A 53,687-nucleotide genomic window follows, 5' to 3' on the forward strand; every position below is an offset into this window, starting at 1 on the left:
GTCGCCGACGACGTCCCGATCATCCCGCTGTGGCAGGGCAAGCAGTACGTGGTGTCCAAGGACAACATCAACGGCCTGGAGTGGACCCTCGACCCCTCCACCATCTTCCGCTTCTGGGAGATCCAGAAGGGCGCCTCGACCTCCTAGGCCGTGTCGTCACATGCCCGCCTGCCCCGCGACGCCTGGTACGGCACCTCGCTGCGTTGTCGAATCGTCCGAGTAGCCCACTACGAGGACGACTCTCCGCCTTGCGATGCACCGCACCTGGGGGTGCCTCCCAGCGGAGCTGGGGGAGCCGCTGGGCCCGCCCTTCGGGCGGTGGGGGCACCTCCCAGCGGTAGCTGGGGGAGCTCATGTGACGACACGGCCTAGCCGCCACCCGGTCCGGGCCGCCCGGTCCGGACCGCGACGCGACGAACGCCCCGGGGACGCTACTGCGCCCCGGGGCGCACCAGTCCGCTCTCGTACGCGTACACCGCCGCCTGCACCCGGTCGCGCAGCGCCAGCTTCGTCAGCACATGCCCCACGTGGGTCTTCACCGTCGTCTCGCTCACGAACAGCTCCGCGGCGATCTCCGCGTTCGACAGGCCCCGCGCCACCAGCTTCAGCACCTCGACCTCCCGGTCGGTGAGGGTGTGCAGCGCCTGCGGCACCGGCTCCTCACCCGACGGCAGCCGTCCCGCGTACTTGTCCAGCAGACGCCGCGTGATGCTCGGCGCGAGCATCGCCTCACCCGCCGCGACGACCCGGATCGCCTGCACCAGCTCGTGCGCCGGAGCGTCCTTCAGCAGGAAGCCGCTCGCCCCCGCGCGCAGCGCCTCCACCACGTACTCGTCCAGATCGAACGTGGTCAGCACCAGCACCTTCGCCGGACCGTCCCGGCCCGGTCCGGTGATCTGCCGGGTCGCCTCCACCCCGTCCATCCGCGGCATGCGGATGTCCATCAGCACCACGTCGGGCTGCAGCACCCGCACCTGCTCCAGGGCCTGCTGGCCGTCCCCCGCCTCGCCGACCACCGCCAGATCGCCCTCGGCCTCCAGGATCATCCGGAAGCCCGTGCGCAGCAGCGGCTGGTCGTCCACCAACAGGACGCGAATAGCCACAAGATCTCCTTCGCCCTCAGGACTCCCCATTCTTCCCCACCACGGGCAGCGGATACGGTGGGGGAGTCCCCCCGAAAGAGGGGCACACCGCCCGGTGGTCGCACCAGTCGCACAACCGGCTCGGCCGCGGCCGCCAGTCACCCGACTCCGTGGCCCGCGTGATCGCCTCCCACAGGGCCTCCAGCTTCCGGCCCACCGCCCGCAGCTCACCCTCCGACGGGTCGTACGTCAGCACCTCGCCGCTGCCCAGGTAGACCAACTGCAGCCGGCGCGGCACCACGCCCCGCAGCCGCCACAGCACCAGCGCGTAGAACTTCATCTGGAACAGCGCCTCGTCCGCGTACTCGGGGCGCGGCGCCTTGCCGGTCTTGTAGTCCACCACCCGCAGGTCGCCCGAGGCCGCCGCGACGTCCAGACGGTCCACGTAACCGCGCAGCGTCAGCCCGGACTCCAGCTCCGTCTCCACGTACAGCTCGCGCTCGGCCGGCTCCAGCCGCGTCGGGTCCTCCAGCGAGAACCACCGCTCGACCAGCCGCGCCGCCTCCTCCAGCCACTCCGCCAGCCCCTGCCCGTCCGCCGCGGCGAACAGCTCCGACAGCTCCGGACGCTCCTCCAGCAACCGCTGCCACTGGCCCGGCACCATCGCCCGGGCCCGGTCCGCCGTCCGCTCCGCCGCCGGCACGTCGAAGAGGCGCTCCAGCACCGCGTGCACCACCGTGCCCCGCGTCGCGGCCTGGCTCGGCTTCTCCGGCAGCTTGTCGATCACCCGCAGCCGGTACAGCAGCGGACACCGCATGAAGTCGGCGGCGCGCGACGGCGACAGGGAGGACGGCGGCCTCGGAGGAACGGCTTCGGTGCTGGTGCCCATGGCAGGACCCTACGGGGTGGCGCCGACAGCCGGTGTCGGGTCCCCGCAACCGGGCAATACCATCGACGTCGGAGCGTCAGCGACACGAGGGGAACCAGTGAGCGAGAGCCAGCAGCCGCCGCCGGGCGGCGAGAGGACTCCCGGACCCGACGACGGGCCCGCCAAACGTCCCCCGGGACCCGGCGGCGGCATCCTCATGGGCCGCTTCTTCGGCGTGCCCGTCTACGTCGCACCCAGCTGGTTCCTCGTCGCGGCCCTCATCACCTGGGTGTTCGGCGGACAGCTCGACCGCGTCCTGCCCGAACTCGGCGGCGCCCGCTACCTCGTCTCGCTCTTCTTCGCGGTCGCCTTCTACGCCTCCGTGCTGGTCCACGAACTCGCCCACACCGTCGCCGCCCTCCGCTTCGAGCTGCCCGTGCGCCGCATCCAGCTGCAGTTCTTCGGCGGCGTCTCCGAGATCGAGAAGGAGTCCGAGACCCCCGGGCGCGAATTCGTGCTCGCCTTCGTCGGCCCGCTGCTCTCCCTCGTCCTCGCCGGGGTCTTCTACCTCGGCATGTACGGCGTCGACCCCGACACCGTCCCCGGCGTCCTCCTCGCCGGACTCATGATCAGCAACCTGCTCGTGGCCGTCTTCAACCTGCTGCCCGGCCTGCCCCTCGACGGCGGCCGGATGCTCCGCGCCGTCATCTGGAAGATCAGCGGCAAGGCCATGACCGGCACCGTCGCCGCCGCCTGGACCGGCCGCGCCCTGGCCATCGCCGTCCTCGTCGGGCTGCCCCTGCTCTCGTACGCCGGCGGCATGAGCGAGGGCGGCGACGGCGCCACCGGCTTCGACTCCCTCACCGACGCCCTGCTCGCGGCCATCCTCGCCGCCATCATCTGGACCGGCGCGGGCAACAGCCTGCGCATGGCGAGGCTCCGCGAGCACCTGCCCGAACTCCAGGCCCGCACGCTCACCCGGCGCGCCCTGCCGGTCTCCTCCGACACCCCGCTGTCCGAGGCCCTGCGCCGGGCCAACGAGGCCGGCGCCCGCGCCCTCGTCGTCGTCGACGGCCAGGGCACCCCCACCGCGGTCGTCCGCGAGGCCGCCATCGTCGGCGTCCCCGAACACCGCCGCCCCTGGGTCGCCGTCTCCGGCCTCGCCCAGGACCTCAAGCCCGGCATGAAGGTCTCCGCGGAACTCGCCGGCGAGGACCTCCTGGACACCCTGCGTGCCACCCCGGCCACGGAGTACCTCGTCATCGAGAACTCCGGCGAGGTCTACGGCGTCCTGTCCACCGCCGACGTCGAAAAAGCCTTCCTCGCCGCCATGGCCCGGCCCTCTTCTTGAGGGCTCGGTTCGCCTCCGGGGCGCTCCCCTTTTCAAGGCTTGGTTCGCCTCTGGGGCGCTCCCCTTTTTCAAGGCTCGGTTCGCCTCCGTGGCGCCCTCTGCACCTGTCGACGGTCGACCATGCTCGGCTCCTCGTCCCTCGGAGCCTGCGCGTGCTCTCCCTTTCGACAGGCGCGCGCCCCTTCGGCTCACTCGCGGGGCGTGCGTGGGCGCCGTCCAGGCCTACCGGGCCGGCGCGGACGCCCCAATGGTTCGCGCCGGTGCCGAAGGGGCGCGGACGGTGTCGAAAGGGTGGGGGCACCGCCCGGCGGTAGCCGGGGGAGCGCGGAGGTCGCGAGGAACGAGTGACAGAGCACGGTCGACTGTCGACGCCGTCTTGAGCGCCCCGGAGGCGAACCGAGCCCCAAAAAAACACCGGTAGGCTTGTCCGCATGTCCGAACCGACCGGTGCCGCCCGCCGACGCGGGCCCTTCAAGGTCGGGGACCAGGTCCAGCTCACCGATCCCAAGGGACGCCACTACACGTTCACGCTCGAGGCCGGGAAGAACTTCCATACCCACAAGGGTTCCTTCCCCCACGACGAGCTGATCGGTGCCCCCGAGGGCAGTGTGGTCCGAACCACGGGAAACGTCGCCTATCTCGCGCTGCGCCCCCTGCTCCCCGACTACGTCCTGTCCATGCCCCGCGGCGCCGCCGTGGTCTACCCCAAGGACGCGGGGCAGATCCTGTCGATGGCCGACATCTTCCCCGGCGCACGCGTCGTGGAGGCAGGCGTCGGCTCCGGCTCGCTCAGCATGTTCCTGCTGCGCGCCGTCGGCGACCAGGGGATGCTGCACTCCTACGAGCGCCGCGCCGACTTCGCCGAGATCGCCACCCAGAACGTGGAACGCTACTTCGGCGGCCCGCACCCCGCGTGGCAGCTCACCGTCGGCGACCTCCAGGACAACCTCAGCGACGCCGACGTCGACCGGGTCATCCTCGACATGCTCGCCCCCTGGGAGTGCCTGGAGGCCGTCTCCAAGGCGCTGGTCCCCGGCGGCATCCTCTGCGCCTACGTGGCCACCACCACCCAGCTCGCCCGCACCGTCGAGGCGATCCGCGAGCACGGCACGTTCAACGAGCCGTCCGCCTGGGAGACCATGGTCCGCACCTGGCACATCGAGGGCCTGGCCGTGCGCCCCGACCACCGCATGATCGGGCACACCGGCTTCCTGCTCACCGCCCGCCGTCTCGCCGACGGCGTCGAGCCCCCCATGCGGCGCAGGCGCCCCGCGCCCGGAGCGTACGGCGAGGACTACACCGGCCCGGGCGGCGGCAAGCCGGCCACCGGCGGAGCGTAACCACCCGACCCCGAAGCGCCGTCGCCGGCAAGACCGGCGGCGGCGCTTCGTCACACCCCCGCGGACATCTCCCGAAACACGGGCCCCGGTCGTACCAACTGACTGTGACCTGTGGCACCATGCTGGCCACCCCGCTCGACCAACTCCACAGGAGACAGGCGCGTGCAGCCATCCGCAGGGCCGGCCCTTCCGCACACCCGAGCCCGCTCGGTGCACTGGATCACGACCGCCGCGGTGATCGCCGCCGTCATAGGCAGCGCCGCGCTCGTGCAGCCCGCCGGCGCCTCCACGGGCAGGCCCGCCGCGGACGCCAGGACCGGCAAGCCCGCGCCCGCCGCCGTCGCGCCCCCGGACCCCCGTGCCGCGCACTTCCCCCTGGAATGCGCCGGGGCGCCCGTGGACGTCGTGGACCAGGCCTCGGGAGACCTCGACGGGGACGGCCGCCCCGAGACCGTCGCCGTCGTCCGCTGCCACTCCGAGACCGGCACCCCGCCCAGTGGCCTGTACGTGCTGTCGGCGGACCCCGCCACAGGCTCCGCCCCGCGCATCGTCGAGACCCTCGTCGATCCCAAGGAGCAGCGCAGCTTCAAGGACCTGAAGATCGACGGCCGCACCGTGCGGGCCACCGTGCTCGGCTACTCCACCGACGACGTGCCCCGTTGCTGCCCCGACCAGATGCGCGACTACAGCTGGGAATGGAGGTCCGGGACCTACTACGAGATCCCAGGACCGCTCGCGAACAGCGTGTGACAGATCACTCCGCGTCGGGTCCGTACAGTTCTACACTGTCCGAAACCCGACGCACATGAATACAGTCGCCAGGGCAGTCCCTGGCCGAATCCACCACATCGGTCAACAACGGCAGGGGAACCGGGACCGTCGCCCCGGGTGCCTGACGGAGTTCGTCGTCGTCGCCCTTGACGTAGGCGAGCCCGTCGATGTCCAGCTCGAAGACCTCGGGCGCGTACTGCACACAGATGCCGTCCCCGGTGCACAGGTCCTGATCGATCCAGACCTCAAGCGCCTCGACGACTTCCTCGCTCACCGCAACCTCGCCTGCCGTTCATCGTTCGGGAAGGGACAGCCCTTGACGGGCGTTGACCGGACCGACGATACAACCGGCCGCTTTCGGATGGTGATGGCTGGGTATCTCCCTGGCGGGAGGACGTGCGCAAGGGTGAAGATCGGACACACCCAGGACGTCTTTGTGATCTAGGGGTTTCAACCCCTACTGGCCCAGGTAGGGTCTGGAAGCGTCCAGCTCCCCTTGGAGGAGGTGAGGACCGTGGCGGCCCACGACGACGACATCAACCGTGGCGGCCGACCCGCTCGTGGATCGGAAGACCCCATGAGCCAGGTCGCCTTTCTTGAGCAGGAGATCGCCGTCCTGCGACGTAAGCTCGCCGACTCTCCGCGGCACACGAGGATTCTCGAGGAGCGGATCGTCGAGCTGCAGACCAACCTGGCAGGCGTGTCCGCTCAGAACGAGCGGCTGGCCAACACCCTCCGCGAGGCCCGCGACCAGATCGTGGCCCTCAAGGAAGAGGTGGACCGGCTCGCACAGCCCCCTGCCGGATTCGGTGTGTTCCTGCAGGCGAACGAGGACGAGACGGCCGACATCTTCACCGGCGGCCGCAAGCTGCGGGTGAACGTCAGCCCGTCCGTCGAACTCGACGACCTCCGGCGCGGCCAGGAAGTCATGCTCAACGAGGCGCTCAACGTGGTCGAGGCCATGGAGTTCGAGCGCATCGGAGACATCGTCACCCTCAAGGAGATCCTCGAGGACGGCGAGCGGGCCCTGGTCATCGGGCACACGGACGAGGAGCGGGTGGTGCGGCTCGCCGAGCCGCTGCTGGACGGCACCCTCCGCGCCGGCGACGCGCTGCTGCTCGAACCGCGCTCCGGGTACGTCTACGAGCGGGTCCCCAAGAGCGAGGTCGAAGAGCTCGTCCTCGAAGAGGTCCCCGACATCGACTACCGCCAGATCGGCGGCCTCAGCAACCAGATCGAGCAGATCCGCGACGCCGTCGAACTGCCCTACCTGCACGCCGAGCTGTTCAAGGAGTACGAGCTCCGCCCGCCCAAGGGCGTGCTCCTCTACGGCCCGCCCGGCTGCGGCAAGACGCTCATCGCCAAGGCCGTCGCCAACTCCCTTGCCAAGAAGGTCGCCGAAGTCACCGGGCAACCCCAGGGCAAGAGCTACTTCCTGAACATCAAGGGCCCCGAGCTGCTCAACAAGTACGTCGGCGAGACCGAGCGGCAGATCCGGCTGGTCTTCCAGCGCGCACGCGAGAAGGCCAGCGAGGGCACCCCCGTCATCGTCTTCTTCGACGAGATGGAATCCCTCTTCCGGACCCGCGGCTCCGGCGTCAGCTCGGACGTGGAGAACACCATCGTCCCCCAGCTGCTCGCCGAGATCGACGGCGTCGAGGGCCTGGAGAACGTCATCGTCATCGGCGCCTCCAACCGCGAGGACATGATCGACCCCGCGATCCTGCGGCCCGGCCGCCTGGACGTGAAGATCAAGATCGAGCGGCCGGACGCCGAGGCGGCCAAGGACATCTTCTCCAAGTACCTGGTGACGACCCTCCCGCTGCACGGCGAGGACCTCTCCGAGCACGGCGGCTCGCCCGGGGCCACCGTCGAGGCCATGATCCAGTCCGTGGTCGAGCGGATGTACTCCGAGTCCGAGGAGAACCGCTTCCTGGAGGTCACCTACGCCAACGGTGACAAGGAAGTCCTCTACTTCAAGGACTTCAACTCCGGCGCCATGATCCAGAACATCGTGGACCGGGCCAAGAAGATGGCGATCAAGGCCTTCCTCGACCACAACCAGCGGGGCCTGCGCGTCTCCCACCTGCTCGCCGCCTGCGTGGACGAGTTCAAGGAGAACGAGGACCTGCCCAACACCACCAACCCGGACGACTGGGCCCGCATCTCCGGAAAGAAGGGCGAGCGGATCGTCTTCATCCGCACCCTCGTCACCGGCAAGCAGGGTGCCGACACCGGTCGCTCCATCGACACCGTCGCCAACACGGGCCAGTACCTGTAACACGCGACCACCCTCCGGCTGCGGGTGCCCACGCAGGGGCACCCGCAGCCGGAGCATTTCACCCCGGCACCACCCAGGAAAGCGCGTAATGATCTCCCCACCACCGCCATCGCGTTCTAGGCTCAGCGGTACCGCACGAGGGCCAATTGCGAAGCGGTACTTGAGCGACCGGCCCAGCACGGGCCGCAGCCGGGCAAGGAGGGCCGCATGACCGTACGGCGAGTAATGGGCATCGAGACGGAGTACGGGATCTCCGTTCCGGGCCACCCGAACGCCAATGCCATGCTCACCTCGTCCCAGGTCGTCAACGCCTACGCGGCGGCGATGCACCGGGCGCGCCGCGCCCGCTGGGACTTCGAGGAGGAGAACCCACTGCGGGACGCCCGCGGCTTCGACCTCGCCCGAGAAGCCGCGGACACCAGCCAGCTCACCGACGAGGACATCGGCCTGGCCAATGTCATCCTCACCAACGGAGCCCGGCTCTACGTCGACCACGCCCACCCCGAGTACAGCGCCCCGGAGGTCACCAACCCCCGCGACGCCGTCCTGTGGGACAAGGCCGGCGAGCGCATCATGGCCGAAGCCGCCGAGCGCGCCGCCCAGCTCCCGGGCGCCCAGCCCATCCACCTGTACAAGAACAACACCGACAACAAAGGCGCGTCCTACGGCACCCACGAGAACTACCTGATGAAGCGGGAGACCCCCTTCTCGGACATCGTGCGGCACCTCACGCCCTTCTTCGTCTGCCGCCAGGTCGTCACCGGAGCCGGCCGCGTCGGAATCGGCCAGGACGGCCACGAGCACGGCTTCCAGATCAGCCAGCGCGCCGACTACTTCGAGGTCGAGGTAGGCCTGGAGACCACCCTCAAACGGCCCATCATCAACACCCGCGACGAGCCGCACGCCGACGCCGAGAAGTACCGCCGACTGCACGTGATCATCGGCGACGCGAACCTGTCGGAGATCTCCACCTACCTCAAGCTCGGCACCACCGCCCTGGTGCTGTCGATGATCGAGGACGGCTTCATCAACGTCGACCTCGCCGTCGACCAGCCCGTCCGCACCCTCCACCAGGTCAGCCACGACCCCACGCTGCGCCGGCTGATCACCCTGCGCAGCGGCCGGACACTGACCGCCGTCCAGCTCCAGATGGAGTACTGCGAACTCGCCCGCAAGTACGTGGAGGACCGCTTCGGCACCGACGCCGACGACCAGACCAAGGACGTCCTCGGCCGGTGGGAGGACGTGCTCAACCGGCTCGAGGGCGACCCCATGAGCCTCGCCGGCGAACTGGACTGGATCGCCAAGCGCGAGCTCCTCGAGGGCTACCGGCGCCGCGACTCCCTGGGCTGGGACGCCGCGCGGCTCCACCTCGTCGACCTCCAGTACGCCGACGTGCGCCCCGAGAAGGGCCTCTACAACCGCCTGGAGGCCCGCGGCCGCATCCAGCGGCTGGTGACCGAGGACGAGGTCGTCCGGGCCATGAGCAAGCCCCCGGAGGACACCCGCGCCTACTTCCGCGGCCGCTGCCTGGAGCAGTACGCGGACGACGTCGCGGCGGCCTCCTGGGACTCCGTGATCTTCGACCTCCCCGGCCGGGACTCGCTGCAGCGCGTCCCCACCCTGGAGCCGCTGCGGGGCACCCGCAACCACGTCAAGGAGCTGCTGGACCGCTGTCGCACCGCGGAGGAGCTGGTGCGGATCCTGTCGGGCGGCTGAGCAGGGCTGAAATCCGTCCGAACCGGGAATCATCGGGGTGGCCCCCGGACGTTGGGCAATACCGGGGGCCGAAGTCAGACCCTCCTTGTAGGGTCTGATCTTGTAGGACATGGACACCGAGCGGGGTGAGGGACACATGGCTACCAAGGACACCGGCGGCGGGCAGCAGAAGGCCACGCGTTCGACCGAGGAGGTCGAGGAGACCGCGCAGGACGCGCAGGCCGCCTCCGACCTCAAGGAGCGGCAGGAGAAGCTGTCGGACGACGTGGACTCCGTGCTGGACGAGATCGATGACGTCCTCGAGGAGAACGCGGAGGATTTCGTGCGCTCCTTCGTTCAGAAGGGTGGACAGTAGTCCACATCCATGAACGAGGGGGGCGTGAAGCGGTGCTCTCGGTGCAAGCAACTGCTGCCGTGTGAGGCGTTCGCCAAGAACAGGGCGTCGCGCGACGGTCTCCAGGCCTACTGCCGGGAGTGCTGGGCCGCATACCACCAGCAGAGGCAGTTGGCGAGAGGGAAGAACGTACGGCCGCGAGTGCTTGTGCCCGTCGGGCACAAGCACTGCCGTCGTTGCGGGGAGACCAAGCCGCACAGCGAGTGGGACCGCAACAGCAGCGCGTCGGACGGCCTGTCGAGCCGGTGCAAGTCGTGCCGGGCGGTGGAGGGCCGGGTCGGCCATCTGAAGCGCAAGTACGGGATGACCGAGGCCGAGCGGGACGCCATGGTCACCGAGCAGTTCGGCATTTGCTGCATTTGTTTGGACGCCCCGGCCGAACATGTGGATCACGACCACGGGACGGGTAGGGTCCGTGGCGTACTGTGCTTCAGCTGCAACGCCGCGCTGGGGCAGTTCAAGGATCGGCCCGACGTCATACGGCGGGCGGCCGCATACGTGGAAGGAAACGTGTGGAAGCCAACACTCGTAGCACCGGGCGTCTACCAGCTGCCTTCCTGACGCCTGGCTCGTCCTCGTTCGTGGACTTCCTGGGGGCGCACGCGCCGGGGATGCTCCCGGGCAACCGCACCCTGCCCGCCGTGAAGGGGGCCGTGGAGCTGCCGCACGGCACGACGATCGTGGCGGCGGCCTTCCCCGGCGGTGTGGTGCTCGCCGGTGACCGGCGGGCCACGATGGGCAACGTCATCGCCCAGCGGGACATCGAGAAGGTGTTCCCGGCCGACGAGTACTCGGCGGTCGGCATCGCGGGCACGGCGGGCCTGGCGGTGGAGATGGTCAAGCTGTTCCAGCTGGAGCTGGAGCACTACGAGAAGATCGAGGGCGCCACGCTCTCCCTGGAGGGCAAGGCGAACCGCCTGTCGACCATGATCCGGGGGAACCTGGGGATGGCGCTGCAGGGGCTGGCGGTGGTGCCGCTGTTCGCCGGCTACGACACGGACCGTGAGAAGGGGCGGATCTTCTCGTACGACGTGACAGGTGGCCGTTCGGAGGAGCACGGTTTCGCGGCGACGGGTTCGGGTTCGGTGTTCGCGCGGGGCTCGATGAAGAAGCTGTACAAGCCGGATCTCACGGAGTCGCAGACGGCGACGCTGGTGATCCAGGCGCTGTACGACGCGGCGGACGACGACTCGGCGACCGGTGGCCCGGATCTGGGGCGGCGGATCTTCCCGATCGTCACGGTCATCACCGACGAGGGCTTCCGCAAGCTGACCGAGGCCGAGACGTCGGAGATCGTCCGGGCCGTCCACGAGCGGCGGCTGGAGCTGCCGGACGGCCCGCGGGCCGGGCTGCTCTGACCTGGTCGTCCGAGATGCACTCGCTACTGACAGAAAGGGACGGATAGCCGGTGTCGACGCCGTTCTATGTCTCACCCCAGCAGGCCATGGCCGACCGTGCCGAGTTCGCCCGCAAGGGCATCGCGCGCGGGCGCAGCGTCGTCGTGCTGCAGTACACCGACGGCATCGTCTTCATCGCCGAGAACCCGTCCCGTGCCCTGCACAAGGTCAGTGAGATCTACGACCGGATCGCCTTCGCGGCGGTGGGGAAGTACAACGAGTTCGAGAACCTGCGGATCGGTGGTGTGCGTTACGCCGACCTGCGGGGTTACACCTATGACCGGGACGACGTGACCGCGCGCGGCCTGGCGAACGTGTACGCGCAGACGCTGGGCACGATCTTCTCGAGCGTGGGGGAGAAGCCCTACGAGGTGGAGCTGATCGTCGCGGAGGTGGGCGCGGACCCCTCCGAGGACCAGATCTACCGGTTGCCGCACGACGGTTCGATCGTCGACGAGCATGGTGCGGTGGCGGTCGGTGGCAACTCGGACCAGATCGGCAGTTACCTGGACCAGCGGCACCGTGACGGCATGACGCTGGCGGAGGCGCTGAAGCTGGCGGTGGAGTCGCTGAGCCGGGACAACAACGGCAGTGACCGGCAGCTCACGGCGGAGCAGCTGGAGGTCGCGGTGCTGGACCGTACACGGCCGCAGCAGCGCAAGTTCAAGCGGATCCTGGGCCGGCAGTTGTCGCGGTTGCTGGAGGGGGAGGGGGCGGCGCCGTCGGCGGAGAAGGCGGAGAAGCCGGAGAAGCCCGCTCCGCCTGCGGCTCCGGTGGAGGGGGACGACGACCTTCCGGAGTTGGACGAGGACGTGTGACGGGTTCCGGCCCGTTGCCGACGCCCCGGCCCGCCTGTGCGGCGGCCGGGGCGTCGGTCGTTTCAGGGGTGGCGTGGTGGGGCGGTGGAGCCGCGGACGACGAGCCGGACGGGGAGTTCGGTGCCGGTGGCGGGGCGGTCGGCGAGGGTGTCGAGGAGTGCGGTCATGCCTCCGGCGCCGACGGCGTCCGCGGGGAGGGTGACGGTGGTGAGTTCGGGTTCGACGGCGGTGGCGAGGGCGGAGTCGTCGTAGCCGGTGACGGAGACGTCGTGGGGGACGCGTAGTCCGTGGCGGCGCAGTGCCTTGCAGGCGCCGACGGCGAGGACGTCGTCGTCGCAGATGAGGGCGGTGGGGGGTGGGCCGGGCCGGGTGAGGAGGCGTTCGGTGGCCCGGCGGGCGTCCTCGTAGGTGAGCGGGGAGCGTTCGGTGGGCGGGGTGGTGCCGAGGGCGTCGGCGAGGGCCTGGGCGCGTTCGTGGAAGGTCCAGGTGTCGATGTCGGCGGCGAGGTGCGCGATGCCCAAGGGGTGGTGGCCGAGGCCGAGGACGTGCCGGGTGATCTGGCGCATGCCGTCGGCGATGGCGAGGTTGACGGTGGCGGCGGGGCCGGGTGCGGCGGGGTCGGTGTCGAGCATGACGAGGGGGAGTCCGCCGTCGCCGATGGCGGCGAGGGCGTCGGCGGCCATGGAGGAGGCGATGATGCCGTCGAGGGCGGCGCGGGCGGAGCCGAAGGGGTCGCGGGCGGGGCCGACGCCTTCGGGGGAGGGGTAGAGGACGACGCCGAAGCCGTGGTCGTCGGCGACGCGGGCGGCGCCGGTGTAGACGCGGGCGAAGTACTCGTTGGTGAGGGTGGGCACGACCAGGAGCGCGGTGCGGGTGCGGCCGAGGCGGAGGTTGCGGGCGGCGAGGTTGGGCCGGTAGCCGAGGTCGCGGGCGGCGGTGCGGACGGTGTCGGCGGTGCGTTCGGAGACCCGGCCGCGCCATTTGTCGCCGAGGACGAGGGAGACGGTGGCCTGGGAGACGCCGGCGGCGCGTGCGACGTCGCGTGAGGTCGGGCGCGCTGTGTCGGTCACCGTGGGGGCCTCTTTCGGCTGGGTGGGCGGGTGGCGGCGGGGTGTGCGGCTGGACCGGTGGACTGGGCTCATGGTACGTATGACCCACGACGTTATACGTACAACTAGCAAAGGGGCGGGCATGGGGACCGGTTACGCGGACCTGCTGCGGGCCAGGCACGCGGTGCGGCTGCTGACCGGCACCCTGGTCGGCCGGCTGCCGAACGCGACGGCGGCCCTGGGCATCGTGCTGCTGACCCGCGCGCAGGGCGGCGACTTCGCCCTGGCGGGGGCGCTGTCGGCCGTCTACGGCCTCGCCAACGCGGTCGGGCAACCCTTGCTGGGGCGGGCGGTGGACCGCCTGGGGCAGCCGAGGGTGATGTTCCCGGCGGCGGTGGTCTCGGCCGTGGGCATGGCCGTCTTCGCGCTCTCCGGGCCCCGGCCGCTGCCCCTGGCGTACGCCGCGATGCTGGTCGCGGGCTTCTTCACCCCGCCCCTGGAGGGCGGGCTGCGGGCGCTGTGGCCGGGCGTGCTCAAGCGCGAGGACCGGATCCACGCGGCCTACGCGCTGGACGCGGCCGCGCAGGAGGTCATGTTCGCGGTCGGGCCGCTGCTGGTGACGCTGCTGGTGGCGGCGTTCTCGGAGACGGCGGCGCTGCTGTGGATCGCGGCGGTCGGTGTGGCGGGGGCGCTGAGCGTGGTCACCGCGCCGCCGTCGCGGGCGTGGCGGACGCAGCCGCGCACCCCGGACTGGCTGGGGCCGCTGCGCGCGCCGGGCCTGCGCGCGCTGGTCGGCTCGTTCTTCTTCGTGGGGCTGGCGCTGGGCTCGATCGCGGTGGCCGCGGTCGCGTACGCCGACGGCCACGGCGGCGGGATGGTCTCCAGCTACGTGCTGTCGGGGATCGGCGCCGGGGCGCTGGCCGGCGGGGTGTTCTACGGGGCGCGGCAGTGGGCCGGGGTCCCCGAGCGGCGGCTGCGGCTGCTGATGGCGGGTCTGGCCGTGTGCTACCTGCCGCTGGCGCTGGTGCCGGGTGTCGCGGCGATGTCGGGCCTGGCGGTGCTGGCGGGGTTGTTCCTGGCGCCCTCGCTGGCCTGCGCGTTCGTGGTGGTCGACCGGCACGCCCCGGTGGGCACGGTGACCGAGGCGTTCTCATGGATCGTCACCACGTTCGGGGTGGGCGCGGCGGTCGGCACGGCGGTCGCGGGACCGGCCGCGCAGTACGGTGGGACCGCGGCGGCCTTCGGCGTGGCGGGTGCCGGCGGGGTGGCGGCGCTGGTGGTGCTGCTGGCCAGTGGGCGCTACCTCACGGTTCCAAACCCGGCAAGCGGGACAGAAAAAGATCGAATCGCCGCGGTCGAACCCGGTTTGAGGTCCACGCATCAGGCGTAAGGTCTCATCATGGACCGCCGCATTTTCGGGCTGGAGAACGAGTACGGCGTCACGTGCACGTTCCGGGGACAGCGGCGTCTGTCCCCGGACGAGGTGGCGCGGTACCTCTTCCGCCGTGTCGTGTCATGGGGTCGCAGCAGCAACGTCTTCCTCCGCAACGGCGCCCGTCTCTACCTCGACGTGGGTTCGCACCCGGAGTACGCCACTCCCGAGTGCGACAACGTGACGGAACTCGTCACCCACGACAAGGCGGGGGAGCGCATCCTCGAGGGCCTCCTGGTGGACGCAGAACGGCGCCTGCACGAGGAGGGCATCGCGGGCGACGTCTACCTCTTCAAGAACAACACCGACTCCGCGGGGAACTCCTACGGGTGCCACGAGAACTACCTCGTCGCCCGGCACGGGGAGTTCTCCCGCCTCGCGGACATCCTCATCCCCTTCCTGGTCACCCGGCAGCTGCTGTGCGGCGCGGGCAAGGTGCTGCAGACCCCGCGTGGCGCGGTCTACTGCGTCAGTCAGCGCGCGGAGCACATCTGGGAGGGCGTCAGTTCCGCCACGACCCGCTCCCGGCCCATCATCAACACCCGGGACGAGCCGCACGCGGACGCCGAGCGCTACCGGCGGCTGCACGTCATCGTGGGCGACTCCAACATGTCCGAGACGACCATGCTGCTGAAGGTCGGCGCGACCGACCTGGTGCTGCGCATGATCGAGGCGGGCACCGTGATGCGGGACCTGACGCTGGAGAACCCGATCCGGGCGATCCGCGAGGTGTCGCACGACATAACGGGCCAGCGCAAGGTCCGTCTCGCCTCGGGCCGGGAGGCCTCGGCCCTGGAGATCCAGGAGGAGTACTACTCCAAGGCGGTGGACTTCTGCGACCGGCGCGGCATCCGCAGCGGTGTCATCGAACAGGTCCTCGAACTGTGGGGCCGGACCCTGGAGTCGATCGGCAGCGGTGACCTGGACAAGATCGGCACCGAGATCGACTGGGTGATGAAGTACCGCCTGATCGAGCGTTACCGGGCGCGGGACAACATCACGATGTCGCACCCGCGCATCGCGCAGATAGACCTCGCGTACCACGACATCCACCGCCGCCGCGGGTTGTACTACCTGCTGGAGAAGCGGGGTCAGGCCAAGCGGATCTGCAACGACCTGAAGATCTTCGAGGCCAAGTCCGTGCCCCCGCAGACGACGCGGGCGCGGCTGCGCGGCGACTTCATCCGCCGTGCCCAGGAGCAGCGGCGCGACTTCACCGTCGACTGGGTGCACCTGAAGCTCAACGACCAGGCGCAGCGCACGGTGCTGTGCAAGGACCCGTTCCGGTCGGTGGACGACCGGGTGGAGAAGCTCATCGCCGGTATGTAGCGGCGGTGGCACAGGCGACGCGGGGCCCCGTACGTGTTCGTACGGGGCCCCGCCCACGCCGTAGAGTGGCGCGCACGCCAGACAACGCAAGATCGACCTGATGGGGATCCCCGTGCGCCGACGCTCTCTTCTCCTCGCCGTCCCTGCCGGCCTGCTCACCCTCGCCGGCTGCGGTGACGACAAGTCCGGCAAGTCCGCGACCAGCGCCAGCCCGTCGGGTTCCGCCTCCGCGTCCGCGCCGGTGAAGATCGTGGACGGCCCGCTGCCGGACATCACCGCCGGTACGAAGTTCGGCGAGAAGCCGACGGTCGCCAAGGGACCGGGCCAGCCGAGCAAGGACCTGGCCGTCAAGACGGTGATCCAGGGCAACGGCACCACCGTCGCCTCGGGTGACTACCTCCAGGCGAACTACCTCGGGCAGATCTGGGACACGGCCAAGGTCTTCGACAACTCCTGGGACCGGGGCGCGCCGGCCATCTTCCCGATCGGCGTCGGGCGGGTCATCCAGGGCTGGGACAAGGCCCTGGTGGGCAAGAAGGTCGGCGACCGGGTGGAGCTGGCGATCCCCCCGAACCTGGGCTACGGCGAGCAGGGGCAGCCGGACGCCGGGATCAAGGGTACCGACACGCTGGTCTTCGTCGTCGACGTGGTGGACACCTTCAACGGCAAGAGCTCCGCCCAGGGCAAGGCCGTCCCGCAGAACGACGCCAAGCTGCCCAAGGTCGGCACCAACACCGACGGCCAGGCGCCCTCCATCGAGGTCCCCAAGACGGCCGCGCCTGCCAAGCTGGTCGCCAACTACGTGCTGGAGGGCGACGGCGCGGCGGTCAAGCCCACCGACACCCTGCTGCTGCAGTACAAGGGTGTGGTGTGGGACGGCGGCAAGGAGTTCGACTCCAGCTACAAGAACGGCCAGTTGGCCCAGTTCCCGCTGCAGCAGCTGATCAAGGGCTGGCAGGAGGGCCTGGTGGGCAAGAAGGTCGGCAGCCGCGTCATGCTCGTGGTGCCGCCGGACCTGGGCTACGGCGACAAGGCGCAGCCGGGCATTCCGGCCAAGTCCACGCTGGTGTTCAGCCTCGACATCCTCGCGGTGATGTAAGACTAAGCAGGTTGTCCGCACCTCTTTAGGAGCACGTACGTGAGCATCGAGAAGCCCGAGATCGACTTCCCCGGCGGTGAGCCGCCGGCCGAACTGGTGATCAGGGACATCTGGGAGGGCGAGGGCGCCGAGGCGAAGGCGGGTCAGAACGTCACCGTCCACTACGTCGGCGTGGCCTTCAGCACCGGCGAGGAGTTCGACGCCAGCTGGAACCGCAACTCTCCCTTCAGCTTCCCGCTGGGCGGCGGCCGGGTCATCAAGGGCTGGGACCAGGGCGTGCAGGGCATGAAGGTCGGCGGCCGTCGTGAGCTGACCATCCCCGCGCACCTGGCTTACGGCAACCAGAGCCCGAGCCCGCTCATCAAGCCGGGTGAGACGCTGATCTTCGTGGTGGACCTGCTGTCCGTCTGAGCGGCGTCCGGCCCGACCACGGCCCGGAGCCCCCGCCGACCGGCACCGCCGGCCCGGCGGGGGCTCCGTCGTGCGGTGGGCCGGCAGGGGCGGTCACCGGAACCGGCCTTCGCTTCAGCCACGCGGCCCGGTCGCGATAGGGTCTCGACGGAGAGCTGAACACGGAAGAAGGTTGCTTCGAGTGGCGATTGCCAAGGCCGAGCGGCTGATGAACCTGGCGCTGTGCCTGATGAACACCCGGCGCCCGGTCAGCAAGCGGGAGCTGCGCGCGTCCATCGAGGCGTACCACGAGATCGGCTCCGACGAGGCGTTCAACCGCATGTTCGAGCGCGACAAGGACGACCTGCGCGAGCTCGGCATGGTCATCGAGACGGTGGAGAGCCTCGACGGTGAGATCGGCTACCTCGCCCGCCGTGACCGCAACCGCCTCCCCGAGATCGCCCTGGACGCCGAGGAGGCCGCCGCGCTGAGCCTGGCCGCGAAGGTCTGGCAGCAGGCGCGCTTCGCCGAGGCCGCCAGCGGAGCCCTGCAGAAGCTGCGGGCCGCGGGCGTGCCCTTCCATGACGAGGGCGACGACGGCGCGCGGGAGGCGGCCGGGCACAGTGCCCTGGAGCCCCGCATCCCCACCCCCGAGCCGGCGTTCGAGCCGCTGATGGTCGCCACCCGTGAGCGCCGCCCCGTCTCCTTCGACTACCGCAAGGCCAACGCCGTGCGCCCCGAGCCCCGCCAGGTCGAGCCCTGGGCGCTGGAGTGCTGGCGCGGCCACTGGTACCTGGCCGGCTGGGACCGCGACCGGTCCGCCGTACGCGTCTTCCGGCTCTCCCGGATCACCGGCCGGGTCCGCACCCGCGGCGGCGCCTTCACCACCGAGGTGCCCGACCACGTCGACGTGCGCGCCGCCGTCGCCAGCTGGGCCGGGGAAGGCGCGACCGCGACCGCCAGGATCCGGCTGCGCCGCGACTCCGGGTACCCGCTGCGGGCCCGCGCGGTGGAGATACTGCCGGTCGACGCCGACTGGGACGAGCTGGAGATCCCGTACGGGCACGGACTGGACGCCTGGCTGGTGGAGTTCGGCCCGGACGTGGTCGTACTGGGGCCCGACGAGTTGCGGGCCGACGTCGTGGACCGGCTGCGTGCCGTCGCCAAGGGCTGAGCGGGGGAGTACGGAGAGATGGCCAACGCGATCGACCAGACGCGCCGGATGTTGTCCCTGGTGACGTATCTGCGCGAGCGCCCCGGCGCCCGCGTGAGCGACGTGGCCCGCGCGTTCGGGGTCACCGAGGCCGAGCTGATCGGCGACCTGAACGTGCTGCCGCTGTGCGGCACGAGCTTCCGGGGCGGCGACCTGCTCGACATCGACACCGACGGCGAGCGGATCTGGTGGCACAACGTGGACGACGTCGCGCAGCCGCTGCGGCTGGCCGCCGACGAGGCCGCCGCGCTGCTGGTCGCCGCCCGTGCCGTCGCCAACCTGCCCGGGCTGCGGGAGAGCGACCGGCAGGCGCTGCTGCGCGCCACCGCCAAGATCGAGGGCGCGGCCGGCGAGGCGGCCGGCGCGTCCTCCCGGCTGTCGGTCACCTTCGAGTCCGAGGGCAGCGTCTTCGCCGACGTCGACCGCGCCATCGCCGAACGGCGCCGGCTGTGGATCCGCTACTACTCGCCGTCCCGGGACGAGCTCACCGAGCGCGAGGTCGACCCGATCCGGCTGTTCGCGGTCGGCCACACCTACTTCGAGGGCTGGTGCTACCTGTCGGAGGACCGGCGCACCTTCCGGCTGGACCGGGTCGCCGAGATCCGGCTGCTGGACACGCCCAGCGACCCGCCGCGCGTCGAGCCGCGCGACCTGTCCCAGGGGCTGGTGCAGCCGGCCGGCGACGACCCGGAGGTCGTGATCGAGGTCGGCCCCGGCGGCCGCTGGGTCGCCGAGTACTACCCGCACGACCTCGCCGAGGAACTCCCCGACGGCGGCCTGCGGGTCACCCTGCGCACCCCCGACCCGGGCTCGCTGCGCCGTCTCGCGCTGCGGCTCGGCCGCGACGGGCGGATCGTCTCCCCGGCCGGACTCGCCGGCAGCGCCCGCGACGCCGCCGCCCAGGCCCTCGCGGCCTACGGCGAGTGAGGGGAGCGCCGGCATGGACGACCTCGACACCCTCGACACCCTCGGTACCGTCGGCGACCCCGGCACGGCCCTGCCCGGGGTGATCTTCAGGGCCTCCTGCCCGGAGTGCCGGACCAGCTTCGAACTGTCGGCCGACGCCCTGCGGCTGGCCATCGGCGGCAGCCACCGGACCACCTTCTACTCCTTCACCTGCCCCGACTGCGGCTCCTCCGTCCGCAAGCCGGCGGGCGACCGCATCGTGGAGCTCCTCACCGACGGCGGCGTCCGCACGATGCGGCTGCACACCGGCTGAGCCGCTACGCTCGGCTGCCATGTGGTGGCTCTACCTGTACGTCGGCCTCGCGACCGCCGGCCTGCTCGTGCTCGGTGTCCTGGCTCTGCGTGTGTACGCCGAGGTGCGCGGCCTCGCCCGGCAGGTGGGGCGCAGCAGCGACCGCCTGCGACAGGCCTCCGAGGACCTGCGGCGGGCCGCGGAGCCGCTGGCGCGCGGCGCCGGCGAACTGTCGCGCTGACGACGCCGTCCCGCAGGCCGTGCCCGCGGACGCCGGGTCGCCGCCGTCCGCGGCACCCTCGTCCTCCCCTCTCCAGGAAGGTACGCTGCTGAAGCGGCCCCGGGAGAGCGCGGCGGGGGCGGCAACGGCAAGGACGCCGGGGGATTGCCAGGCGTTTACCCCCGCAGGTTACGATCGCTGGCAGAGCGGACACCGTGTCCACGGACCCGGAGCCCGCTGCTCAAGAACCCATGCCGCCTCGGTGAGAAGGTAAAGCTTATGTTCGGCAGGCTCGGCGCCCCTGAGATCATCCTCATCCTTGTCGTCGTTCTGCTGCTGTTCGGGGCCAAGCGCCTCCCGGACATGGCCCGCGGCCTTGGGAAGTCGATGCGCATCCTGAAGAGCGAGGCGAAGGCGATGAAGTCGGACGACGCGGCGGCCCCGCAGGCGCCGGCCGACGCGCCCGCCGACGCCCAGGAAGCGCCGAAGACCATCCAGGCCGCGCCCGGTGACGTCGCCAGCGCCCGCCCGGTCTCCGAGACCCAGCAGCCCCGCCAGACGCAGAGCTGACACGACGACACAGGTACGGGCCGCCGGCGGGGACGCCGGCCACCGCTTGAGATGAGGACCTGGGTTGCTCAAGTCTGCCCGCAGTAAGCCGACGAAGGACCCCGAGGGGCGCATGCCCCTCGTGGAACACCTGCGTGAGCTGCGCAACCGGCTCGCCAAGAGTGTGCTCGCGATCGTCGTCGTGGCGATCGTGGCCGCCTTCTACAGCCAGCAACTCCTGGAGTTCCTGGCCTCCCCGGTACCCAAGTGCGGCCCCGGGGTCGTCAGCAGCGGCGGCAACTGCGCCATCGTCACGTTCGACTCGCTGACGGCGCCGTTCGCGCTCACGATGCAGGTCTGCTTCATGGCCGGCGTCATCGGCGCCAGTCCGGTCTGGCTGTACCAGCTGTGGGCCTTCATCGCCCCCGGCCTGCACCGGAACGAGCGCAAGTACACGTACATGTTCGTGGGCGCGGCGCTCCCGCTCTTCCTGGGCGGCGCCCTCCTCGCGTACAAGATCATGCCGGTCAGCATCAAGGTGCTGATCAGCTTCACGCCCGAGGGCTCGTCCAACCTCCTGAAGCTCGACGGAGTGCTGGACTTCACCATCCGCATGGTGCTGGTCTTCGGTCTCGCCTTCGAACTGCCGCTGCTCCTGGTCATGCTCAACCTGGTCGGCATGGTCAGCGGCCGCCGCATGGCGGGCTGGTGGCGGGCCGTGGTCATGGGCGTCTTCGTCTTCGGCGCCGTCGCGACGCCGACCACCGACCCGGTCAGCATGATCGCCCTGTCCGGTCCGATCGTCGTCCTCTACTTCGGCGCGGTCGCCTTCAGCCTGGTCAACGACCGGCGTCGGCGCTGGCGCAACCCCGACGCGGAACTCTCCGACGACGAGGCCTCCGAGCTGGACCTCACCCCGGAGTCGATCGGCACCGGCGAGCGCGTCACGGCCTCCGTGCCCGAGCAGGCCGGGCCCGTCGAGGACGGACGCCGCTCCGGCGACTTCGACGACGCGACCTGACGCCGCGTGACCCGGGGCGGGGCCCCGCCCGGACCATCCGGGCGGGGCCCCGTCGTCATGGGGTGCAGGCGGCCGTCGGCAGTGGTCGCCCTTCGACGCCGCGAAGGTCATGGGCTTGTTCGGCACCAGGCCCCGAGGTGATCACGACCCCTAAGGAAGAAGGGGCGCCGGTGATCTCGACGGGTGGGCTACCGCACGGTAGGGTCCGCGCGTGACCAGCGAGATCACCCTCATCGCCAACCCCACCGCGGGCCGTGGCCGGGGCGCCCGCGCCGCCGGACCGGCCGCGGACGCACTGCGCCGCGCGGGCTTCGGCGTGCGCACCGTCGTCGGCACCGACGCGGCCGACGCCCTGGCGCGGGCCCGCGAGGCCGTCGCGGACGGCACCGACGCGCTGGTCGCGGTCGGCGGAGACGGCATGGTGTCGCTGGCCCTGCAGGCCGTGGCCGGGACCGGCACGCCGCTCGGCGTCGTCGCGGTCGGCACGGGCAACGACTTCGCGCGGGCGACGGGACTGCCGATACGCGAGCCCGCCGCGGCCGGGGAGGCCATCGCGCGGGCGCTGAAGGAGGAGACCGTCCGCGAGATCGACCTCGGCCGCGCCGGCGAACGGTGGTTCGGCACGGTCCTCGCCTCCGGCTTCGACTCCCGGGTCAACGACCGCGGCAACCGGCTGCGCTGGCCCAGCGGGCGGCTGCGCTACGACGTGGCGATGCTGGCGGAACTGGCCGCGCTGCGCCCCATCCCATACCGGATCACCCTCGACGACGGCGCCGAGATGCAGATCGAGGCGACCCTCGTGGCCGTCGGCAACGGCACCTCGTACGGCGGCGGCATGCGGATCTGCGCCGGAGCCGAACTCGACGACGGGCGCTTCGACGTGTGCGTGGTCGGGCCGTGCAGCCGCGGCACGCTGCTGCGCGTCTTCCCGAGGGTCTACCGCGGCACCCACCTCGGCCACCCCGTGGTGACGGTGCACCGCGCGGCCGCGATCACCCTCGCCGCCGACGGCATCACCGGCTACGCCGACGGTGAGCCGCTGGGCCCCCTGCCCCTGACCGCGCGCACCGTACCGGGGGCGCTGCGCCTGCTGGCGCCGCAGTAGCGCGGTGCCGAGCCGCGGGGTCGAGGTCGTCGGGCTGCGCCCGGCGGGCACGGCCAGCTGCAGCCGGCCGCCCGTCTCGGCGTGCACCGCTCCGGGGGGCCGGGAAGCCCCCGGGCGTCCGCACCCCGGCCACCGGCCGCGCCGGCCGGAGTCCCTCACCGCGTCCCCTGCCCCGGCGCCCACTCGGCGGCGGGGGACCACGGCCCGCAGCCGCACGGGCCGGCGCCCCGTCACCTCACGTACGTCGGCGACCGTGTGGTGGCCGTCCCCGGACGTGTCCACGGCATCCGCCACCTCCCTGGCGGCAGAAGCGCCGGACGTCCGGGGGAGCCGTGGGCGAGGGGGTCGTGGGGGCTCAGGCGGCGGGGGTGGAGCGGAGGGTGTCGACGGCCAGGGTGAGGTCGACGAGTTCGCGGGGGTGGGTGAGGCGGCGGCCGGTGAGGAGTTCCAGGCGGCGCAGGCGGTTGAGGACCGTGTTGCGGTGGCAGTCCATGCGCTCGGCGGCGGCCCGGGGGGAGCCGTCGCACTCCATCCACGTGGCGAAGGTGCCCAGCAGGGACTCGCGTTCCTCGTCGGCGAGCTCCCGCAGCGGGCCGAGGACACGCTCGGCCAGTTCGCCGGCGAGCCGCCGGTCCGAGGCGGCCACGACCGTCGGCATCCGCTCCTCCCACAGCGCCACCTCGCCGTCGGAGGCGCACGTGGGCAGCGCCAGTTCGGCGAGCGTCAAGGCCCGGTGCAGTTGGGCCAGGCCGCGGACGACCGGGCTGACCCCCGCCCGCAGCCCGGGGACGGCACCCAGGAGCGCGGCGAGCGCCTCGGGGGACCGGTCGCCGAGCAGGACGACCAGGACCTCGCCCGTGCCGCGGGGCGCCCGCAGCACCCGGCTGCCGGCGCCCACCGGGAAGGCGTCGTCGCCGGGAGTGCCGGAGGCCGAGGCCCGCACGCTGGTCACCGCGACCACGAAACGGCCGTCGCCCGGTACGCCCAGGGCCTGGGCGGCGGCGCCCACGCCGAGGCTCTCGGTGCGTCCTTCGAGCAGGGCGCCCAGCACGCGGGCGGCCCGCCTGCTGCCGCCGGCCCCGCCGTCGCCCGGCGTCTCGCGGTAGGCGTCGGCCAGGATCGCGGTCGTGCGCCGGCGGAACCCCCACATCCGCGGGGCGATGTGCACCATGAGCGGGATGTCGCCGGGATGGTGCGCGGCGACGGTGTCGACGAGGTCCTGCCACACGACCGCGCCGCCCACCCCGAAGACGTGCGCCAGCAGCTCCAGCGGCATGCCCCGCTCGGCCTGGCGGCGGCCGGCCTCCCGCATGTGCCGGGCCGCGGCCGCGTCGCGCTCCGGGTCGACGAGCCGGTCCAGGTGCATGGTGATCATCGTCGCGAAGCCGTCGAGGGAGCAGTCGGGGTCGTCGGCGTGGTCCACGAAGCCGGGGACCTCGGTGTGCAGCCGGGCCATGACCCGCTCCGACAGCTCGCCGGTCCGCTCCTTCATCCGCAGCGCTGCCGTCCGCAGCAGCTCCCGAACCGCCTCGTCCTGCGGCTGCGGACGCGCCGTCACCGGGGCGCTCCCGGGCCGTGCGCCGCGGAGATCCGCTCGGCGTCCAGGGCGAGCGCCAGGTGCACCACGTCGCGCGGCCGCGACACGGAGCGTCCGGTGAGCTCCTCCAGTCGCCGCAGCCGCCTGCGCACGGTGTTGGCGTGGCAGAACAGGGCGGTCGCGGCCTTCTCGACTGAACCGTCGGTGTCCAGCCATGCCCCCAGGGTCTCCAGGAGCACGGTGGCCTCCGTGGCCTCCACGTCCCGCAGCCCGCCCAGGACGCCGGCGGCGACCTCGCTCGCGACGTCCGGGCGGCGGGCGAGCAGCCCGGCCGGGTAGCGGCGGTCGAGGACGGCCACCTCGCCGTCCCGGGTGCAGGTGCGCAGCGCGAGTTCGGCGAGCTCCCTGGCGTGCCCGACGGCGCCCAGCCGGTCCACCTCCGGGCTCAGGCCCGCCCGCGTCCCGGTGGGCACCTCCAGCGCGGCCGCGAAGTCGCCGAGCGTCAGGTCGCCCAGTTCGGCCAGGAGCACCTCGCCGCCGACCGGGAACGCCCGGTGCACCCGCACCCCGGCGGGCACCCCGGTCCGCCGCCGTACGGGCAGCGAGGCCCCCGTCGTGCCGCGCACGACGGCGACCGTGAAGCGGCCGCGCTCGGGCAGGCCGAGGGCGTCCGCGGCCTCGGCGAGGCCCGGGGCGTCCACCCGGCCGGCGAGGAGCCCCTCCAGCGCCCTGCGGCCGCGCTGCCGGTGGAACGTCACCTCGCCGCGGGCCCGCAGATAGGCGTCGGCCATCAGGCGGCTGTCCCGCTCGAACAGGTCCCAGACCTCCGCGGCGGCGCGGGCGATCAGCTGCGTCCCCTCGGGCCCCCGGCCCTCCCCGGCCCGGACCAGCGCCAGCCACAGCGCGTCACCGGCCGTACGGCAGGCGCCCATCATCGGCTCCAGGGGGAACCCCTGCCACGCCCGGCGTTCCCCCACCCACGACAGGTACGCGGCGGACACCGCGGAGCGCCCCGGGTCGGCGAGCGAGTCCAGGACGGCGGCGACCGAACCCTCGGTCTCCGCCAGCAGCCCGGACGGTGCCAGCGCCGGCTCCCGGTAGGCGGGGTGCCGGTCCCGGATCCGCTCGACGATGTCCGCCGCCACCGGCCCGACCTGCGCGCGCACCTGCAGCGCGGCGGCTCTCAGCATCTCGCGGTGTTCCCGCCCGGGGGCGCCCGCGATGCCCGCGGTGCACATCGGACGCGTCGTGGCGGGCGTGGCCATCCGATCTTCCTCTCGGCTCTGCGGGCGCGGAGCCCGGGTGGGCGGGCATCCGCACGGCATTCCTACCGGCTGGTAGTCCGGCCCCGGAAGACAGGTGACGCAAACGTGACCGACATCCGGACAGAACCCACACATCACCGAACACGCGGTCGTACGGGACGGCTCGGGCGGTGCCGCTGCACAGCGGGGCCCCGCCGCCGTTGGGAACCGCGACCAGAAACGCCCCCGCCCCTCGCCGAAGCGCCCGCCATCTCTTCCCATGGAGCTCCCGCATCACCGGCCCCGGACGCCGGCCCCCGGCCGCGCACGCGACGGCCCCCCGCGGCCCACCCCTCCAGGAGCAAGCACACCGTGACCCGGAAACAGCGCCTCAGGTCCACCGTCGTCCTCACCGCCGCCCTCACCTGCGTCCTCACGGCCTGCGGCGGGGACAAGGGCACCGCGGACGACGGTCCGGTCGACGCGAACGGTGTGAAGACGGGGCCCGGCATCACCGATTCCACCATCACCCTGGGCGTCCTCACCGACCTGTCCGGCCCGTACGGCCCGCTGGGCCGCTCGGTGCTGCAGGCGGAGAAGCTCTACGTCGACCAGGTCAACGCCAAGGGCGGCGTGTGCGGCCGCAAGCTCAAGCTGCTCGTCCGCGACCACGGCTACGACGTCGACACCGCCGTCGTCCACTACGGCGAGATGGAGCCGAAGATCGCCGCGATGCCGGGCCTCCTGGGCTCGACGATCATCAATGCCCTGCTCGACAGCATCGAGGTCGACGACGTCATGACGACGTCGCTGGGCTACTCCTCGGCCCTGCTCGGCCAGCCCACCCTGACGACCATCAACGCCACCTACGACGTCGACATGATCAACGGCTTCGAGTACCTGGCGGACACCCAGGGCCTCGGGCCGGGCGACCGGGTCGGCTACATCTACCTCGAGGGCGACTATGGGAGCAACGCGCGGCGCGGGGCCAGGTTCGTCGCCGACAAGCGCGGCATGACCCTCGTCGAGAAGAAGGTCGGGCCGACGCGCAAGGACCTGTCCGAGGAGGTGCGCGAGCTCGGCGAGGCCGGCGTGAAGGCCGTCCTGATCAGCACCAGCCCCGCGCAGACCGCCGCGGCGGTCGGCGCCGCCGCCGCGGGCGGGCTCGACGTGCCGTTCCTCGGCAGCGCCGTCGGCTACGACCCGCAGCTGCTGAAGACCCCCGCCGCGCCGGCGCTGCTGAAGATGCTGCAGCTCGTCGCCCCCACCCCGGCGATGACCAGCGACACCCCCGAGGTCAGGAAGCTCGTCGCGGACTACAAGCGCCGCTACCCGGGGGACCCGCTGGACCAGGGACTGGAGACCGGGCACAACACGATGGCCGTCGCCGTCCAGGACCTGAAGTCGGCCTGCGAGGCGGAGGACCTCAGCAGGGAGGGCATCATCGCGGCGCACCGCCGGCAGAAGGGGTTCGACCCCGGGCTGGGCCCGGCCCTGGACTTCTCCGACCCGTGGCGGCCCAGCGCCACCCAGAGCTACATCGTCAAGCCGGACCAGGGCGTGCCCGGCGGCCTGGCCGGGGTGAAGGACGCCTTCAAGGTCCCGCTGGTGGAGCAGTACCTCACCACCATCTGAGTTTCCCGGGCGCGAGGCGCGGGGGTGGGGCGGGCGCGACACGCCCGGCCTCCGCGCCTCGGGTTTTGCTTCGGCAAAAAGATCATGTCGGCTGTCAGTGCGGCCCGGTAGTCTCGTTTTCAAGATGAACGACGAGATGTCTCCCGCCGAGCGGTACGCCGCTTCCCGGCTCCGCGCCGCCGAGCAGGCCACCGCACTCGCGGGCTTCCGCGAGCTGTACGAGTTCGGCCTGGACCCCTTCCAGATCGAGGCCTGTCAGGCCCTCGAGGCCGGCAAGGGCGTGCTGGTGGCGGCACCCACCGGCTCCGGAAAGACCATCGTGGGCGAGTTCGCGGTCCACCTGGCCCTCCGCGAGGGCCGCAAGTGCTTCTACACCACCCCCATCAAGGCGCTGTCGAACCAGAAGTTCACCGACCTCGTCAAGCGCTACGGCGCCGAGCGGGTCGGCCTGCTGACCGGCGACAACAGCGTCAACGGGGACGCGCCGATCGTGGTCATGACCACCGAGGTGCTCCGCAACATGCTGTACGCGGGCTCCCAGGCCCTCGACGGCCTCGGCTACGTGGTCATGGACGAGGTGCACTACCTCTCCGACCGCTTCCGCGGCGCGGTCTGGGAGGAGGTCATCATCCACCTCCCGCAGTCCGTGACCCTGGTGTCGCTCTCCGCGACCGTCTCCAACGCCGAGGAGTTCGGCGACTGGCTGGACACCGTCCGCGGTGACACGCAGGTCATCGTCTCCGAGCACCGCCCGGTGCCGCTGTGGCAGCACGTCCTGGCGGGCCGCCGGATGTACGACCTGTTCGAGGAGGAGCAGGGCACCGGCACGGGCGGGCAGCGCGCCGCCGTCAACCCCGACCTGGTGCGGCTGGCCCGCACGGAGAACCAGCGCGCCTTCAACGGCCGCGACCGGCGCGGCGGCAGGATGCGCGAGGCCGACCGCGAGCGCGAGCGGCGCCAGCAGCGCAGGATCTGGACGCCCAGCCGGGTCGAGGTCATCGAGCGGCTGGACGCGGAGGGGCTGCTGCCCGCGATCACGTTCATCTTCAGCCGCGCCGGCTGCGAGTCGGCGGTGCAGCAGTGCCTCCACGCGGGCCTGCGGCTCAACAACGAGGAGAACCGGGCGAAGGTCCGGGCCATCGTCGAGGAGCGCACCAAGTCCATCCCCGACGAGGACCTGAACGTCCTCGGCTACTTCGAGTGGCTGGAGGGCCTGGAGCGGGGCATCGCCGCGCACCACGCCGGCATGCTGCCGACCTTCAAGGAGGTCGTCGAGGAGCTCTTCGTGAAGGGCCTGGTCAAGGCCGTCTTCGCCACCGAGACGCTGGCGCTGGGCATCAACATGCCCGCCCGCTCCGTGGTCCTGGAGAAGCTCGTCAAGTGGAACGGCGAGACCCACGCCGACGTCACCCCCGGCGAGTACACGCAGCTCACCGGCCGTGCCGGACGCCGTGGCATCGACGTCGAGGGCCACGCGGTCGTGCTGTGGCAGCGCGCCTTCGACCCCGTCCACCTGGCGGGTCTGGCCGGCACGCGCACCTATCCGCTGCGCTCCTCCTTCAAGCCCTCGTACAACATGGCCGTCAACCTCGTCGGCCAGTTCGGGCGGCACCGCTCCCGTGAGCTGCTGGAGACCTCGTTCGCGCAGTTCCAGGCCGACCGCTCGGTGGTCGGCATCTCCCGCCAGGTGCAGCGCAACGAGGAGGGCCTGGAGGGCTACCGGTCCTCCATGACCTGCCACCTCGGTGACTTCGACGAGTACATGTCGCTGCGCCGGCAGCTGAAGGACCGCGAGGCCGAGCTGTCCCGGCAGGGCGCGAACCAGCGCCGGGTGGCCGTGGCGGACGCGCTGGAGAAGCTCCGCCCGGGCGACATCATCCACGTCCCGGCAGGGAAGTTCGCGGGGCTGGCCCTGGTCCTCGACCCGGGCGTGCCCGCCGGCCGCAGCCCCGGCCACCACAACCGGCACGACCAGTTCCAGCACGACGGCCCCCGCCCGCTGGTGCTCACCGCGGAACGGCAGGTCAAGCGGCTCGCGCAGATCGACTTCCCGGTGCCGGTCGAGGCGCTGGACCGGATGCGCATCCCCAAGTCCTTCAACCCGCGCAGCCCCCAGTCCCGGCGCGACCTGGCCTCCGCCATGCGCTCCAAGGCCGGTACGGCCGGCATAGCGCCGCAGCGGCAGCGCCGCCAGCGCTCGGCCGCCGCGGACGACAACGAGATCGCCCGGCTGCGGACCGAGATCCGCGCGCACCCCTGCCACGGCTGCGACGAGCGCGAGGACCACGCCCGCTGGGCCGAGCGCTACCAGCGGCTCCAGCGCGACACCAAGCAGCTCGAGCGCCGCATCGAAGGCCGGACCAACACCATCGCCCGCACCTTCGACCGGATCTGCGCCCTGCTCACCGACCTCGGCTACCTCGAGGCCGAGAAGGTCACCGCCGACGGCCGCCGGCTGGCCCGGCTCTACGGTGAGCTCGACCTCCTGGCCAGCGAGTGCCTCCGTGACGGGGTCTGGGACGGCCTCGGCCCCGCCGACCTCGCTGCCTGCGCCTCGGCGCTGGTCTACGAGTCCCGCTCCGCGGACGACGCCCTGCCGCCGCGGCTGCCCTCCGGCAGCGCCAAGCAGGCACTCGGCGAGATGGTCCGCATCTGGGGCCGCCTCGACGCCCTGGAGGAGGACCACCGCATCAACCAGGCCGAGGGCGTCGGGCAGCGCGAACCCGACCTCGGCTTCGCCTGGGCCGCCCACCGCTGGGCCTCCGGGCACGGCCTGGACGCGGTGCTGCGCGACGCCGACATGCCGGCGGGCGACTTCGTGCGCTGGACGAAGCAGCTCATCGACGTCCTCGGCCAGATCGCCGACGCCGCCCCCGAGGGCAGCCCGGTGCGGCGCAACGCCCGCAAGGCCGTCGACGGACTCCTGCGCGGCGTCGTGGCGTACTCCTCGGTGGGCTGACGACCGCGGCGCGCCGCCCCCGCGCGGCGCGCCCGGCCGGGTCGGCGTCCCCCTATGCCGAGAGGTACGCCCGCCAGCCGCCGTACGCGGTGATGTCGGCGGCGCCCGTGACGGCGGCCGGCTCGCACAGGAAGCCCGGGACGATGGTGCCGTCCACGAGACGGACCGGGCCGAGGGCCATCGGGTGGGGGAGCGCTGCCAGGAGCCGGCCGAGGCCCTCGGCGGGGAGTTCCCACACCTCGCACTCCACGGTCGCGCCCTCGTCCGGTGGCACGCGCACCAGGCCCGGCTTGGGCGGCGTGGTCGCCAGGGCGTACAGCCGGTACTCGGCGGCGGTCGTGGTCGTACGCAGCAACCGGGCGCCCAGGGACCGCAGTTCGCCGTTGAGCGGCTGGCCCGACAGGTGCGCGCCGACGACCGAGAAGGGGACGGTGGGGCGCAGCAGGCCCGCGATGGCGCTCTGGCGCTCCTCGGTGCGGGCGCGGCCCAGCAGCATCACCCCGAAGGGCAGGCCGCCGACCTCGCCGGCGGGGACCGCGACCCCGCACATGTCCAGCAGGTTGGCGGAGTTGGTGAACCGGCCCAGGCGGGCGTTGGTCCCGACCGGGTCGGCGGCGACCTCGGCGAGCGTGGGGTGCCCGGGGGCCGTCGGCAGCAGCAGCGCGTCGGCGTCGCCGAGTGCGGCCATGGCGCGGTCCGTGAGCGCGGCCAGCCGCTCACGGTCGGCGAGGAGGCGGTGCGCGGGGATGTCGCGGGCGGCGGTGATGATGCGCGCGACGGTCGGGTCCAGGTCCGGGCTCCCGGTGTGTTCGTCGATGAAGCCACCCACGGCGGTGTAGCGCTCCGCCACGAAGGCGCCCTCGTAGAGCAGCGCCGCCGCGGCGGAGAACGGTGTGAGGTCCACCGGGCGCACCTCCACGCCCGCGGCGGCCAGGCGTCCGGCCGTCCACGAAAAGGCCTCCGCCCACCCCGGGTCGAGCTCCCCGAGCTGCTCCAGGGGCGGCACCGCCACGCGCCACGGCCCCGGACGGCGGGCGGGCGGCGGCGCCTGCGGCACGTCGGCGACGACACCCAGCGCCCGCTGCGCCTCCGGGAGCGTGCGGGCGAACACCGTGACGCAGTCCAGGCTCGCGCAGGCGGGCACCACGCCCTCCGTCGGCACCAGCCCCCGGGTCGGCTTGATCCCCACGATCCCGTTGAACGCGGCGGGCACCCGCCCCGAACCTGCCGTGTCCGTGCCGAGGGCGACGTCCACGATCCCGAGCGCCACGGCGACCGCCGAGCCCGCACTCGAGCCGCCGCTGACCCGCGCCGGGTCGTACGCGTTGCGCACCGCCCCGTACGGGCTCCTGGTGCCGACCAGGCCCGTCGCGAACTGGTCCAGGTTGGTCGTCCCCAGCACCACCGCGCCGGCGGCGCGCAGCCTCGCCACGGCGGGTGCGTCGGCGTCCGGCCGGTACGCGTACGAGGGGCAGCCGGCGGTCGTGGGCAGCCCCGCGACGTCGATGTTCCCCTTGACGGCGACCACCGTCCCGGCCAGCGGCAGCGGGTCCGCGGCGTCCAGGGCGGCGGCCTCCGCCTCCACCTCGGCCTGCGGCCGCAGCGTGATCCACACCTCGGGGCGGTCCACTTCGGCGATGCGCGCGTACGCGGCCCGGACCCGGTCGAGGGCGGGGGTGCCGGAGGGGGTCGGAGAGGGCATGTCGGGTTCTCCTTCACGGGTGTCTTCCCGCCCGGCCACCCCCCTACCCGGGACGGCGCCGCGATCACGGCACCGGCGCCGATCCGGGCGTGGGTGTGGCGCCCGGGGTGAGGTGGGTGCGGCGGGTGTGCGGGTGTGGCGGATGGCGGCGGGGTGGTGTCCGGCCGGCCCGGGCGGGCGCCCCGGTCGCGGGGGACCGGCCGCGACCGGTGGGAAAGGCGGGACGCCCGGGCGCCGGGCACCGGAGCAGGCGCAGCAGGGGCGGGCTACACGGGGCGCAGCGTGAGCAGCACCGTGCCGGCGTCGACCTGGTCCCCCGGGGTGACCAGGACCGCGTCCACGACGCCGTCCACGGGGGCCTCGACCGGGGACTCCATCTTCATCGCCTCCAGTGCCAGCAGCCGCTGCCCGGCCCGTACCCGGTCACCCGGACGGACCGCGACCTGCCACACCGACGCCGGGAACTCCGCCTCGACCGTGCTGCCGCCCTCGGGCACCGTGACGCCCGCCGTGCCCGCGCCCGCCACCGGGGACGCGGCCGCCTCCGCACGGGCGAACTCCCCGGCCGCCTCCCACGCGTCCCGCTCGGCGGCGAACGCGGCCGCCTGCCGGGCCCGGAAGGCGCCGATGGACGCGGCGTTGGCGTCGAGGAAGGCCTGGTGCCCGGCGAGGGCGAACTCGCCCTCCTCGACCCGGAGTTCCAGGCGCCCTGCGGCCATGTCGGCGCGCATCTCCAGCAGTTCGCCGGCCTCGACCGGGAACCACCTGATCCGGTCGAAGAACCGCAGCAGCCACGGCCGCCGCCCGGCCGTCGCGCCCCGCCCCCAGACCTGGACGGTGCGGCCCACGAACTGGTAGCCGCCGGGCCCCTCCATGCCGTACACGCACAGGTAGGCGCCGCCGATGCCGACGGAGTTCTCGGCGGTCCAGGTCCGCGCCGGGTTGTACTTCGTGGTCACCAGCCGGTGCCGTGGGTCGAGCGGGGTCGCGACGGGCGCGCCCAGGTAGACGTCGCCGAGCCCCAGCACCAGGTACTCCGCGTCGAAGACGGTGCGCCGGACGTCCTCCACCGACTCCAGCCCGTTGACCCGGCGGATGAACTCGATGTTCCAGGGGCACCAGGGCGCGTCGTCCCGCACCCCCGCCATGTAGCGGGCGACGGCCTCGCGCGTGGCGGGGTCGTCCCAGGACAGCGGCAGGTGGACGGTGCGGCTGGGCACCACCAGCCGTTCGGCGGGCGGCAGGTGCCCCTCCGCCTCGCGCACGCAGTCCAGCAGCTTGGCCGTGGACAGCACGTCCGGGTCGACGTGCACCTGCAGCGAGCGGATGCCCGGCGTGAGGTCGACGACTCCCGGCGGTCCGGCGGCGGCCAGGTGCTCCGCGAGGGCGTGGACGCGCATCCGCAGGGCGAGGTCGAGCTGCATCGGCCCGTACTCGACGAGCAGGTTGTCGTCGCCGCTGCGCCGGTACGTCACCGACGGGCGGCCCTCGCCCTCCGGAAGGCGCCCGAGGACGCCGCCGTCGCCGAGCACGGGCCGGGAGGCGCGCGGCGCGACGGCGGGGGAGCGCCGCAGGGCGGCCGCCGTGTCCTCGGTGACCGGCACGAACCGCACGGTGTCACCGGGACGGAGCTGCCCCAGCTTCCAGCGCTGCCCGGTGACGACGGTCGCCGGGCACACGAAGCCGCCCAGCGAGGGCCCGTCCGGGCCGAGCAGCACGGGCATGTCGCCGGTGTAGTCGACGGCGCCGACCGCGTACGGGGTGTCGTGGATGTTGGATGGATGCAGCCCCGCCTCACCGCCGTCGGCGCGGGCCCAGCGCGGCTTCGGCCCGACCAGGCGGACGCCGGTCCGCGCGGAGTTGAAGTGCACCTTCCACTGCGCCGCGTAGAAGTCGCGGACGTCGTCCTCGGTGAAGAACTCGGGCGCTGCGTGCGGTCCTTCGACGGCGGCGACGTGCCACGCGGTGGTGAAGTCCGGTCGCCGGTCCACGGGCACCGGGGTACCGCCGCAGGCCCCGCCTCCGTGGAGCACGTCCCCGGAGCGCAGCGCCCGGCCGCCGTGGCCGCCGAACCGCCCCAGGGTGAAGGTGGCCGCGCTGCCCAGGTACGCGGGGACGTCGAGCCCGCCGTCGCCGAACAGCACGTACGTCCGCAGCCCCGGGCCCTGCGGAGCCGGTACGTCCAGCTCGCCGCCGGCCGGTACGGTGACCGGCTCCCACTGCGGCACCGGCCGGCCGTCCACGGTCACGGCGACGGGCGCGCCGGTGACGCAGACGGTCGTGGCGTGCGTGAAGCGCAGCCGCGGGCCGAGCAGGGTGCACTCCAGGCCGGGGGCGCCCTCGTCGTTGCCCAGCGCCTCGTTGCCGAGCCGGAAGGACAGGTCGTCCATGGGCCCGCAGGGCGGCACGCCGACGTGCCAGAGCCCGGTGCGGCCGGGCCAGTCCTGGACGGTGGTCAGCGTGCCCGGCCGCAGCACCTCGACGCGTGGCGTCGGGTCGGCGACGCCCTCCAGGGTCGCCGTGGTGTGCGCGGCCGCGCGCAGCGCGGGCTCGGCGACGGCGGCGCGCAGCAGGCCGAGGTTGGTCTCGATGCCGCCCACCCGGGTCGCGGTGAGCGCGCGGGCGAGCCGGTCGAGGGCGTCCTCGCGGTCGGTGCCGTGGGCGATGACCTTGGCGAGCATCGGGTCGTACGCGGTGGTCACCTCGGTCCCGGTCTCGACCCAGGCGTCCACGCGGACGCCCTCGGGGAACGCGACCTCGGTCAGCACGCCCGCGCCGGGGCGGTGCCCGCGGCTGGGGTCCTCGGCGTAGACGCGGGCCTCCACGGCGTGGCCGCGCGGCGGGCCCGGCTCCGTGACCACGCCGGTGTCGCCCTGCGCGAGGCGCAGCATCCACGCGACGAGGTCGACGCCGTACACCTCCTCCGTCACCGGGTGCTCCACCTGCAGGCGCGTGTTGACCTCCAGGAAGTACGCCTCGTCGCGGGCGGCGTCGTACACGTACTCCACCGTCCCCGCCGAGCGGTAGCCGACAGAGGCGCACAGGTCGCGGGCGCTGCCGGCGAGGCGGCGGCGCACGGCGTCCGGCAGACCGGGGGCGGGGGCCTCCTCCAGGACCTTCTGGTTGCGGCGCTGCAGGGAGCAGTCGCGGTCGCCGAAGTCGACGACCCGGCCCCGCCCGTCGCCGAAGACCTGCACCTCGACGTGGCGGGCCCGCTCCACCAGGCGTTCCAGGAACACGCCCGCGGAGGAGAAGGAGGCCGCGGCCACGCGCCGCACGCTCTCCCAGGCCTCGGTCAGCTCGGTGGCGGAGCGGCAGGCCCGCATGCCGATGCCGCCGCCTCCGCCGGTGGCCTTGAGCATCACCGGGTAGCCGAGCGCCCGCGCCGCCTCCAGGGCGGCGTCGAGGTCCGCCAGCAGCCCGGTGCCCGGCAGCAGGGGCACCCCGGCGGCCTCGGCGGCGCCGCGCGCGGTGTGCTTGGTGCCGAAGAGCGCCAGCTGCTCCGGCGTCGGCCCGACGAAGACCAGGCCGGCGGCCTCGCAGCGGCGCGCGAAGTCCGCGTCCTCGGAGAGGAACCCGTAGCCGGGGTGGACCGCCCCCGCCCCGGTGGCGCGGGCGGCGGCCAGGACGGCGTCGGCGTCCAGGTAGCTGTCCTTGGCCGGGGCCGGGCCGAGCCGTACGGCGTGGTCGGCGAGGCGCACGTGCGGGGCGGAGCGGTCGGGGTCGGAGAAGACGGCGACCGTGCGCAGGCCCAGGCGCCGGGCGGTGCGGATGACACGGACGGCGATCTCGCCGCGGTTGGCGACGAGGAGGGTGTCGAAGGCGGCGTGGGTCACGGCGTGGGTCATGCGCGGCCGCCGGAGATCGTCATCTCGACCGGGGTCGGGTCGAAGCCGTTGCAGGGGTTGTTGATCTGCGGGCAGTTGGAGACCAGGACGAGGACGTCGGTCTCGGCCCGCAGCACGATCCGGAGCCCGGGGGCGGAGATGCCGTCGACGATGCCGAGGGTGCCGTCGGGCTCGACGGGCACGTTCATGTACCAGTTGACGTTGCCCACCAGGTCCCGCTTGCCGAGGCCGTACCTGGCGCCCTCGGCGAGGAAGTTCTCCACGCAGGCGTGCTGCGACCAGGTGTGGTGGCCGTAGCGCAGGGTGTTGGACTCCTTGGAGCAGGCGCCGCCGATGGTGTCGTGGCGGCCGCAGGTGTCCTCCACGACGGTCATCAGCGGGGTGTGCTCGTTGGAGAGCAGCACGCTGCCGGTGGTCAGGAAGATGCCGCCCTGGGCCTGGAGGGTGTCCGGCGCGCTGTAGCGGACGGCCGTGTCGTGGGCGTCGTACACCAGGAAGTCCACGGCCTGGTTGCCGCCGAGGTCGGTGACGGTCAGGTGCTCCCCGGCGCGGACGACCGCGGACCAGGGCGCGCGGGCGGGGACGACGGTGGTCTCGCTGGTCACTGCAGCCCCCTGGCGGCGAGGTGGTCGGCGGTGTTGAGGAAGGCGCGGCGGCCTTCGGGAGTGGCGTCCCACAACGGGTCCCCGGGCGCGGTCGGCGCGGCGCGCCAGGCCAGCACCTCCAGTGGTGTGCAGACGTACTCCGGCCGCGGGTCCAGCGGGTGCGGCACGTTCGCGATCAGCACGGTCAGCGGCTGCTCGGCGCGCAGGGTGACGGACGCCCCGGGGCCCGCGGAGCCGGTGAACTCCAGCTTGCCGTCGGCGACGACACGGACGCCCTGGAAGAAGGAGACCGACGGCGGCAGGTCGCGCGGCTCAAGGCCGTTCTTCAGCGCGGCCAGCTTCAGCAGCTCGCGGCCCGCGGGCGAGGGGCCGTGCGCCGAACCGTCCCCGTACAGGGCGGTGTTGCGGACGGCGGTCGAGGTGCCGCAGAGCGCGTCGTGCCGGCCGCCGCTGTCGGCCACGACCGAGGCGAGCACCCGGCCCTGGTCGGACAGGAGCAGGTGGCCCGCGCCGAGGTAGGCGTTCCACAGCACCTTCACCGTGTCGGCGGTGCTGAGCCGCTCCCAGGGGCGGTCGGCGACATACAGCAGCAGGTGGGCGCAGGCGTCGCCCGCCAGGTCGGTGAGCCGCAGTTCGGTGCCGCGGGCCAGCACCTTGTGCGTGTACGCGCCCCCCGCCACGGTCTCCGCCCAGACCAGGTCCCGCGGCTCGACACCGGGCGGCGGCCGCTCCGGCCAGTGCGCGGCGGGCAGCACGGGCATGGCGTCCACCCGCGTCCCCTCCTGCGCGCGGGCGTGGTCCCGGGCTCCGTGAGGCGTCCCTGTCGACACGGCGTTCCACCTCCAATTTCTGTCGTCCGACAGAAATTAGGCGGCGGTGGATTCGGCGCCGTTGCCCGTGCGTTTCCCGACGGTTACCGGGTGCTCACGCCCGCGCGGCGCGTGACCTCGATGGCACCGGACCGGAGCCCGGTGTGCCGGGGCGTCGCCCGCCGGTCACCTCGAGGCTCGTTGCGGGGCACCCGTACCGTGTGCCGCCCCGCGTGCGGGGGCCGGGGACCTCGGGGGGTCGGGCTGCTGTGCGAGGATCGAGGCGTGAGCACCACGGGACGGCGCGTCGGGCGGCCGCGCGCGCAGGCGCGGCCGGACAGCGGGCTGACCGCCCGCGAGGAACTCCTCGCCGCCGCGGCCGAACTGTTCAGCACGCAGGGCTACGCGGCCACCACGACCCGCGCCGTCGCCGAGCGCGCCGGGATGCGGCAGGCCTCGATGTACCACTACTTCGGCGGCAAGGAGGACCTCCTCGCCGCGCTCCTGGAGGGCACCGTCCGCCCGTCCCTGGACCTCGCGCACTCGCTCGTCGCTCGCACGGACGTCCCTGCCGAGGCCCGGCTGTGGGCGCTGTGCCGGGCGGACGTCGCCCTGTTGTGCGGGGGGCCGCACAACCTCGGCGCGCTCTACCTGCTCCCCGAGGTCCGTGCCGAGCGCTTCGCCGGTTTCCGGGCCGCCCGGGACGAGTTGAAGGCCGCCTACGCCGCCCTGCTGGCCGCGACGGTGCCGGGCGCCGCGCTCCGCGCCGCCGATCTCGAGGTCCGCGCCGACCTCGTCTTCGGCCTCATCGAGGGCGTCATCCTCATCCGGCGCGACAGCCCGATCCCCGACGGGCCGGCCTTCGCCTCCGCGACCGCCGACGCGGCGCTGCGCGTCGCCGGCTGCCCGGACGGCGGCCTGGCCGCCCTGCACCGCGAGGGCGAGGCCCTGCTGGCGGTGTGACGCGGCCCCGGGAGGTCAGTCCCCGGTCAGCCGGGCCGCCAGGGCGATCAGGTCGGCGACGCGCAGGACGCGGCCGGGCGAGCCGGGTACCGGCACGTGCAGGTGAGCCGTCCAGCGGCCGGGTACGGCCGCGAGGCCGTACACCGCGCCGGCGAGGGTCCCCGTGACGGCGGCGACGGTGTCGGTGTCGCCGCCCAGGTCGACCGCGGCGCGCAGCGCGGCCTCGAAGCCGCCGGTGGTCCGCACGGCCCAGACCGCGGAGCCGAGGCAGGGCCAGACGGCGCCGTTGAACTCCGTGGCCAGACCGGGGTGCCAGCCGGGCGCGAGGACGGCGGCCCACCGCTCGTGGAAGGGCTCGGGGACCTGCGCCAGCGCATCGGCCACGACCGCGGGGGCGACCGGGTCGCCGCCGTCGAGGGCCACGCGTACCAGGTCGTGGAGGATCGCGCTGCCCTCCCAGGCGGCGCGGTCGCCGTGGGTGAGGGCGGCGATCCTGCGTGCGGCGTCGAGGGAGGCCGCGCGTCCGTGTCCGGCGAAGTGGACGGCGGCAGGGGCGGCCCGCATCAGGGCGCCGTTGCCCGCCGCCCGGTGATGCGTCTGGAAGTGCACCGCCGCGGCCAGGTCCCAGGGGTCGCCGGAGGTCAGGACGGCCTCGGTCTGCAGGCCGATGTCCTTGGGGTCGGCGGCCGCCCACCGCACGAACCGCGCGAAGACGTCGGGGAGGTCGAGCGTGCCCGATTCCAGCAGGGAGTCGGCCACGAGCACCGCCATCTGCGTGTCGTCGGTGGCCTCACCGGGGTCCCAGCCACCGCCACCGCACATCTCGTCACCCGCACCCGGTGCGGGGAAGCGGGCGCTGAACGCGCCCGCCGGGCCGAACTCGAAGGGCGCGCCGAGCGCGTCGCCGACGGCCGATCCGACGATCGCGCCCGCAGCGCGTTCCTTACGGTGCGTCACTTGTCAGCCCGCGCGACGGCCATGCCTGGTGTTCCACCCCGACGGACGGCGCGCCGCGCCCGGTCGCCCTCCGCCACGCGAGGCGGGCTCCTCCGAGCCCGAGGCCGACGGGCAGGAGCACCGTGATGGGCAGTGAGGGCATGACGACCGGGGCGTGATCGCCCTCGGCGACATTGACGGCGACGGCGACGCCGAGCGCGGCGAGGGCCAGGACCACGGCGGCGGTCCAGTGCGCGGATTTCACGGCTGTACCGTACGCGTCCACCACGGCAGGCGGGGCATCGGGTCGGCCGCGGACGTGCTTGGGGCCGCGAGCGCCCGGCGGCCGGGCGAGGGAGGCGCCTTGTCGGTTTGTCGACGAATAGTGAGTCGCCTCACATCCCACGCCCGACGGATGGTGACCATGGGCGGGTGAGCCGCACGCTTTCGTCATCTGCCTATGGGATCGGGGGCGTTGATGGCGGAATTGCGGTGCACGAACGAGTCGTGCGGGTCGACGCGGGTGCAGAGCCTGCAGTTGTTCGAGGCGACGGTCGAGCCGGGTTCGTCGTTGAAGGCTGATCTCGGACGGCCGCCGAAGGCCGAGCGTGCCTTCGCATGGCCGCTGGGTCTGCTCCTGTCGGGGGTGGCGCTGCTCGTGTCGGGCGCGATCCTCGCCGGGCTGCTGGTGGCCGTCGTCGGCGTCGTGTGGGGTCTGCGGGAACGACGCAGGGTGGAGGCCGCGAAGCGCGCGAACGAGGAGTGGCAGCGGAAGATGATCTGCCTCGTGTGCAGGAAGCCGTTCGTTCCCGCGGCGTAGCCCGGGCACGTGTTCACGTCCCCGGCAGCTGCTCCTGCTCGACGTCGAAGCGCCCGATCCGTGGTGCCGTGCCGAGTCCGTGCTTGCGCCGGCAGCCGCGTCCCCGGCCCCACAGCCGGGCGTCGTGCGCGGTGAGGGGCCGGTGGCAGTCGGCGCAGAGGACGGTCGGGCGCTCCTGCGCCGGCTGCCCGTCGGGCGACAGGCCGGGCAGGGGTGACGGCTCGGGTGCGGGTACGGCCATACGGCCAGTGTGGCAGCGCCGGCCCCCCGGCCGCTGTCGGTGGCCGGTGCCACACTGGTGCCGCACGCCCCTCCCCGAGGTCGAGACGGGGAGGGGCGTCGCGCCGTCGAACTGCCGTGGTTACCGGGTCGGTTCCGCGAGGGCCTCGGTGAGGCGGGCGTTCTCCGCCGCGCGCCCCGGACGCGCCCTCAGCAGCCGCCATGCGACCCCCGCAGCCACGCTGCCCAGCAGGAACAGCACGGTGAACCACTGGAAGTACCAGTGGCCGCCCGCCGGGTCGTAGACCGCGGCCCGTGGCCAGGCGAGGTTGACCGTCATGGCCAGCCCGTAGAGCAGGGCCAGCGCGTTGACGGGCAGGCCCCAGCGGCCGAGGGAGAACAGCGGGCGGCCCCGCTCGTCCGTCCCGCCGGCGCCGAAGCGGTCGCCGCGCAGTCGGCGCAGCAGCATCGGGCCGGTGACCATGGCGTAGGCCAGGTACAGCATGGCGATGCAGGTGGTGCCGATGGCCAGGAAGGCGTCCGGGGAGAGGAGGTTGAGCAGGCAGAGCGCGGCCGCCGCGACCCCGACGACGAGCGCGGGCGCGACGGGCATGCCGGTACGGGGCGAGACCCGGGACAGGCGGGCGGAGAACGGGAGGACGCCGTCGCGGGCCATGGAGAAGAGCATCCGGGTGCCGGCGGTCTGGATGGCGAGCGTGGCCACGGCGATGGCGACGGCGACGTCGGCGAGCAGGGCCTTCCCTACACCCGCGCCGAGGCTGCTGGTGAGGACGTAGCTCAGGCCCTGCGTCCCGAGCCGCCCGTCGGTGAGGCTCGGGGCGGCGAGCAGTCCGCCGAGGAGGAGCAGTCCGCCCAGGGCACCGGCCGCGGCGAGGGCGGTGAGGATGGTGCGCGGGGCGGTGCGGCGCGGCGCGCGGGTCTCCTCGCTCATCTCGCCGGCGCTGTCGAAGCCGATGAGGACGTACGCGGCGGTGAACGAGCCGACGAGGAGCGCGCCGACGGCGCCGCCCTGGCCGCCGGTGTGGAGGGTGACGCCGGGGCCGCGCTCGGCGTGCGTGAACAGCAGGACGACGATGAGGCCCGCGCCGATGATCTCCGCGGTGACGCCCACGCGGTTGACGGCCGACATGACCCGGTTGTCGAGCGTGTTGACCACGGTCGTGAGGCCCAGCAGCACCACGCCGAGCAGCGCCGCGTTGGCCGCCCCGGTCGCGGTGGTGGGCGCCGGATCGCCGCCGAGGACCTGGAAGCCCGGCCAGATCGCGGGCAGGACGACCTGCAGGGCGAGCGCGGCGGCCGCCACGACCACCACCTGGCCGATCACCATGATCCATCCGGCGAACCAGCCCCACGTCGGTGTGCTGAGCCGGGTCGACCATTGGTAGATCGCCCCGGACAGCGGGTAGCGGGCGGCGAGTTCGGCGAAGCAGGCGGCGACCAGCAGCTGCCCGGCGAGCACCGCGGGCCAGGTCCAGAAGAAGGCGGCGCCGCCGGAGGAGAAGCCGAAGGCGAAGAACTGGAAGACCGTCGTCAGGACGGAGATGAAGGAGAAGCCCGCGGCGAAGGAGGCGTAGCGCCCCATGCTGCGGTGCAGTTCCTGGCGGTAGCCGAAGCCGGCGAGGGTGCCGCCGTCGGAGGCCGGCGGGGGCGGCGGGGGAGCGGAGGGCGCGGACGGTGCGGTGGTGGTCATGGCGGACCCCTGTCGCTGGATTCCTGTCGGGTGACAGAAATTAGGGGTGGTCCATTTCGCCCGCGTGTCACGTTCATGTCCGCGACGCTCCAAGGTGCTCACCGCCGTCGGGCCGGTGCGACCCTCCCCGCGATTCGCGATGTATCGCGCTTGTACTCCGGCGGCATGCAGCGGCGCGCTTGGGTGTCGTGCTCGGCCTGGTCCGCCGCCCCGAGGTCTTCTTCCTCGACGAGCCGACCACCGGCCTCGACCCCGAGGCGCGCACCGCGATGTGGGAGGAGATCGCGCTCCTGGCGGGCGACGACGGCCTGACCGTCCTGCTCACCACGCGCTACCTGGAGGAGGCCGACCGGCTCGCCGAACGCATCGCGATGGTCGACCGCGCCCGGGTCGTCGCCGAGGGCCCCCGACGGCGCAAGGGCGAACTGCGCGGCGACGCCGTGCACGTGGAGCTGCGCGAGCCGGCCGGCCCGGTCGACGCCGACCTCCTGGGGACGGCGCTCGGCGAGTTCGCGGGTGTCCGCGAGGCCCGACCGGACGGCTGCCGGCTCAGCGCCCGCGCCGACGACGGTGCCGCGGCCGTGCCGCACGTGCTCGCCGTCCTGGATGCGGCACGTCGCCGACGTCAACCCGATGAACTGGGCGCTCGTCGCGGGCCGTTCCGCGATGGCCGACAGCCCCGACTGGGGTGACGTGCTCACCCGCGGCGGCGCGCTGCCGGTGGTGGCGGTCGCCGCGGTCGGGCTGTCGACCCGCGCCTTCCGCTCGTACCGGAAGTCCGTCTGAGACCCGGCCGGTACGACGACGAGGCGTGACCCCACGGCGGGGTCACGCCTCGTGCGTACGCGAGGTCAGGAAGCGAGCGCCTGCGGCGGCTCCTGCTCCTCCTCGATGCGGCGGTTCCACTCGGGCTTGGAGGCCTGCCAGCCGTCCTCGTCGTGGCCGGTGCGCCAGTACCCCGAGATCGACAGCCGTTCACGCGGCACGCCCATCTCGACGCGCAGCAGACGGCGCAGCTGCTTGACGAAGCCCGCCTCGCCGTGGACGAAGGCCTGCACGTCACCCGGCGGGAACTCCAGCCCGGACACGACGTGGAGCAGGGCCTCGCCCACCGGCCGGGAGCCGCGGTGCACCCAGGTGACCTCGGCGTTGCCGGGCGTGGGGAGCTTCTGCTCCTCCTCCGGGCCGGAGACCTCGACGAACACCCGGGCGGGAGCGCCCTCGGGCAGCCGCTCCAGCGAGGCGGCGATCGCCGGCAGCGCGCTCTCGTCGCCCACGAGCAGATGCCAGTCGGCCGCGGAGCCGGGCGCGTAGGCGCCGCCGGGGCCGAGGAAGAGCACCTCCTCGCCGGGCTGGACGCGCGCGGCCCACGGGCCGGCCAGGCCCTCGTCGCCGTGGTACACGAAGTCGACCGTCAGCTCGCGCGCCTCCGCGTTCCACCGGCGCACGGTGTACGTCCGGATGCGCGGCCACTGGTCGCGGGGGAACTCGGCGCGGATCTGCTGGATGTCGAACGGCTCGGGGTAGCGCACGCCCTCGACCGGGAACAGCAGCTTGATGTAGTGGTCGCTGTACTCGCCCGCGGGGAATCCCGCCAGGCCCTCACCGCCGAGCACCACGCGGATCATGTGCGGGGTCAGCCGTTCCACGTGCTGCACCCGCGCGCGGTTGAGCTGCGGCTTCCTGCGCACCGGACGGTCTGCCATGAGCACACTCCTCGCACTAAGTTAGGCAAGCCTAACCCATCCGGCCCGTCCCGTGCAGCCGGTCTCGGAAAGATCACGAGATCTTCGAACACCGGTTCCGATCCGCCGTTCTCCGATTTTGATGGGACGGACGCGATCAGACGCTACCCGGGAGGCCGGCGCACATGGGTTCCGACACCGCCACCGCGATCACCGCAGGACCGCGCGGGGTGCCGCTGCTGGGGAACCTCCCGCAGTTCGCCAAGGACCCGCTCGCCTTCTTCACCACGCTCCGCGAGTGCGGGGCCGGGCAGGTCACCTGGGCCATGGGCCGCACCCCCGCGCGCTTCCTCAATGATCCCGCGCTCATCGGGGAACTGCTCTCGGCCCGCGAGTCCACCTTCTCCCTGCCCGACCTCGGCTGGTCCTTCCGCTACCTGATGGGCGAGGGGGTCGTGGTGGCCAAGGGCGCCGACTGGCGCCGCAAGCGCTCCCTCGTCCAGCCCTCGGTACGGCCCAAGCAGGTGCGCGCGTACGCGGCGACCATGGCCGACTGCGCACGGGAGGTCGCCGACCGCTGGAACGGGGGCGAACGGATCGACGTACGCCGCGAGATGACCGGGCTGACCCAGCGCATCGCCGTACGGACCGTGTTCGGCACCGACGCCGCCGTCCGCGAGGAGGTCATCGGCCGCTGCATGGACGCCGCCCAGCAGCAGATGGGCGCCGAGTTCCGCGGTCTGGGCGCGATGCTGCCCGACTGGGTCCGCACCCCGGGGCGGATCCGCTTCAAGGCCGCCGTCGACACCCTCGACGCCGAGGTCGCCCGGATCGTCGCCGTCCGCCGCGAGGCCGGCGGCGAACGCGACGACCTGCTCAGCCGGTTGCTGGCCGCCGTCGACGAACACGGCGTCCCGCTCACCGACAGGGAGATCAGGGACGAGACCGTCACCCTCTACAACGCGGGCCACGAGACCACCGCCACCACCCTGACCTGGGCCTGGCACCTGCTGTCCCGCAACCCGCAGGCGCGTGAGGCGCTCACCGAGGAGCTGGACCGGGTGCTCGGCGGCCGCACTCCGGGCTTCGACGACTACGCGGAACTGCGCTGGACCGAGGCCGTCGTGAAGGAGACCCTGCGCGTGCGGCCCACGGTCTGGCTCAACCTGGCCGTCGCCGAGGAGGGCGCCGCCCTGGGCGGTGCGCCCGTCCCGGCGGGGACCCAGGTCTGGATCAGCCCCTGGGCCACCCACCGCGACCCCCGCTGGTGGCCGGAGCCCGAGGAGTTCCGCCCGGAGCGCTGGCTGGACGGGGCGCCCGACCCGGTTACCGACCACACGTGGTTCCCCTTCGGCGGGGGCACCCGGGCCTGCCTCGGGGCGCGCTTCGCGATGGTCGAGGCGGTGATCGTGCTGGCCACCCTCGGCAGCCGCTTCCACCTGGACACCGGCGACCAGGAGATCCGCCCCACCGTCGGCCTCACCCTCCAGCCCGACCGGGACGTCCTCGCCGTCACCCGGCCCGTTCCGGCCCCAGCACGCTGAGCAGCCGCTGCAGCGAGCCGCCCAGCCCCCAGCGCTCGGCCAGCGCGGCCAGCTCCTGGGGCCGGCGCGGCTCCCGCGGCAGCTGCGGGGTGAACTCCGGCAGCGGCACGTCGGAGGCCACCCGCACCACCTTGGGCGCGACGGCCACGTAGTCCCCCGCCTCCTGCAGCCGCTTGCGCTGAGCCGGGGTGACCTTCGAGGCGGGGTCGTGGGCGGCGGCCATGATCCCGGCCAGGTCGCCGTACGCCTCCAGCAGCTTCGCGGCCGTCTTCTCGCCGATGCCCGGCACGCCCGGCAGGCCGTCGCTCGGGTCGCCGCGCAGCAGCGCCAGGTCCACGTAACCGGGGCCGTCCACCCCGTACTTGGCGCGCAGCCAGGCCTCGTCCACCACGTCCAGCGAGCCGACGCCCTTGACCGGGTACAGCACCCGCACCCCGCGGGCGTCGTCCACCAGCTGGAACAGGTCGCGGTCACCCGTCACGATGTCCACCGGGCCGGGCGCCCGGCCCGCCAGGGTGCCGATCACGTCGTCCGCCTCGTACCCGGCGACACCCACCCGGGCGATGCCCAGCGCGTCCAGCACCGCCTCGATCACCGGGACCTGCGGCGACAGGGTGTCCGGGACCTCCTCGACGTCCGAGCCGCCGGGGACCTCCTCGGCGACGCGGTGCGCCTTGTACGAGGGGATCAGGTCCACCCGCCACTGCGGCCGCCAGTCCGCGTCCATGCAGGCCACCAGGTCGTCGGGGGCGTGGTCGGCGACCAGGCGGGCGATGAAGTCCAGCAGCCCGCGCACGGCGTTGACCGGCGTGCCGTCGGGCGCGCGCACCGAGTCGGGCACGCCGAAGTACGCGCGGAAGTAGAGGCTGGCGGTGTCCAGGAGCATCAGGCGTCGAGTCACACGCCGATGATGCCGCACGCCGCCGACACCGTGACCTCCGTCACGGAACGGTTTGCTCCGCTTGTGTCGGGGCAGCCGCCGTCCCGGAGCGGGACAGGAGCGCTCCGCGACCAGCGTGCGGGGGCAGCCGGTCGTCCTCCCTACGACACGTGAGGTGTATGTGTACAGGCTGCAGGCAGAGCATCTGTACAAGGTGTTCGGTGCCGACCCCGAGGACGGCGTGCGCCGTCTGGAGGCCGGAGCCGGACGCGACGAACTGCGCGGGAGCGGTACGACCGCCGCGGTGATCGACGCGAGCTTCGACGTCCGCGAGGGCGAGATCTTCGTCGTCATGGGCCTGTCCGGGTCGGGCAAGTCCACGCTGCTGCGCACGCTCAACGGGCTGAATCCCCCCACCGCGGGGCGGGTGCTCTTCGACGGCCGCGACCTCACCGCACTCAGCGCCCGCGAACTGCGCCGCGTGCGCTCGCACGGCATCAGCATGGTCTTCCAGCACTTCGCGCTCTTCCCGCACCGCAGCGTGCTCCAGAACGCCGCGTACGGCCTGGAGGTGCAGGGCGTGGGCCGCAAGGAGCGCGAGAAGCGCGCCGCGCAGGCCCTGGAACTCACCGGCCTGTCCGGCTGGGGCGACTCCTGGCCCGACGAGCTCTCCGGCGGCATGCAGCAGCGCGTGGGCCTGGCCCGCGCCCTGGCCACCGACGCCGACGTGCTCCTCATGGACGAGTCCTTCAGCGCCCTGGACCCGCTCATCCGCCGTGACATGCAGGACCAGCTGATCGAACTGCAGCGCAGCCTGAAGAAGACCATCGTCTTCATCACCCACGACCTCAACGAGGCCATGCGCCTCGGCGACCGCGTCGCCGTCATGCGCGACGGGCGCATCGTCCAGATCGGTTCCCCCGAGGACATCCTGCTGCGCCCCGCCGACGACTACGTCAGCTCCTTCGTGCACGACGTCGACCGCTCCCGCGTGCTGACCGCCGGCACCGTCATGGAGCCCCCGCACCGCCCCGACGCGGGCGACTGCCGCTGCGAGACGGTCACCCCGCGCACCGCGCTCGCCGACGTCCTGCCGGTCAGCGCGCGGGTCCCGCACCCCGTGGCCGTCCGCGACGAGGCCGGCGACGTGGTCGGTGTGATCGCCAAGGACCGGCTGCTGGCCGCACTCGGCGACCACGACGGACCGGTCACGCCGTGCACCGACGACATGGCGCGGGCGGCCGCCGGCCCGCCCGCGAAGGACGCCGGGCCGCAGGACGCCGCGCCCAGGGTGCCGGGCCGGCCGCGGAAGGAGGCGGCGCGTGCCTAGGCTGCCCCTCGGCGACTGGACCGACAGCGCCGTCACCTACCTGCGCGACCACTTCGGTCCGCTCTTCGACCTCATCAGCGCCGTCGTCTCCGGCATGTACGACGGCCTGGACGCCGTGCTGCAGGCCCCCGCGCCGCTGCTGCTCGCCGGCATCCTCGCGGTTCTCGCGCTGTGGCTGCGCGGTCTGACCGCGGGCGTGCTCTCCTTCGCGGGCCTGGCCGTCGTCGTCTCCGTGCAGCAGTGGGACGAGGCCATGGACACCCTGTCCCTGGTGCTGGTCGCCACCGTGATCACCATCGTGCTCGCCGTGCCGCTCGGCATCTGGTCGGCGCGCAACCGCACCGTCTCCGCCGCCCTGCGCCCGGTGCTGGACTTCATGCAGACGATGCCCGCCTTCGTCTACCTGATCCCCGGCATCTTCTTCTTCGGCGTCGGCCAGGTGCCCGGCATCATCGCCACCATCGTCTTCTCCCTGCCGCCGGGCGTGCGCATGACCGAGCTCGGCATCCGGCAGGTCGACGGCGAGCTCGTCGAGGCCGCGGAGGCCTTCGGCACCGCCCCGCGCAGCACCCTGCTGCGGGTGCAGCTGCCGCTCGCGCTCCCCACGATCATGGCGGGCGTCAACCAGGTGATCATGCTGGCGCTGTCCATGGTCGTCATCTCCGGCATGGTCGGCGGCGGCGGTCTCGGCGCCTCGGTCTTCACCGCCATCAGCCAGGTCGACATCGGCCTCGGCTTCGAGGCGGGCCTGTCCGTGGTCATCCTCGCCATGTACCTGGACCGCGTCACCGGAGCCCTCGGCACCCGGGTCTCCCCGCTGGGCCGGCGTGCGATGGCCACGGCCGCCTCCCCGCGCGGCCTGCAGCTGTGGAAGTACCGCCCGCAGACCTCCGTCGCCGTCGTCGGCATCGTCGCCCTCGCGCTGGTCGCCGGCGGGGTGAACGTCTTCGGCGCCGCCGACGAGGGGACCGCCGTCCCCGAGGCCGACGACGTCGGCAAGGGCCGCCAGGTCGACATCGGCTACATCCCCTGGGACGAGGGCGTCGCCTCCACCTACCTGTGGAAGGAACTGCTGGAACGGCGCGGGTACGAGCCGAAGGTCACCCAGTACGACGTCGGCGCCCTGTACACCGGCATGTCCGCGGGACGGGTCGACTTCGAGACCGACTCCTGGCTGCCCGTCACGCACCGGTCGTACTGGGAGAAGTACAAGAACGAGCTGGACGACTACGGCTCCTGGTACGGCCCCACCTCGCTCGAACTGACGGTGCCCTCCTACGTCAAGGGCATCGACTCGCTGGCCGACCTCAAGGGCAAGGGCAAGCAGTTCGGCGGCCGGATCATCGGCATCGAGCCGGGCGCCGGGATGATGAAGATGCTCAACGACACCGTCCTGGACAGGTACGGCCTGGAGGGCGAGTACGAGGTCACCACCGGCTCGACCGCCAGCATGCTCGCCCAGCTCGACCGCTCCATCAAGGCGAAGGAGCCCGTCGTCGTCACCCTGTGGTCCCCGCACTGGGCCTACGGCGAGCACAGCCTGAAGAAGCTGAAGGACCCGCTCGGCGCCTGGGGCAAGGGCGACGGCATCCACACCCTCGCTCGCAACGGCTTCGCCGGCGACGAGCCGAAGGTCGCCAAGTGGCTCCAGGACTTCAAGCTGAGCGAGAAGGAGCTGACCGGGCTGGAGGGCGCCGTGCACAAGGCCGGCCAGGGCCGCGAGCAGGACGGCGTCCGCGACTGGCTGGACGCCCACCCCGGTCTCACGGACCGGCTCGCCCCGGTCGGCTGACCGGGATCCCGACCCCGGACGGCGCGGCACCCGGCACCTTCCCTCCCTCGTGCCGGAGCCGCGCCGTCCGGCCCTCCCCGTCCCGCGGGGATGGATACGGTGGGGACATGACCCGTCGCGACTCCGGCCCCGCACGGCGTGTGGTCTCCCTCGTCCCCTCGCTCACCGAGGCGGTGGCGACCACGGCGCCCGCCCTGCTCGTGGGCGCGACCGACTGGTGCAACCAGCCGGCCGACCTGCGCGTCACGCGGGTCCGGGGCACGAAGAACCCCGACATCGCGGAGATCGTGCGGCTCGCTCCCGACCTGGTGATCGCCAACGAGGAGGAGAACCGCGAGCCCGACCTCACGGCGCTGCGCGCGGCAGGGCTGACGGTGCTGGTCACGGAGGTGCGCAGCCTTCCGCAGGCCTTCCGGGAACTGCACCGCGTCGTCGTCGAGGCCTGCGGCCTGCCGCGCCCGGCCTGGCTCGACGCCGCGGAGAAGACCTGGGCGTCGCTGCAGCCCGCGGCCCGCCCCCGCAAGGCCGTCGTGCCCGTCTGGCGCCGGCCGTGGATGGTGCTCGGCCGGGACACCTTCGCCGGCGACCTGCTGGCCCGGCTGGGCGTCGAGAACGTTTACGGGACCCACCAGGAGCGGTATCCGCGGGTGCCGGTCGACGAGCTCACCGGCAGCGGGGCGGACCTCGTCGTGCTCCCGGACGAGCCCTACCGGTTCACCGCGGACGACGGGCCCGAGGCGTTCCCGGACATACCAGCGGCCCTGGTCAGCGGCCGTCACCTCACCTGGTACGGCCCGTCCCTGGCCGAGGCGCCGGCCGTGCTCGCCGCGGCCCTCGCCGGCCCCGCCCCCGCCCGGCGCGGCGGCTGACCCGGGGGGCCGCGCCGTGGCAGCCCCCCGGCGCACGCGGGCCCGTGGCCGTCGCGTGCGCCGGGGAGCGACCTGGGGTCAGCCGCGCGCCACGGCCGTGAAGACGGTACGACCGGAACCGACCCGGTAGACGGCCCGTCCGTCCTGGACGCCCAGGTACGTGGCGTGGCTCCCGGCCGCGGTGTAACGCCCGCCCGCCACCACGGGCAGCGCGACCGTCGCCGTCACGTTGACCGGCACCTCGACCGTCGTGTCCACGCCGTGCCGGTTCCGCCGCCAGTCGACGCCGACGGTGCCGCGCTCGGTCCACTGGCTGCCCGAGGCGTGGCTCACGCCCGCGTCCGCCGGGGCGATCCGCACCGACGCGCCGCCCGGGCTGGTCACCGTGACGCCGAGCACGCCCTCCAGCACCCCGACGGCACCCGCGCCGCCCCAGCCGTGCGACATGCTCTCGCTGCTGCTCTGCGAGACCTGGCCGGGCGCGCAGTCACTGCTCGCACAACCCGGAGTCCACTGCTCCCACAGGAAGGTGCCGCCCTCGGCCAGGACCTGCGCGGGCCCGTCGGCGGAGGGATCGGTGAGGATCCGCACCAGCGTGTCCGGCCGGTCGACGACCCGCAGCGCCTCCAGCAGGGTCCGCAGCGTCATCGGCCCCTGCCGCATCCCCTGCCGGGACAGCTCCGCGCCCAGCGCGGCGTACTCCGAGGGCTCCGCGACGCCGTAGGCGACCGGGAAGCTCTGCGCGTGCTCGCCCTGATGCGCGATCAGGGCGCCGTCGGAGGACAGGCCGTCCGACCACAGCCCGGTGCCGCCGTCCCGCAGCCGCTCCCGCATCGCCGCCGTCAGCTCGTCCGCGCGGCCGGCGTAGACGTCCCGGGTGGCGTGGTCGCCGAGCGCGTCGGCGGCCTCGGCCACCGACCGCATCGCGCCCACCCCGAGGGCGTTGACGACGGTGCGGTTCACGTTGCCGTCGGTGACGTAGCCGTACCGCATCGGGGCGGGCCAGTCGATGATGCCGTGCAGGTACGCGCCGCTGCCGCCGGGCAGGTCGGCGACCAGACCGCCGTCGTCCACCGCCGAGGAGACGTAGTCGGCGACGTTGCGCATCACGGGCAGGGCCCGGGCGAGCAGTTCGCGGTCGCCCGTCGTGCGGTAGTAGCGCATCACCCACTCGGGGAACATCTCGGTGTAGTCGGGGATGTCCCGCTTGGCGTCGCCGTTGGGGTAGACGGAGTTCAGGGCGCCATTGGGCCAGTAGCGCGCCTGGGAGTTCATGAAGGACTCGATGGCCTGGCGGGTCAGGCTGCGCTCGCCCGACGCGGCCATCGTCGCGAAGGACTCGTCCACGGTGTCGCCGAGGAACTGGCCCTTCTCACGGGTCGGGGTGTCCAGGAAGACGTTCTGCGCGGACTGCAGCGCCGAACGCTGCATCAGCGAGAAGACCTGGTCCAAGGTGCCGTCGCTGCTGCGGAACGTGGCGGGGTGCGCCGCGTCGGTGTTCTGGACGACGGCGGTGACGTCCCGCGTGGTCAGCTTCTCGCCCGGGTCGCTGATCTGCAGGTAGCGCCAGCCCCAGTACGTGAAGGCCCGGGCGGTCTGCGGGCCGTCCTTCTCGGTGTAGAAGAAGCGCATGTTGCTGCCCTGGGTGTCCAGACCCGACGTACCCGCGCGGGAGTTCTCCACCCAGCTCGCGGCGGCGTGGTCCTCGCCCAGGGGACGGTCCAGGGTCACCGTCGTGCCGTCCACCGCGCTCACGGTGCGGGTCTCGGGGTGCCCGGCGCCGTACCCCGTGGCGGGCGCGTCCACCACGATCTCGTCGCCGGCGTGGACGTTGGCCGCGTTGGCGAGCGTCACCGAGGTGTCCCCGGCCCGCACGGCGGCGCTCAGCGTGGAGTTGCTGCGCCGGTAGCTGGTGGTGAACGTCAGCTGCCGCCCGGCGGTGCCGGAACGCAGCCGTACCGAGGGCACGGCGGCGTACACCTTGCCGAAGTCGGCGAGGACGGTGCCGTCGGGCAGGTGCAGCAGCGAGACCGGGTGGACGGTCTCCTGCGTGAGGTGGGCCTGCAGCGCCGACAGGTGGGTGAAGGCGCACGGGGACGAACCACCCTCGTAGGGGCCGCAGTTGTCCGGGTTCGGCCGCGGATGGGCACCGATGACGGTGGCGGCGGCCCAGCCGGAGTCGTCGTAGCCGGGGGTGTTCCAGCCGGTCTGCTCGACCGTGGCGTCGTAGTACTCGACGCGGTCGCCGGCGTCGCCGTTGCGGTAGGTCAGGGTGTCGACGCGCTGCGGCTCGTAGCGGTGCACCTTCCAGGTGCCGTCGGAGACCGCCACGTCGCGGGTGCCGTCCGCGTGCTCGACCACCACCTTGACCAGCAGCCCGGAGGGGCCCTCGGGGGCGTTCGGGCCGTTGGCCCGGCCCTGGCACTTGCAGGACCAGTAGTGCGTCAGCACGCCCACGGCCAGGTCCCGGCCCGCCTTGACGCCCTTGACGGCGGCGACGTCGTAGAAGCCCTCGCCGGCGTACTCGTAGGACGAACTGCGCTGCATGGTCTTGCCGTTGACGTCGACCTGCCAGTCGCCGGAGGCCGCGACGTACACCCGGGTGCCGACCACGGGGCTGCCCGCGGACACCCGGACGACCTTGCGGGCCGCCGTCCACTCGTTGCTCGCGTCGTTCCCGGTCGCGGGACGGCGGATCCACTGGGCGCCGGACCAGTCCTGGTCCGTCAGGCCCGTGCCGAAGGACGCGCCGGCCGAGTAGGGGGAGGCCTCCCCCGCGCGGTCCCACGTCCGCACCTTCCACTGGTACGCCGTCCCCGGCGCCAGCGCGGGCCCGCCGTACGGCACCCAGGACTGCTCGGAACCGCGGACCTTGCCGCTGTCCCAGACGGTGCGGCCGCCGGGCACGCGCACGACGACCTGGTAGGCGGTCTGGACCTCGTCGGAGTCGCTGTCGCGGGGCAGCCAGCCGAAGCGCGGCGCGCCGTCGAGGGCGAGCGGGTCGGTGCGGTCGTCGACCGTCAGGCCGCCGGGGGCGCCCGGGGCGTGGTTGCGGGGCGCCGGCGCGTGGTCGGCGTAGGCCTGGGGGGTGGCGGCGGCCAGCGTCAGGCCGAGGGAGAGGGCGAGGAGGGTGAGGCGGCGGCGGGGGATGGGCGGACGTCGTTTCATGGACACCTCTCGGCGGGGTTAGAACGTTTCAATCCGCGGGCGTATGTTATTGATACGTTTCAATCCTGTGAACGGGGTGAGCCTAGGCAGACCCGTGTGCGCTGTCAACGCCCCCTCGTATGCGGCGCCGTTGTGTGTGGGGGGCGGCTGCGCCGGGCTGCCCGGTGGGTGTGTGCGGGTGCGTTGCGCCTGCGGCGGGCATCCCCCGCCCGCCCTCCCGATTGCCCGGCGCGGTCAGTGACCGCCTCGCTGCGTGCGTTGTGGGTCGGTGCCGCGCCGGGGCACGCCCCCAGCCTTCGGCCGGGGGGACCCCCACCTCGGCGCTCGCGGCGCTGCCCCACGTCATTCGGCACCGCAACCTCCGCTCGTCTCCCCCAGCCTTCGGCCGGGGGGACCCCCATGGGGGCACCCCGCCACACCTCCTCCGGTCGTATGGGCGGCTGACGGCCGGACGGGGTTCAGAGAGCGGTTCGGGGTTGCCGCAGGTGCCTTACTCACCCCCGCCCGGCCGTTATGCGCCCCGACAACGGGAGGGGGTGTGGCGGGGTGCGCCCGGAAGCGACGAGCGGCGGACCCGGTGCCGAATGATGTGGACGTAAACCGCGAGCGCTGAGGACGTGCGCCGGCGCGGCCCCGACCCCACGCCAACGGAGCGAAGGCCCGCACTGACCGCGCCGGGCAACCGGGCGGGAGGGCGGGTGGACGCCCGCCGCAGGCGCAAACAACCCGCACACAACCACAGGCCGCCCGGCGCAGCCGCCCGCAGGCGCAAACAACCCGCACACAACCACAGGCCGCCCGGCGC

Annotated in this window: 45 protein-coding genes and 2 pseudogenes; 30 read left to right on the top strand and 17 right to left on the bottom strand. The window is 73.0% G+C overall.

Going from position 1 to position 53,687, the window contains the following annotated elements; all coding sequences use genetic code 11:
• Positions 1-431 precede the first annotated feature (431 nt).
• Positions 432-1,103: a response regulator gene (locus tag ACFV3E_RS09130; protein ID WP_500370435.1), complete on the bottom strand. Its 672-nt coding sequence runs from the start codon at positions 1,101-1,103 to the stop codon at positions 432-434.
• A 16-nt stretch (positions 1,104-1,119) separates the two neighbouring features.
• Positions 1,120-1,971 (bottom strand): RecB family exonuclease, encoded by an 852-nt coding sequence (locus ACFV3E_RS09135; protein WP_500534121.1) that lies wholly within the window; start codon positions 1,969-1,971, stop codon positions 1,120-1,122.
• A 97-nt stretch (positions 1,972-2,068) separates the two neighbouring features.
• Here ACFV3E_RS09135 and ACFV3E_RS09140 point away from each other — a divergent pair, with 97 nt between their 5' ends.
• The 3 genes from ACFV3E_RS09140 (at position 2,069) to ACFV3E_RS09150 (ending at position 5,391) form a co-directional block, all read left to right on the top strand.
• Complete coding sequence (locus ACFV3E_RS09140) at positions 2,069-3,301, top strand: site-2 protease family protein (RefSeq protein WP_500534122.1); 1,233 nt, start codon at positions 2,069-2,071, stop codon at positions 3,299-3,301.
• A gap of 431 nt (positions 3,302-3,732) precedes the next feature.
• On the top strand, positions 3,733-4,641 hold the full coding sequence (locus ACFV3E_RS09145) for a tRNA (adenine-N1)-methyltransferase (protein ID WP_499510939.1): 909 nt from the start codon (positions 3,733-3,735) through the stop codon (positions 4,639-4,641).
• A 162-nt stretch (positions 4,642-4,803) separates the two neighbouring features.
• Positions 4,804-5,391 carry a hypothetical protein gene (locus ACFV3E_RS09150; protein ID WP_500534123.1) on the top strand — a complete coding sequence of 196 codons (588 nt, stop codon included), beginning with the start codon at positions 4,804-4,806 and terminating at the stop codon, positions 5,389-5,391.
• A 4-nt stretch (positions 5,392-5,395) separates the two neighbouring features.
• Here ACFV3E_RS09150 and ACFV3E_RS09155 read toward each other — a convergent pair whose 3' ends face one another.
• Positions 5,396-5,686, bottom strand: a complete 291-nt coding sequence (locus tag ACFV3E_RS09155; protein WP_450386264.1) for a ferredoxin — start codon at positions 5,684-5,686, stop codon at positions 5,396-5,398.
• 240 nt (positions 5,687-5,926) lie between these two features.
• Here ACFV3E_RS09155 and arc point away from each other — a divergent pair, with 240 nt between their 5' ends.
• The 6 genes from arc to prcA all read left to right on the top strand — a co-directional run bounded on the left by arc (position 5,927) and on the right by prcA (position 12,021).
• Positions 5,927-7,693: a proteasome ATPase gene (gene arc / locus ACFV3E_RS09160; protein ID WP_500370438.1), complete on the top strand. Its 1,767-nt coding sequence runs from the start codon at positions 5,927-5,929 to the stop codon at positions 7,691-7,693.
• A gap of 207 nt (positions 7,694-7,900) precedes the next feature.
• Entirely contained in the window at positions 7,901-9,412 is a 1,512-nt protein-coding gene (gene dop, locus ACFV3E_RS09165) for a depupylase/deamidase Dop (protein WP_499510936.1), read from the top strand.
• Positions 9,413-9,548: 136 nt separating this feature from the next.
• Positions 9,549-9,767, top strand: coding sequence for a ubiquitin-like protein Pup (locus ACFV3E_RS09170; RefSeq protein WP_354798988.1), 219 nt, complete (start codon positions 9,549-9,551; stop codon positions 9,765-9,767).
• A gap of 9 nt (positions 9,768-9,776) precedes the next feature.
• Positions 9,777-10,367 (top strand): endonuclease VII domain-containing protein, encoded by a 591-nt coding sequence (locus ACFV3E_RS09175; RefSeq protein ID WP_500534124.1) that lies wholly within the window; start codon positions 9,777-9,779, stop codon positions 10,365-10,367.
• Positions 10,319-11,164, top strand: coding sequence for a proteasome subunit beta (gene prcB / locus ACFV3E_RS09180; protein WP_500370440.1), 846 nt, complete (start codon positions 10,319-10,321; stop codon positions 11,162-11,164). Before ACFV3E_RS09175 ends, prcB begins: the two co-directional genes overlap by 49 nt.
• Before the next feature lie 50 nt (positions 11,165-11,214).
• The gene (gene prcA / locus ACFV3E_RS09185; RefSeq protein WP_500534125.1) at positions 11,215-12,021 is read left to right on the top strand and encodes a proteasome subunit alpha; all 807 of its coding nucleotides are present in this window, start codon (positions 11,215-11,217) and stop codon (positions 12,019-12,021) included.
• A 62-nt stretch (positions 12,022-12,083) separates the two neighbouring features.
• Here the strand turns inward: prcA and ACFV3E_RS09190 are convergent, their stop codons facing one another.
• Entirely contained in the window at positions 12,084-13,163 is a 1,080-nt protein-coding gene (locus tag ACFV3E_RS09190) for a LacI family DNA-binding transcriptional regulator (protein WP_500534126.1), read from the bottom strand.
• Between the two features lie 49 nt (positions 13,164-13,212).
• Between ACFV3E_RS09190 and ACFV3E_RS09195 the strand changes: the two genes are divergently transcribed.
• The 11 genes from ACFV3E_RS09195 (at position 13,213) to ACFV3E_RS09245 (ending at position 22,626) form a co-directional block, all read left to right on the top strand.
• On the top strand, positions 13,213-14,460 hold the full coding sequence (locus ACFV3E_RS09195; RefSeq protein WP_500370442.1) for an MFS transporter: 1,248 nt from the start codon (positions 13,213-13,215) through the stop codon (positions 14,458-14,460).
• A 9-nt stretch (positions 14,461-14,469) separates the two neighbouring features.
• Positions 14,470-15,831 carry a Pup--protein ligase gene (pafA, locus tag ACFV3E_RS09200; RefSeq protein ID WP_499510930.1) on the top strand — a complete coding sequence of 454 codons (1,362 nt, stop codon included), beginning with the start codon at positions 14,470-14,472 and terminating at the stop codon, positions 15,829-15,831.
• A gap of 112 nt (positions 15,832-15,943) precedes the next feature.
• On the top strand, positions 15,944-16,930 hold the full coding sequence (locus tag ACFV3E_RS09205) for an FKBP-type peptidyl-prolyl cis-trans isomerase (protein ID WP_500372793.1): 987 nt from the start codon (positions 15,944-15,946) through the stop codon (positions 16,928-16,930).
• Between the two features lie 39 nt (positions 16,931-16,969).
• Entirely contained in the window at positions 16,970-17,341 is a 372-nt protein-coding gene (locus ACFV3E_RS09210; protein WP_499510929.1) for an FKBP-type peptidyl-prolyl cis-trans isomerase, read from the top strand.
• Between the two features lie 181 nt (positions 17,342-17,522).
• Positions 17,523-18,494, top strand: coding sequence for a helix-turn-helix transcriptional regulator (locus tag ACFV3E_RS09215; protein WP_500370443.1), 972 nt, complete (start codon positions 17,523-17,525; stop codon positions 18,492-18,494).
• 18 nt (positions 18,495-18,512) lie between these two features.
• Positions 18,513-19,460, top strand: coding sequence for a helix-turn-helix transcriptional regulator (locus tag ACFV3E_RS09220; protein ID WP_499510927.1), 948 nt, complete (start codon positions 18,513-18,515; stop codon positions 19,458-19,460).
• A gap of 13 nt (positions 19,461-19,473) precedes the next feature.
• Positions 19,474-19,752: a hypothetical protein gene (locus tag ACFV3E_RS09225; RefSeq protein ID WP_500534127.1), complete on the top strand. Its 279-nt coding sequence runs from the start codon at positions 19,474-19,476 to the stop codon at positions 19,750-19,752.
• A 19-nt stretch (positions 19,753-19,771) separates the two neighbouring features.
• Positions 19,772-19,972: a hypothetical protein gene (locus ACFV3E_RS09230; RefSeq protein WP_500370445.1), complete on the top strand. Its 201-nt coding sequence runs from the start codon at positions 19,772-19,774 to the stop codon at positions 19,970-19,972.
• Positions 19,973-20,230: 258 nt separating this feature from the next.
• Positions 20,231-20,521 (top strand): Sec-independent protein translocase subunit TatA, encoded by a 291-nt coding sequence (gene tatA / locus ACFV3E_RS09235; protein ID WP_500534128.1) that lies wholly within the window; start codon positions 20,231-20,233, stop codon positions 20,519-20,521.
• Between the two features lie 112 nt (positions 20,522-20,633).
• A complete protein-coding gene (gene tatC / locus ACFV3E_RS09240) occupies positions 20,634-21,521 on the top strand; it encodes a twin-arginine translocase subunit TatC (protein WP_500370447.1) in 888 nt (295 codons plus the stop codon).
• Between the two features lie 211 nt (positions 21,522-21,732).
• The gene (locus ACFV3E_RS09245) at positions 21,733-22,626 is read left to right on the top strand and encodes a diacylglycerol kinase (RefSeq protein WP_500534129.1); all 894 of its coding nucleotides are present in this window, start codon (positions 21,733-21,735) and stop codon (positions 22,624-22,626) included.
• Between the two features lie 355 nt (positions 22,627-22,981).
• Here ACFV3E_RS09245 and ACFV3E_RS09250 read toward each other — a convergent pair whose 3' ends face one another.
• Both ACFV3E_RS09250 and ACFV3E_RS09255 read right to left on the bottom strand, forming a co-directional pair.
• Positions 22,982-24,184: a PucR family transcriptional regulator gene (locus tag ACFV3E_RS09250; protein ID WP_500534130.1), complete on the bottom strand. Its 1,203-nt coding sequence runs from the start codon at positions 24,182-24,184 to the stop codon at positions 22,982-22,984.
• On the bottom strand, positions 24,181-25,428 hold the full coding sequence (locus tag ACFV3E_RS09255; RefSeq protein ID WP_500534131.1) for a PucR family transcriptional regulator: 1,248 nt from the start codon (positions 25,426-25,428) through the stop codon (positions 24,181-24,183). The genes ACFV3E_RS09250 and ACFV3E_RS09255 overlap by 4 nt, the downstream gene beginning before the upstream one ends.
• 351 nt (positions 25,429-25,779) lie before the next feature.
• Here ACFV3E_RS09255 and ACFV3E_RS09260 point away from each other — a divergent pair, with 351 nt between their 5' ends.
• Together ACFV3E_RS09260 and ACFV3E_RS09265 are read left to right on the top strand one after the other, a co-directional pair.
• A complete protein-coding gene (locus tag ACFV3E_RS09260) occupies positions 25,780-27,042 on the top strand; it encodes an ABC transporter substrate-binding protein (protein WP_500534132.1) in 1,263 nt (420 codons plus the stop codon).
• 124 nt (positions 27,043-27,166) lie between these two features.
• Complete coding sequence (locus ACFV3E_RS09265) at positions 27,167-30,001, top strand: DEAD/DEAH box helicase (RefSeq protein ID WP_500534133.1); 2,835 nt, start codon at positions 27,167-27,169, stop codon at positions 29,999-30,001.
• Between the two features lie 52 nt (positions 30,002-30,053).
• On the opposite strand, the gene ACFV3E_RS09270 is transcribed toward ACFV3E_RS09265, so the two are convergent.
• The 4 genes from ACFV3E_RS09270 to ACFV3E_RS09285 all read right to left on the bottom strand — a co-directional run bounded on the left by ACFV3E_RS09270 (position 30,054) and on the right by ACFV3E_RS09285 (position 36,917).
• Positions 30,054-31,703, bottom strand: coding sequence for an allophanate hydrolase (locus ACFV3E_RS09270; protein ID WP_500534134.1), 1,650 nt, complete (start codon positions 31,701-31,703; stop codon positions 30,054-30,056).
• A gap of 266 nt (positions 31,704-31,969) precedes the next feature.
• The gene (gene uca, locus ACFV3E_RS09275) at positions 31,970-35,551 is read right to left on the bottom strand and encodes an urea carboxylase (protein WP_500534135.1); all 3,582 of its coding nucleotides are present in this window, start codon (positions 35,549-35,551) and stop codon (positions 31,970-31,972) included.
• Entirely contained in the window at positions 35,548-36,156 is a 609-nt protein-coding gene (locus ACFV3E_RS09280; RefSeq protein WP_500534136.1) for an urea amidolyase associated protein UAAP2, read from the bottom strand. The genes uca and ACFV3E_RS09280 overlap by 4 nt, the downstream gene beginning before the upstream one ends.
• Positions 36,153-36,917 carry an urea amidolyase associated protein UAAP1 gene (locus ACFV3E_RS09285; protein ID WP_500534263.1) on the bottom strand — a complete coding sequence of 255 codons (765 nt, stop codon included), beginning with the start codon at positions 36,915-36,917 and terminating at the stop codon, positions 36,153-36,155. Before ACFV3E_RS09285 ends, ACFV3E_RS09280 begins: the two co-directional genes overlap by 4 nt.
• A 333-nt stretch (positions 36,918-37,250) precedes the next feature.
• Between ACFV3E_RS09285 and ACFV3E_RS09290 the strand changes: the two genes are divergently transcribed.
• Positions 37,251-37,928 (top strand): TetR/AcrR family transcriptional regulator, encoded by a 678-nt coding sequence (locus ACFV3E_RS09290; protein WP_500534137.1) that lies wholly within the window; start codon positions 37,251-37,253, stop codon positions 37,926-37,928.
• 15 nt (positions 37,929-37,943) lie between these two features.
• Here ACFV3E_RS09290 and ACFV3E_RS09295 read toward each other — a convergent pair whose 3' ends face one another.
• Both ACFV3E_RS09295 and ACFV3E_RS09300 read right to left on the bottom strand, forming a co-directional pair.
• Positions 37,944-38,885, bottom strand: coding sequence for an ADP-ribosylglycohydrolase family protein (locus ACFV3E_RS09295; RefSeq protein ID WP_500534138.1), 942 nt, complete (start codon positions 38,883-38,885; stop codon positions 37,944-37,946).
• On the bottom strand, positions 38,872-39,129 hold the full coding sequence (locus tag ACFV3E_RS09300; protein WP_500534139.1) for a hypothetical protein: 258 nt from the start codon (positions 39,127-39,129) through the stop codon (positions 38,872-38,874). The genes ACFV3E_RS09295 and ACFV3E_RS09300 overlap by 14 nt, the downstream gene beginning before the upstream one ends.
• A 258-nt stretch (positions 39,130-39,387) precedes the next feature.
• On the opposite strand from ACFV3E_RS09300, the gene ACFV3E_RS09305 reads away from it, so the two are divergent.
• Complete coding sequence (locus ACFV3E_RS09305; RefSeq protein WP_500534140.1) at positions 39,388-39,684, top strand: hypothetical protein; 297 nt, start codon at positions 39,388-39,390, stop codon at positions 39,682-39,684.
• A 13-nt stretch (positions 39,685-39,697) separates the two neighbouring features.
• Here ACFV3E_RS09305 and ACFV3E_RS09310 read toward each other — a convergent pair whose 3' ends face one another.
• Positions 39,698-39,925 carry a DUF6011 domain-containing protein gene (locus tag ACFV3E_RS09310; RefSeq protein ID WP_500534141.1) on the bottom strand — a complete coding sequence of 76 codons (228 nt, stop codon included), beginning with the start codon at positions 39,923-39,925 and terminating at the stop codon, positions 39,698-39,700.
• 120 nt (positions 39,926-40,045) lie between these two features.
• Positions 40,046-41,614: an amino acid permease gene (locus tag ACFV3E_RS09315; RefSeq protein ID WP_500534142.1), complete on the bottom strand. Its 1,569-nt coding sequence runs from the start codon at positions 41,612-41,614 to the stop codon at positions 40,046-40,048.
• A 153-nt stretch (positions 41,615-41,767) separates the two neighbouring features.
• Between ACFV3E_RS09315 and ACFV3E_RS09320 the strand changes: the two are divergent.
• A pseudogene (locus tag ACFV3E_RS09320) lies at positions 41,768-42,222 on the top strand (DrrA family ABC transporter ATP-binding protein); the annotation flags it as partial.
• Positions 42,212-42,400 (top strand): annotated as a pseudogene (locus ACFV3E_RS09325) (ABC transporter permease); the annotation flags it as partial. The pseudogenes ACFV3E_RS09320 and ACFV3E_RS09325, both read left to right, overlap by 11 nt.
• A 65-nt stretch (positions 42,401-42,465) precedes the next feature.
• On the opposite strand, the gene ACFV3E_RS09330 reads toward ACFV3E_RS09325, so the two are convergent.
• The gene (locus ACFV3E_RS09330) at positions 42,466-43,320 is read right to left on the bottom strand and encodes a siderophore-interacting protein (RefSeq protein ID WP_500534143.1); all 855 of its coding nucleotides are present in this window, start codon (positions 43,318-43,320) and stop codon (positions 42,466-42,468) included.
• Between the two features lie 164 nt (positions 43,321-43,484).
• Here ACFV3E_RS09330 and ACFV3E_RS09335 point away from each other — a divergent pair, with 164 nt between their 5' ends.
• Positions 43,485-44,843: a cytochrome P450 gene (locus ACFV3E_RS09335; RefSeq protein ID WP_500534144.1), complete on the top strand. Its 1,359-nt coding sequence runs from the start codon at positions 43,485-43,487 to the stop codon at positions 44,841-44,843.
• Here the strand turns inward: ACFV3E_RS09335 and ACFV3E_RS09340 are convergent.
• On the bottom strand, positions 44,812-45,729 hold the full coding sequence (locus ACFV3E_RS09340; protein WP_500534264.1) for a 5'-3' exonuclease: 918 nt from the start codon (positions 45,727-45,729) through the stop codon (positions 44,812-44,814). The genes ACFV3E_RS09335 and ACFV3E_RS09340 overlap by 32 nt on opposite strands.
• A gap of 175 nt (positions 45,730-45,904) precedes the next feature.
• On the opposite strand from ACFV3E_RS09340, the gene ACFV3E_RS09345 reads away from it, so the two are divergent.
• The 3 genes from ACFV3E_RS09345 (at position 45,905) to ACFV3E_RS09355 (ending at position 49,714) form a co-directional block, all read left to right on the top strand.
• Positions 45,905-47,053 (top strand): quaternary amine ABC transporter ATP-binding protein, encoded by a 1,149-nt coding sequence (locus ACFV3E_RS09345; protein WP_500534265.1) that lies wholly within the window; start codon positions 45,905-45,907, stop codon positions 47,051-47,053.
• Positions 47,046-48,845, top strand: coding sequence for an ABC transporter permease/substrate binding protein (locus tag ACFV3E_RS09350; RefSeq protein ID WP_500534145.1), 1,800 nt, complete (start codon positions 47,046-47,048; stop codon positions 48,843-48,845). The genes ACFV3E_RS09345 and ACFV3E_RS09350 overlap by 8 nt, the downstream gene beginning before the upstream one ends.
• A 107-nt stretch (positions 48,846-48,952) precedes the next feature.
• Complete coding sequence (locus tag ACFV3E_RS09355; RefSeq protein WP_500534146.1) at positions 48,953-49,714, top strand: helical backbone metal receptor; 762 nt, start codon at positions 48,953-48,955, stop codon at positions 49,712-49,714.
• Between the two features lie 78 nt (positions 49,715-49,792).
• On the opposite strand, the gene ACFV3E_RS09360 is transcribed toward ACFV3E_RS09355, so the two are convergent.
• The gene (locus ACFV3E_RS09360; protein ID WP_500534147.1) at positions 49,793-52,882 is read right to left on the bottom strand and encodes an alpha-L-rhamnosidase-related protein; all 3,090 of its coding nucleotides are present in this window, start codon (positions 52,880-52,882) and stop codon (positions 49,793-49,795) included.
• Between the last annotated feature and the right edge of the window lie 805 nt (positions 52,883-53,687).

The organism is Streptomyces sp. NPDC059718, from assembly GCF_042733315.1.
Classification (GTDB): Bacteria; Actinomycetota; Actinomycetes; order Streptomycetales; family Streptomycetaceae; genus Actinacidiphila.

Bases quoted from the DNA above. Each gene is read 5' to 3' on its own strand.
- ACFV3E_RS09135 (WP_500534121.1), bottom strand. From the start codon at position 1,971: ATGGGCACCAGCACCGAAGCCGTTCCTCCGAGGCCGCCGTCCTCCCTG.
- ACFV3E_RS09145 (WP_499510939.1), top strand. From the start codon at position 3,733: ATGTCCGAACCGACCGGTGCCGCCCGCCGACGCGGGCCCTTCAAGGTC.
- dop (WP_499510936.1), top strand. From the start codon at position 7,901: ATGACCGTACGGCGAGTAATGGGCATCGAGACGGAGTACGGGATCTCC.
- ACFV3E_RS09170 (WP_354798988.1), top strand. From the start codon at position 9,549: ATGGCTACCAAGGACACCGGCGGCGGGCAGCAGAAGGCCACGCGTTCG.
- ACFV3E_RS09175 (WP_500534124.1), top strand. From the start codon at position 9,777: ATGAACGAGGGGGGCGTGAAGCGGTGCTCTCGGTGCAAGCAACTGCTG.
- ACFV3E_RS09190 (WP_500534126.1), bottom strand. From the start codon at position 13,163: ATGAGCCCAGTCCACCGGTCCAGCCGCACACCCCGCCGCCACCCGCCC.
- ACFV3E_RS09195 (WP_500370442.1), top strand. From the start codon at position 13,213: ATGGGGACCGGTTACGCGGACCTGCTGCGGGCCAGGCACGCGGTGCGG.
- pafA (WP_499510930.1), top strand. From the start codon at position 14,470: ATGGACCGCCGCATTTTCGGGCTGGAGAACGAGTACGGCGTCACGTGC.
- ACFV3E_RS09220 (WP_499510927.1), top strand. From the start codon at position 18,513: ATGGCCAACGCGATCGACCAGACGCGCCGGATGTTGTCCCTGGTGACG.
- ACFV3E_RS09225 (WP_500534127.1), top strand. From the start codon at position 19,474: ATGGACGACCTCGACACCCTCGACACCCTCGGTACCGTCGGCGACCCC.
- ACFV3E_RS09230 (WP_500370445.1), top strand. From the start codon at position 19,772: ATGTGGTGGCTCTACCTGTACGTCGGCCTCGCGACCGCCGGCCTGCTC.
- tatA (WP_500534128.1), top strand. From the start codon at position 20,231: ATGTTCGGCAGGCTCGGCGCCCCTGAGATCATCCTCATCCTTGTCGTC.
- tatC (WP_500370447.1), top strand. From the start codon at position 20,634: ATGCCCCTCGTGGAACACCTGCGTGAGCTGCGCAACCGGCTCGCCAAG.
- ACFV3E_RS09255 (WP_500534131.1), bottom strand. From the start codon at position 25,428: ATGGCCACGCCCGCCACGACGCGTCCGATGTGCACCGCGGGCATCGCG.
- ACFV3E_RS09265 (WP_500534133.1), top strand. From the start codon at position 27,167: ATGAACGACGAGATGTCTCCCGCCGAGCGGTACGCCGCTTCCCGGCTC.
- ACFV3E_RS09270 (WP_500534134.1), bottom strand. From the start codon at position 31,703: ATGCCCTCTCCGACCCCCTCCGGCACCCCCGCCCTCGACCGGGTCCGG.
- uca (WP_500534135.1), bottom strand. From the start codon at position 35,551: ATGACCCACGCCGTGACCCACGCCGCCTTCGACACCCTCCTCGTCGCC.
- ACFV3E_RS09285 (WP_500534263.1), bottom strand. From the start codon at position 36,917: ATGCCCGTGCTGCCCGCCGCGCACTGGCCGGAGCGGCCGCCGCCCGGT.
- ACFV3E_RS09310 (WP_500534141.1), bottom strand. From the start codon at position 39,925: ATGGCCGTACCCGCACCCGAGCCGTCACCCCTGCCCGGCCTGTCGCCC.
- ACFV3E_RS09315 (WP_500534142.1), bottom strand. From the start codon at position 41,614: ATGACCACCACCGCACCGTCCGCGCCCTCCGCTCCCCCGCCGCCCCCG.
- ACFV3E_RS09330 (WP_500534143.1), bottom strand. From the start codon at position 43,320: ATGGCAGACCGTCCGGTGCGCAGGAAGCCGCAGCTCAACCGCGCGCGG.
- ACFV3E_RS09335 (WP_500534144.1), top strand. From the start codon at position 43,485: ATGGGTTCCGACACCGCCACCGCGATCACCGCAGGACCGCGCGGGGTG.
- ACFV3E_RS09340 (WP_500534264.1), bottom strand. From the start codon at position 45,729: ATGCTCCTGGACACCGCCAGCCTCTACTTCCGCGCGTACTTCGGCGTG.
- ACFV3E_RS09355 (WP_500534146.1), top strand. From the start codon at position 48,953: ATGACCCGTCGCGACTCCGGCCCCGCACGGCGTGTGGTCTCCCTCGTC.
- ACFV3E_RS09360 (WP_500534147.1), bottom strand. From the start codon at position 52,882: ATGAAACGACGTCCGCCCATCCCCCGCCGCCGCCTCACCCTCCTCGCC.